Raw genomic sequence first — 57,671 nt, forward strand, 5'->3', positions numbered from 1 at the left:
TAATGTCTTCATTAATTTGTAAATCGGCACCATAATCTTTTTCTGCAGATTTAATGGAATAGCTTTTGCCTTCAATTTCGAGACAATTTTCGCAATTAAAAGGTATGCCTTTGGATATTATAAAAACCATATCATATCCATGAATGTTTTCAACTGTATTCTCATTGTTTTGATAGAAATAATAATTGAATGAGTTTCTACTTTCATCTTTTTGGTCGTATGAAGATCGGTATTTATAACCCAATGCTTCCATTATTTCGTAGTCGCTTGGATCTTTGTCTTTTTTAAGCAACGCTTCTAATTCGGTTTTCGCATAAGGAACCATAACTTCGATACCATAATTTTCTTCTAAAAATGAAACAATACTGCTTAAGTCTTGTTCTTGTTCGAAAGTCAGTTTTTCGTTATCATTTTGCATATAATTCTCAAAACGGGACAGTTGACTATATTTGGCTATCGAATTTGAGCTTTGAGGACCAATAATAGAAAATAATCCCGCCAGACAGAGGCTTATAGGTATAAATTTAATTTCTGGCTGTTTCTTAATTAAAAAATAAGCCACAACTAATGTCAGCCATATTGATAAAACCAATACATAATAACGTTCGTGAGTAAATCCGTAAAGATGGATTCGGTATAAAATGGCCCAAAACAACAATCCTAATAGAGGAATCAAGAGAAAATAAAACCATCGGTTAAAAGTTCTCATCCATAGATTTCCTGTTTCATTTGCAATTGGATGAACTAGCAAAAAGGAAAGAATGCCGGAAATAGCAAATACCAGAACTAAATAAGAAACCCAGCCGACAGGTAATGAAAGCGTTACAAGAATTTTTGTTTCATAACAAATCAGAATCACTAAATAAAGGCTTATTAATGGCAGCAAAACATATTGAGTAAAGTTTTTAAGGCCTTTAGGATAATTTAATACAAGTGGGATTTCGTCATTATTAGTATCAGGGACACCATTCAGAAAGAAAAGCGTATTAAAGATGCCGGCAATGACAAAAAATACATGAGCATATATACGATCATAAAATTCCACTTTAAAAAGATTATCAACAGCTACTATTGCTAATGCCAATCCACAATATAAAACGCCGCTATACAAACCGGAGGTCAGGATTCTAAGGAAAAGCTGTTTGTTAAACTCCCAGAATTCTTCCTGATTATAAGTTTTTGGTAAAAATCCGGAAAAAGAAACTAACAAATGCAGTGCTATATTGAGTACGAAAAATTGCTGAAATTCTATATCTGTTACTTTTTCCTTAAAACTAAAAACAAATGCAACGGCCAAACTGCCCAATATTAAGCTGGTTAAAAATCTGAGAATATTGTTTTTCCTTGCCGAAGCGAAAAAAAGACTAATTGATAAAAACAAAACCAGGCACAAGGAAGAGCACATGATAAGTTTTACATATAATTTTTCCTGAGAATCAGTATCTTCTTCAGAAAGCAAAATAGCGAAAACAGTCCCGCAAATCGCTGTTATTGTTTCTAATGGAAATCTGAATGCAGTTTTTTGAATAGCTTTCAGTACGTTTTGCAAGGAGGGAAGTCGGCTCATTTTTAGTCAGTTATTTTGTACTAAGGAAAGAAAATTACAAGAGATAAGCAAATTAAAAAGTTTCAAATCTAAGAAGCATTTTTTCCTCTTTAAATTATTAAGTTTGAATTACTAATTCAGAAAACGTATGAAAAATAAAATGATTTTGGTTTTGATTGCTTGTGGAGAAGTAGTTTTTTCACAAGCAATTAAAAAACCTTTAGTTTCAGCAATCACAGATAAAGATCTTAGAGCAGATATGTATCAAATGGCCGGAGATCACTTTAATGGGCGTGAAGCAGGAACTTTAGATGAATTAAAAGTATCAATGTGGCTGGCTAATAAAGCAAAAGAAGCGGGAATGGTACCCGCTGGTGATGATGGAACTTACTTTCAGTTTTTTGATTTGTACAGGCATCAGGTTACAGCTAATACAAAGTTCAAAATCGGGCAAAAAGAATATAAACTGTGGAGTGAAGTTCTGGTAGCAGAAACCACAAACGCAAAAGTTGAAGCACCTTTATTATATTTGGGCGCTGCTACTAAAGAAGAAATTGAGAAAGCCGAGATTAAAGGAAAAGCAGTTGTTTTATTGGCTTCAAAAGAAGGAATTGCAGATGATATTTCGCTTTTTGACAGACGTTATCCGGGTTTGGTCAGAAATAAATATTATGATCTTTTGGTCAAGAAAGGAGCCTTGGCTATGATTATGATTGCAGATGAATTGGGAGAACAAAGCTGGTCCCAGGTCGAACCGCAAATGACCAGAGGTATTTACGGAATCGAAGGCGTTCGTGATAAAATTGGTAAAACAATGCCTGTTTTTTGGATGCATAATAATCAACTGGAACTTTTAAAAAACACAAAAGAACTTTTATCTGCCGAGGTAATTTCCGAAACGTATAAATATCCATCCGTCAATGTTGTTGGAACTATAAAAGGAACTGATCCTAAATTGAAGAATGAATATGTGCTTTTCAGCGGACATCAGGATCACGACGGAATTAGGCAAAAATATGGTCAGGATTCAATTTATAATGGAGCTGATGATAACGCAAGTACATGCGTGGCTATGCTTGCAATTGCAAGAGCATATAAAAAACAACCAGGAAAAAGAACAGCATTGTTTGTTTTTCATGGCTCAGAAGAGCGTGGATTATTAGGCTCAAGATGGTATGCATCACATCCAACTGTTTCGGAAAAAGACATTGTAGCAGTTTTAAACGGAGACATGATCGGAAGAAATGACGTAAATAAAGCAGCTCTGTTGGGTTCAAGTTCTCCTCACGAAAACTCTTCTGATTTGGTAAATATTGCTAAAAGAGCAAATGATGAAGGTCCTAAATTTGATTTGGATAAACTTTGGGACAGACCGGAACATCCGGAGTATTTTTACTTTCGTTCAGATCATTTGCCTTATGCCAGAAAAGGAATCCCATCAGTTTTCTTTACCAGTGTTCTGCATAGCCAATACCATACACCAATGGATGAAGCTGAAAATATTGATTATGTAAAATTGCGTAAAATGACAGAATGGATGTATCGCACAGGCTGGATCTTGTCAAATGATGTAAATCGTCCTAAAACATTGCCAAATGTACAATTAGAGCGATAAGGAAAACTTTAAGGTTATGATTTAATTAAAAAACCCGTTTTTATCCGCGTTTTTACAAAGTAAATCTGTTTTATCTGCGTTGAATTAATACGCAGATTTAACTGATTCGCTATCGCGAAAACGCTGAAAAAAACAGATTTAAAATAATTTGAAAACGATTGAATCTACTGAAAATAAAAAGGCTTTCTAAATTTTAGAAAGCCTTTTTTTAATATGTATGTTTCAGATTGAATTACAATCCAAAAGCAGTTTTTACCTGGTCAACAAAATCAAGTTTTTCCCATGTAAACAATTCAACAGTAACTGTTTTTACATGTCCTCCCGGAGCAGAAAAAGTCTTAGTTACAGTTTCCGGTTTACGTCCCATGTGCCCGTAAGCAGCAGTTTCACTGTAAATTGGATTTCTTAATTTTAAACGTTGCTCAATAAAGTAAGGACGCATATCAAAAATAGCTTCTACTTTTTTGGCAATTTCACCGTTAGTTAAATTTACTTTAGAAGTTCCGTAAGTATCAATAAAAATACCCATTGGCTGAGCAACTCCAATTGCATAAGAAACCTGTACAAGGATTTCGTCAGCAACACCAGCTGCAACTAAGTTTTTAGCGATATGACGAGTTGCATACGCAGCACTTCTGTCAACTTTACTTGGATCTTTTCCGGAGAAGGCACCACCACCGTGAGCTCCTTTTCCACCGTAAGTATCAACAATAATTTTTCTTCCTGTTAAACCAGTATCTCCGTGAGGTCCGCCAATTACGAATTTTCCAGTTGGGTTGATATGGTAATTAATTTTATCGTTGAATAAATGGGCGTGCAATGGGTTTTTAGCAATGATTCTTGGAATCAAAATTTCGATAATGTCTTTTTTGATTTTCGCTAACATGGCAGCTTCTTCATCAAAATCATCATGTTGAGTCGAAATTACGATTGCATCAATACGGGTTGGTTTATTATCATCGCTGTATTCTAAAGTTACCTGAGATTTAGCATCAGGGCGTAAATAAGTAATTTCTTTGTTTTCGCGTCTTAAGATTGCTAATTCCTGCAATAAGCTATGAGATAAATCAAGTGCCAAAGGCATATAGTTTTCAGTTTCGTTAGTTGCGTAACCAAACATCATTCCCTGATCACCAGCGCCTTGCTCTTCTGGCTTAGCTCTGTCAACACCCTGATTAATATCTGCAGATTGCTCATGTATTGCTGAAAGTATTCCACAAGAATTTGCTTCAAACATATATTCGCTTTTGGTGTAACCGATTTTACGGATTACTTCACGGGCGATTTGCTGAACATCAAGATACGTATTCGATTTTACCTCACCAGCTAAAATTACCTGACCAGTTGTAACTAAAGTTTCACAAGCTACTTTTGAGTCAGCATCAAATGCCAAAAAGTTATCAATTAATGCATCCGAAATTTGATCTGCAACTTTGTCCGGATGCCCTTCACTAACAGATTCTGACGTAAATAAATAAGCCATAATAATTTTTAAATTAAAATTAAGCGAGGAAAATAATTGCTGAAAAATGCTAAAGGAAAATTCCTGCTTTAGCATTTTTTACTACTGAAATTAAATCTTCAGCATTCATAATGAACCGTTTCATTATGAAGAGGTTGCAATCAGTTCAAATTTTTCCTCTGTATTCGGGTGCAAATGTATGAAACCATTTTGATTTGCAAATTAAAGTTTACTTTTTTTTAATTATATAAATAGAAATTTAACATATCATAGTAATCTGATGGGGTAATGGAAATTAATTGCATTTTTATTTGGTTATTTCAAAAATAGTTTGCAAATTTGTCAAACAAAAGAAATAAAAAATGAACTTAATTATTAAAAATATGTGCTGTATGATGTCGGAAACTTCCGCAGAGTGCACTATTGTTTAGTATTTAATTAAATATACAATAAAACCTCTGCAAATTGCAGAGGTTTTTTTTTGCTCTGATCTGGAAATGAATGTTTTGAAATATAAAGAATAATAAAAAATTGAAAATAAAACAATACCAATAATGAATAATTCAATAGCAAATAAAATGATGATGTGTTGTAAGATGTCGATGTGCATCCCAATTTGCTATTGCCGAAAGTGAAAGATAGAATCTTTGTTATAGTTCCTGACTATAGCCCTTTTGGCAGCCATCCGAAAGGGCTTTTTTTATTTCATTACTTAAAATTAAAAATCATGAAAACATTATATAGAATACTAAAAACTATTAACCTTAAAAATATTTTTGGAATAATTCAGACCCAAAAATCAAATTTGAACTTACATAAAGGGAAATTATATTCTACAGAAACAAATTCATTGCTGGCGCATATGTATTCAGCAGAAAATGATAACCTTTTTATTTAAGGAATCAATTCAAATCAAAATAATAATAAAAAATAAAATAGTAATAATACTTAAAAACTAAGAAATCATGAGTACACAAAAATTTGCCACAAACGCATTACACGCTGGACACGATGTTACTAAAAATGGAGGAACCAGAGCGGTACCAATTTATCAGACATCATCATATGTATTTAATAATTCAGATCATGCAGCCAATTTATTTGGTTTGGCTGAAGCAGGATTTATTTATACCCGATTAAATAATCCGACAAACGATATTTTAGAACAACGCCTGGCATCGCTTGAGGGGGGAATTGGTGCTGTAGTTACTGCTTCTGGGGCAGCTGCAATTTCGACAACTTTATTGACTTTGCTAAAAGCCGGTGATCACATTGTAGCTTCAAATAGTTTGTATGGCGGAACCTATAATCTGTTAAAAGTTACTTTGCCGCGTTTAGGAATAACCACCACTTTTGTTGATCCTTCAAAAGCTGAAAACTTCACTAAAGCGGCAAAAGAAAATACAAGAGCTTTCTTTGTGGAGTCTTTAGGAAATCCAAAATTAGATGTGTTGGATTTGAAAGCCATTTCGGCGGAAGCCAAAAACTTCAAAGTTCCTTTTATTGTTGACAATACAGTAGCTACCCCTTATTTATTGAATCCAATTAAGTATGGAGCTGATATTGTGATTCATTCATTGACAAAATATATTTCCGGAAACGGGACTTCATTAGGAGGTGTTATTATTGATGCCGGAACTTTTGACTGGTCGAATGGAAAATTCCCTGAATTTACTGAACCTTCCACAGGATATCACGGTTTGGTATATCACGAAGCTTTAGGAAATGCAGCTTTCATAGCAAAAATCAGAATTGAAGGTTTGCGTGATTTTGGTTCAGCATTGAGCCCGTTTAATGCTTTTCAAATTATTCAGGGATTAGAAACACTGCCAATTAGAATCCAGAAACATAGTGAAAATGCTTTGGCTTTAGCCGAATGGTTAGAAAAACAAGACCAGGTAGTTTGGGTAAACTATCCGGGATTAAAATCGAATAAATATTATGATTTAGCAAAAGAGTATTTACCCGAAGGACAAAGCGGAATTATCACTTTTGGATTGCAGGGCGGTTTTGAAGCTGCTAAAAAAGTAGCAGATGAAACTAAATTATTCTCGCTTTTGGCCAATATTGGTGATACTAAATCACTTATAATTCATCCGGCAAGCACAACACATCAACAATTAACGGATGAAGAGCAACTAGAGACCGGAGTTTCAAAAGATTTAATTCGACTTTCTGTCGGGATCGAAGATATAGATGATCTAATTGCTGATTTGAAAGCTGTTTTCGCCAGTGTTACCCAATCACAATATAGTATCAATAAGAATTAGATAATTCATAGTATTAATATTTAGGTTAGATTTTTTGCTTGAAAAATTGCCTTTAGTAATCTGAATTTTGCTAAAGGTAATTTTTATGAAATGAGGTTTTAATAGAGGAGATCTCTGAATATGGTTATCAACAGGAATAGATGCTAAAATAAATGTTTTGGAGTTTATTTAAAAAATTAAAATTATGTCAAAGCTTAAAATAAACATTATCCTTTTTGGGATTGGGAATATCGGAAGTACTTTAATCAATCAGATTATCGAGAGCCGGGAGTTTTTTTTACAAAACAAAAATATCGATTTTCATTTTCCGGTTATTACCAATTCCACACTGGCTTTCTTCGAGAAAGAAGGCGTTGGATATGCTTGGGAGACTAATTTTGTACAATTGGCGGTACCTTTTAAAGTGGAGGATATTATTGAATTTGCCAAAGAAAATGAATTTGAAAATTTAATTGCGGTTGATGCAACCGCAAGCGATGAATTGATTGGCCACTATAATACCTTAATTCAAAATGGGTTTAATATTGTAGCGGTAAATAAAAAAGCCAATACGCTGCCTATTAATCTTTATAAAGAAATACGTTCAAATCTTAAGAAATATGATAAAGAATTCCTGTATGAAACTTCGGTAGACACAGGTATTCCGGTATTGCAAACACTTAGGGATTTATATAATTCAGGAGAAAAAATCACTAAAATCCGGGGTGTTTTGTCTGATAATTTAAGTTATGTATTCAACCGGTTTTCGTCTGAAGACACTTCTTTCTCTGCCGTTTTAAAAGATGCCAGCTTGTCCGGATTAATGCGTTCTACCTTTTTGGAGGATTTGTCGGGTAATGACACTGCCAGGAAATTACTGATCCTAACCAGGGAAATAGGTAAGGATTTTGAATTTTCAGATATAAAAATCAATTCTTTGATCAAAGAAGAGTATCTGGAAAAAAATGGAATCCCAAATAAGGAATATTTGGATAAGGCATTTAAAATTGCCAAAATCACTCAGGCCGATAATCATGTTTTAAGATATATAGGAGAATTTGATGTTCTGAAAGATAAATTAGAAGTAAAGTTGGTTTCAGAACCCATCAATTCAGCGATAGGACAATTAAAAGGTTCTGATACAATTTTTGAAATCTATACACAATCCTATGCAGATGTTCCTATTGTAATTCAAAGTGCAGCCCCTGGTAAAGAAGCAATTTCGCGAGGAATTATTACTGATATATTGAAAGTTGCCGAAAAAATTAAAAATAAAGAAGCAGTCTGGCTTTAAAATAGTCCAGTAAATAAATATTGTTGTTCTTTGATAAACTGATTTGAGGAGGTAATTCTAAACTTTAAAAGCTATTTTTTTGTAAGTTTTTATCTTTTATCTGTTGAATAATCCTTTAAAAATGTTTGTAATGACATAAATGTAAGTTTTTGTTGTTTTTTTCGTGTTAATTTATTGGTTTTCATTTGTGTAATTAAAAAAATAATTGCATATTTGTTAAATCCAAAAACAACGTAGAAATGATGTTTAATTCCTATAAGATGAGTTATGCCGTTTCGGATAAAACCGTTGGGATGTTTATTGCTTAAAATTGTAAAAACAATATTTATATAGCAAAGCCTCCCACTAATTTTGGAAGGCTTTTTAAATTTATACAAATGCAGAATTTTTTAAAAATAACAAATAAATCACAGATGAATAATTCCCTACAGATGAACAAGATGTTCAATGTCGCATTTATTTGCGTACACGTCTGTTGATTCCAAAAGTATATATGAGTTTGAAAAACTTAAACCCTTTTGGTATTTAAATCCAAAAGGGTTTTTTTTATTTCATCAGGTAATTACAAAACAATAAAACAGTAACAAGATAAAAAATAAACAAACTAAAACCGAAATATTATGAGTACTTTAAACTATTTATCAAAAGCATATTTAACATTGAAAAGCATAAGGGCTAAAAGAAATATTCCCCCGCCGCCAAACGAATTAATCCATCCAAGATTCGGAATAACGGAAACAGATAAAAATGCGGAAAAAAAAGAACCAAACTCTTTATTGTTTTTGATGTATTCTAAAGAAAATGAAACGCTTTTCATTTAATCAAAGCATTTCAAACAGGTAAAATCCTGCTTAAATTTACTGGGCAATCTGTTCGGTAATTTTTTGCGTACAATAGTTTTTAGTTGCGTTACAGTTAATAAACGGAATAATCTATTCAGATAAATTTGTTTGTTTAAGAAAATAGTAGTTAATTTGCACCTTTAAGTTCAAAAACGTATTGAAATGTTATAAAGAAAGGACGAGGGATTAGACCCGATGAATCCTTAGCAACCCTTCGGTAAAGCGAAGAAGGTGCTGCATTCTACCACGCCAAACGTGGAAAGATAACAAAAAGAGTTTTTCTAGTTTCGTTCTAGTTTTTCTTTCTAATATTTCCAGATACAAATCAAATAATACAACAGATTTGACATTGGAAAATATACCAAGCCCTATTAATATACAAAATTTCACCACAGAAAATGGTGCATTATACCGTACGTTACCTTTAAGTTTTACCTTTTTTGGTTTACCTTTATATAGCGCACCTATTGTTTTGGTTAATCATGCCCTTACAGGAAATTCACAGGTTACAGGCGAAAACGGTTGGTGGAATGACTTAATTGGAGAACGAAAGACAATCGATACAGAGAAGTATACGATATTGTCCTTTAATGTTCCCGGCAACGGAATGGATTCGTTTGTTATTGAAAATTACCAGGATTTTACAACCAGGGATATCGCCCGTATTTTTTTAAAGGGAATTGAAGCTTTAGAAATTGAACAGCTTTACGCGATTATCGGGGGTTCAGTTGGTGGGGGAATTGCATGGGAAATGTTGGCTCTTGAGCCTAATATCACTGAGAATTTAATTCCAATTGCAACCGATTGGAAATCGACAGACTGGATGATTGCCAATTGTTTTTTACAGGAACAAATCCTGAATAATTCGTCAAAGCCAATTGAAGATGCCAGAATACATGCTATGCTCTGTTACAGATCTCCCGAATCGTTCAAAGAAAAATTTCAACGTACCATCAATGAGAATCTTTCTATTTTTAATATAGAAAGCTGGCTATTGCACCACGGAGAAAAACTGCAAAAAAGATATCAGTTAGCATCTTATAAATTGATGAATCAATTGCTCAAAACCATTGATATTACAAGAAACAGAGGGGATTTCGAAACTTTAATGTCTAAAACAAATGCGAATATTCATATTATCGGAATTAATTCAGATTTGTTTTTTACGCCAAAAGAAAATCAGGAAACCTTTCAGGAATTAAAAAAGTTTAAAGAAAATGTTTTTTACAGCGAAATAAATTCGATACACGGACATGACGCTTTTTTAATAGAGTACAAACAATTAGATCATTTACTTGCCGATATTTTTAAGGCAGAAACAATAAAAAAATAAAATGAAAATATTAAAATTTGGTGGTAAATCGTTATCAAACGGAGAAGGACTTAATAAAGTAGTTTCTATCATTACTGAGAAAGTAAATCAAGGCGAAAAAATTGCTGTAGTAGTTTCGGCAAGAGGAAATGCTACAGATGAATTAGAATATATTTTAAAAATTGCCGCTAAAAACGGGGACTACAAACGACTTCTGGAGAATTTTAAAACCTACCAAATTTCAGATTATCCTCAGGTTGATTTATCCGAAGAGTTTACTGTTTTGGATAAACTTTACGAAGGAGTAAGTTTAATTGGCGATTACAGCAATAAAATTAAAGACCAGATTTTGTCTAAAGGCGAATTGCTTTCTGCAAAATTATTGACGGCTATTTTAATTGAAAAAGGGATTCCTGCCAATTTTACCGATTCAAGGGAGTTGCTTAAAACAGATTCTAAATTTGGTGATGCACAGCCTTTGGAGCAGCTTTCCAAGAAAAACGTTGTCAATTATTTTAAAGAGCACAATGGTTCTACTGTTAATATCATCACTGGTTTTATTGGTTCAAATAACAACAACGATACTACAACTTTAGGAAGAAACGGCAGTAATTATACCGCCTCTTTAATTGCTAATTATTTAAATGCAGAGGAATTACAAAACTTTACACACGTTGACGGAATTTATACCGCAAATCCGGATTTAGTTGCGGATGCCAAAAAAATAGAGTTTTTATCATTCAATGAAGCAAATGAATTAGCAAATTTTGGTGCTACTATTTTGCACGCCAAAACGATTATTCCTTTGTTGGAAAAAAATATTCCGCTTAGAATTTTAAATACCTTCAACCATGAAAACCGCGGAACTTTAATTACTTCTGATACTGCAAAAGAAGGAATTAAAACGCTTTCTGTTCTTGAAAATGTTTCCCTTTTAAATCTTGAAGGTCGTGGATTACTTGGTAAAGCTGGAGTTGATGCCCGAATTTTCAAGGTAATGGGAGATCACAATATCAGTGTAAGCATTATTTCGCAAGGTTCTTCGGAAAGAGGAATTGGACTTGTGGTTGCTACTGATAAAGCCACAACAGCAATGGTTGAATTGGAGAAAGAATTCGAAAATGATTTTTATTCGAAAGATGTAAATCAGATTACGGTAACAGACAATGTTTCGGTTATTTCGATTATTGGCCAGGATCTGAGTACTTTCCATAAACCATACACAGCATTAATCAAAAATAAAATTGTTCCGATATTATTTAACAACACAGTTACGGGTAAAAACGTGAGTTTGGTGGTTAAAAAATCTGAACTTAATAAAGCTTTAAATGTAATTCACGGAGAGATTTTTGGGGTTTCCAAAAAAATCAATATTGCGATTTTTGGGCATGGATTAGTTGGCGGAACGTTAATCAACCAAATTTTAGAATCGGCAGATGCTATCGAAAAACGTAAGGACATTAAACTGAATGTTTTTGCAATTGCAAATTCTAAAAAACTGATTTTAAATAATAATGGCGTGACTGCTGACTGGAAAAATGAAATTCAGAACAAAGGACTTGATTATACTATTCAGGATATTATTGAGTATGCAGATAAATATCACTTAGAAAATTTAATCGCGATTGATAATACGGCAAGTGCATCGTTTGTAGAAAATTATATTCCACTTGCAGAAAGCAGTTTCGATTTGATTTCTTCTAACAAAGTGGCGAATACTTTGACTTATGGTTTTTATAAAGAACTAAGAAAAGTTCTGGCCGAAAATCAAAAGAACTATTTGTACGAAACCAATGTTGGAGCCGGATTGCCATTAATTGATACCATAAAATTACTGCATCTTTCAGGAGAAAATATCACTAAAATAAAAGGGGTTTTTTCAGGAACTTTGAGCTATTTATTCAATAATTTCTCTGCAAAAGACGCTCCGTTTAGTGAAATTCTGCAGGAAGCAATTGACAATGGATATACAGAGCCGGATCCGCGTGAAGATTTATGCGGAAATGATGTGGGTAGAAAATTATTGATTTTAGCAAGGGAATTAGATTTACAAAATGAATTTGAAGAAATTTCAATTCAGAATTTAATTCCTGAACATTTGCGTGAAGGAAATGTTTCAGATTTCTTAACCAAACTAAAAGAATTCGATCCGATTTACGATAAAATAAAAGCCGAGCAAAAGCCAAATCACGTATTAAGATACATTGGTGAATTGTCCGGAGATTTGCAAAACGATAAAGGGAATCTGGAAGTAAAATTAGTTTCAGTGCCATCAGATACAGCTTTAGGCGGATTAAAAGGTTCAGATTCTTTCTTCGAAATTTATACAGAATCTTACGGAGACAGACCAATTGTAATTCAGGGAGCCGGAGCAGGTTCTGCTGTAACTGCGAGAGGAGTTTTTGGGGATATTTTGAGATTATCGGATAAAGGGTAAATAATTATAGATTGCAGATTTTAATTTTTGAATTCAAGCAAAAAAGAAAAAAATGAAAATAACATTAAACAGAGTAAATGATAACTTTCACTTCGAGTTAAAAAATGAACGTGGACATATAGTAAATGTTGATGCGCGACCAGAATTTGGAGGGAATGATATGGGGCCAAGTCCTATGGAATTAGTTTTAATGGGAGTTGCAGGCTGCAGCGGAATTGATATGATTTCAATTTTGAAAAAGCAACGTCAGGAAATTACTTCTTTTAAAGCTGAGGTTGAAGGCGAGCGCGTACAGGTAGGAGAGGCAAAACCCTTTAAAGATATTTACGTAGTTTTTTCTTTGGAAGGAAATATTAAAGAAGATAAAGCAGCAAAAGCAGCACAATTATCATTCGAAAAATACTGCTCAGTTTCTAAAACAGTAGAACCAACAGCAACAATTCATTATAAAGTAGTTTTGAACGGAGTGGAATTAGATAAAATCTAAACCAACAACCAAAAACTATTAACAATAAACTAATTAAAATGAACGAACAAGAATTTGGTTTTGAAACTCAAGCCATCAGAACACATTTAGAAAAATCACAATTTCAGGAACATTCAACTCCTTTGTATTTATCATCAAGTTTTGTATTTGAAGATGCAGAGGACATGAGAGCTTCTTTCACTGAAGAAAAAGTACGTAATATTTATTCCCGTTTCAGTAACCCAAACACAACAGAATTTGTTGATAAGGTTTGCGCTATGGAAGGAGCTGAGGCTGGTTATGCTTTTGCAACCGGAATGGCAGCTATTTATTCGACTTTTGCCGCTTTACTGGATTCAGGTGATCATATTGTGTCTGCGGGAAGCGTTTTTGGATCGACTCATGCGTTGTTTATGACTTATTTCCCAAAATGGAAGATTGAAACAACTTATTTCGATATCAATAAACCGGAAACAATAGAAAGTTGTATTAAACCAAATACTAAAATTTTATATGCTGAAACACCTACAAATCCAGGTGTAGATGTAATTGATTTGGAATTATTAGGTCAAATAGCTAAGAAACACAATCTGATTTTGATAATTGATAATTGTTTCGCAACACCATATATTCAACAGCCTATTAAATACGGAGCGCATTTGGTTGTTCACTCGGCAACAAAATTAATGGATGGACAAGGCCGTGTCTTAGGGGGTGTTGCAGTTGGAGATGCGGAGTTGATCCGTAAAATATACTTATTTTCAAGAAATACAGGGCCGGCAATGTCACCATTTAATGCATGGGTATTGTCAAAAAGTTTAGAAACTTTAGCAGTTCGTGTTGATAAACATTGCGAAAATGCTTTGAAAGTAGCTGAATTTTTAGAAAGTCATCCAAATGTAAATAGTGTGAAATATCCATTCTTGAAGTCACATCCGAAATATGAAATTGCCAAAAAACAAATGCTTTTAGGAGGTAATATTATTGCATTTGAAATTAAAGGCGGAATCGAAGCAGGGAGAAAATTTCTGGACAAGATTAAATTATGTTCACTTTCGGCAAACATTGGAGACGTAAAAACTATTGTGACACATCCTGCATCAACAACACACAGTAAATTGTCTGTTGAAGAAAAGCTGGCAGTTGGAATTACTGAAGGCTTAGTGCGTGTTTCTGTAGGTTTGGAAACTGTAAAAGATGTTATTGCTGATTTAGAGCAGGCACTTTCTTAAAATGTTTTAGATTTCAGAAAATCTAAAACACATAAATAACGATTTTTGACTGTAAAATTTATTACTGTTAGAAATCGTTATTTATTTATTGTATTTCATAATTGTTTAGGGAGAAAAGTATATTTTTGTTTGGATTAAGAATTAAATATATTAACAGCATAAACAAAACCAATTACAGCATGAGCAACTCTACTTACATTCTCGATGACGATTTATTAGCATCTTCGGGAACTCGTTTTTTAAACTATATTTTAGATGTTACCTTCTTTATAATTCTATTTTTATTTGTTGTTGTTTTTTTAGGTCTTATCATAGGTTTGTTTGAACTGACCAGCTTTGGACTGTGGCTGGATACTATGGGTGATTTAGGATGGAATGTTATCGGAGTAGCCATTCTTATGTTTTATTATTCTACAACAGAAGGTCTTTTTGGCAGATCTTTAGGTAAATTTATTACCGGTACAGTTGTAGTGGATGAAAATGGAGAAAAACCGGATTTTGGAACAATTTTAAAAAGAAGTTTATGCAGAATAATTCCTTTCGACGGACTTTCATTTTTAGGATCAGGAAGAGGATGGCATGATTCTATGTCTGATACTTATGTAGTAAATAAAAAAGCTTTGGACGAAAGCGTAAAAATGTTTCATGAACTTAAACTAATTGGAATTCAGGAAACAGATTTATAAATAAGGAAAAATTACATTTTTATTCTTTGTTATTCTTCAATCAAAAAGTATATTTTTGTGTTTAAAGAAATGAGGGGATTTCAGTTATAAAATCTAAAATCAACATTCTAAAATCTAAAATCCTAAGAAGTGCTTTCAAAGAAAACAAAATACGGAATTAAAGCTTTAACATTTTTGGCCAGACGTGTGAATAACGAGCCTGTACAAATTGCTGAAATAGCTAAAAGTGAACATATTTCAATTAAATTTCTGGAAAGTATTTTATTATTGCTTCGGAATTCCGGTTTTTTAGGAGCTAAAAAAGGAAAAGGCGGAGGTTACTATTTAATAAAAGACCCTAAAGATATTAGTATGGCCAAAGTATATCGTATCCTCGAAGGTCCAATTGCTTTGCTTCCATGTGCGAGCCACAATTTTTATGAAAAATGTGATGATTGTGATGATGAAACGACCTGTGCAGCTCGTCGCCTAATGACTGAAGTTCGTGATAATACGCTTAAGATATTAGAAAGTAATTCACTTGCAGATATTGCCTTTTAAACAGGTTTCCTGAGAATCAATTAAAAATAAAAACGACCATTTCACTGAGTTTTCTCAACGAAATGGTCATTTTTATATCAAGAATCTTAATGCATTTAAGATATATAAAAAAGATTTAAAAAACCAATTTATAGCCTACCATAAACAGCATTACAGCAATTGCATTTCTAAGGAATAAATCAGGGACTTTTCCGCTTAGCATACTACCCATGTAAATTCCCGGAAGAGATCCTAATAATAACTGGCTCAGCAAAGCTAAATCTAAATTTCCCATTGAGGCATGCCCTATTCCTGCAACAAGAGTCAAAGGTACAGCATGGGCAATTTCAGTTCCAACTAACCTGGGCGTTGGTAAAATTGGGTAAAGGAAAAATAAAGTGACTGTTCCTAAAGCTCCGGCCCCAATCGAAGTCAGTGTTACAGTAGCTCCTAATAAAATACCAATTGCAACTGTTAATACATTTTGAGTTTTACTTTCGTAATGAAATTTGTCTCCAGCGTGTTTTTGAGAAAATATCATAATTTTCTTTTTAAACAAAATAGCGATAGAAGTAAATAATAAAGCCCAGCCTAAACTGTACTTAATTATCGCGTTCATAGCAGTAATATCAGTTTTAATGCTCTCCAGTATCCATAACGTTATTAAAGCCGCGGGAACGCTTCCCAGAGAAAGCCAGCCTGTTATTGTCCAATTAATATTCTTTTTTTTGTTATGAACATATACACCGCCTATTTTGGTAAAAGCCGCATATAATAAATCAGTACCAACTGCAGTAGTTGGAGGAATGCCAAACCATAACAGAATAGGGGTCATCAATGAACCACCACCGACACCGGTCATTCCTACCACAAAACCAACAAATAAACCTGCAATTATAAGCCCTATTTGAAAATCCATAAAAATAAAATTTCGCCAAAAATACAACTAATTTATAATAATCCTATAGATCTTATAGACTATATATGAAATATTTTTTAGATATATGTTAAGTATTTGGATTTTAGTTTTTTAATAATTGAATTCCTTTTTGGTATTACTGGATCTGTAGAAAAATGTAAGTTTTATTTTAATTGTTTGAAATTCAGCTTTTTTTTAAAATAATTTTTAAATATTATTTTGTTATTTGCAAATAAATACTAATTTTGCATAGTAATCTACTAAGCCGATAGGGTAATGGATTTAAAAAGAATATTTGAAAAGAAAAATATGGGAAAAGAATTAAAAACAGGCTCAGTGGAAATAAAGAATGAATCATCTTTAAAGGAAAGATTATGGGTTATAATTCCGGTAGTATTATTAGTAGGTCTAATAGGAACACTTATTTATAATCATCATACTGAATTTTCGTGGGACGGATTTCTGGGAGGTTTTAATCAGGAGTTTTTAGTATTTTTCTTTATAGGTGTTTTTGCTCAGTTAGTAGACGGAACTTTAGGAATGGGTTACGGAGCAACTTCAACTTCTTTTTTATTGGCTTATGGAGTGCCGCCGGTAATTAGTAGTACCGGAGTTCATGTTGCTGAAATGTTTACAACGGGCGCATCAGCAATATCACATCATAAATTTGGAAATATAAATAAAAAATTAGTTAGAAATTTATTGATTCCGGGCGTTCTTGGTTCTATAACAGGAGCTTATTTGTTATCAGATGTTATTAATGGAGACGCTATAAAACCATTTATTGCGGTTTATATGATTGTTTTGGCGATTATAATTATTAAAAAAGCACTGGCGAAAAACATTATTAAAAAGAAAACAAAAAAGTTAGGAGTTTTGGCAGCTTTTGGAGGTTTTATGGATGCTGTAGGTGGTGGTGGCTGGGGACCAATCGTAACTTCAACATTATTAGGACGCGGTAGAAATCCCCGTTATACAATTGGTTCTGTAAATGCAGCAGAATTTGCGGTTTCATTTGCAAGTGGAATTACATTTATGCTTTTTGGAGGAATTGCGGGATGGCAAATCATTATCGGATTAATTTTAGGAGGGGTAATCGCAGCACCATTGGCAGCTTATTTGGTTAATAAAATTAAAAGAAAGCCAATGATGATTGCAGTAGGAATTTTAATTATTTTATTGAGTTTAAAAACATTATCTAAATTATTATAATAGTATTTAGAGACAAAAAATATGAGTGCAACAATTATAAATACTTTATTAGATAAAACGAAAGATCTTTCTCTTGAAGAAACACTTTCATTTTTAGCTAATGAGTATCCGGACAAAGTAATTTTTTCAACATCATTTGGACAGGAAGATCAGGTAATTACTGATTTTATATTTAAGAATGATATCGCAATTAAAGTATTTACTTTAGATACCGGAAGATTATTTCAGGAAACGTATGATGTTTTTCATAAAACATTAAAAAAGTACAAAAAAAATATTGAAGTTTATTTTCCGGAAGCAACTGCAGTCGAAAATTTATTGAAAGCAAAAGGCCCAAATAGCTTTTATGATTCAGTTGAGAACAGAAAAGAATGTTGTTTTATTCGAAAAGTAGTTCCGTTAAGAAAAGCTTTGGCAGGAAATGCAGTTTGGATTACAGGTTTAAGAGCAGAACAATCAGAGAACAGAAATGATTTACAATTGTTTGAATACGACGGAGGATTTGATATCATAAAATTCAATCCGTTATTAAAATGGTCTTTGCAGGAAGTTGAGGATTATTTGAAAGAGTATAATGTACCGCAAAATACATTGCATAAAAAAGGGTTTGTAAGTATTGGATGCGCGCCTTGTACCAGAGCAATTTTCCCGGGAGAAGATATAAGAGCAGGAAGATGGTGGTGGGAATCAAGTCATAAAGAATGTGGTTTGCACAGCGCGAAGAAAGAATAGAGGAAGAAGCAAGAGTAGAGAGAATAGAATAAAGAATATAGATTTTAATTTCCACAGGAACGATTTATATTGTAGAATAAAGTTAGTCTAAGCTGTTTCTAAAAACAGACATTGAATAAAATATCAAATAAAATATCAAAAATGAGTTCAGTATTAAAAACAAATGCTTTAGAAAGCGAAGCGATATATATCTTTAGAGAAGTGGTTTCTCAATTTGACAAGCCAGTATTGCTTTTCTCCGGAGGAAAAGATTCTATAACATTAGTGCGTTTGGCACAAAAGGCATTTTTCCCTGCAAAAATTCCTTTTCCATTATTACACGTTGATACGGGACATAATTTTCCTGAAACAATTGCTTTCAGAGATAAATTGGTTGAAGAATTAGGGTTAGAGTTAATTGTTCGTAATGTTCAGGATGCAATTGACGAAGGAAAAGTAGTTGAAGAAACTGGGAAATATTCCAGTAGAAACAGTTTGCAGACGATTACGCTTTTAGATGCAATCGAAGAATTCAAATTTGACGCTTGTATTGGTGGAGCACGTCGTGATGAAGAAAAAGCAAGAGCTAAAGAACGTATTTTTTCAGTTCGTGATGATTTTGGTCAATGGGATGAAAAAAACCAACGTCCGGAGTTGTTTGATATTTTAAATGGAAAAATTGAAAATGGTCAAAACGTTCGTGTTTTCCCAATTTCAAACTGGACAGAATTAGATGTTTGGAGTTATATCGAAAAAGAGCATATCGAAATTCCGTCTATTTATTTTTCACATAAAAGAAAAGTTTTCCTGAGAGATGGTATGATCTGGTCACATTCTCCATTTGTATATCAGGAAGAAGATGAGGAAATAGAAGAAAGAATTGTTCGTTTCAGAACCGTAGGTGATATGAGTTGTACAGCAGCAGTTGATTCTTACGCAGCAACAATTGCTGAAGTGGTTGGTGAAATTAGATCGTCAACCATTTCAGAAAGAGGTGCCAGAATTGATGACAAACGTTCTGAGGCCGCAATGGAGAAAAGAAAACAACAAGGATACTTTTAATCCAATTAAAAATTTGGAATTAAAAATTAAAAGTCTCTAAAATAAAATTCAAAAAACATACAGATTATAGTTTCTAAGACAACCTGAAACTTTAAACCTGAAACAAAATATACAGAATGGAAGTTTTAAAAATAGCAACAGCAGGAAGTGTAGATGACGGAAAAAGTACTTTGATCGGAAGATTATTGTATGATACAAAATCATTGACTACAGATAAAATTGAAGCAATCGAAAAGAGCAGTAAGCAAAAAGGATACGATTATCTTGATTTCTCATTGGCAACTGACGGATTGGTAGCAGAAAGAGAACAAGGAATTACAATCGATGTAGCGCATATTTATTTTTCGACAGCAAAGAAAAGTTACATTATTGCAGATACTCCGGGCCACGTAGAATATACAAGAAACATGGTTACGGGAGCTTCGACTTCTCAGGTTTCAATCATTTTAATTGATGCCAGAAAGGGAGTTATCGAGCAGACTTATCGTCACTTTTTTATCAATAATTTATTGAGAGTAAAAGAGGTAATCATTGCGATCAACAAAATGGATTTAGTTGATTATTCTGAAGAAGTTTTCAATAAAATCAAAGCCGATTTCCAGGCATTGAATGCTAAAAGTACTTTCAAGGAGCAAAACGTAAGTTACATTCCGTTAAGCGCAATCAATGGTGGAAATGTAGTTGATAAATCTGAAAACATGAAATGGTATGATGGTCAAACTGTTTTGGAACATTTAGAAGCATTACATTCTTCAGATGTTTTTGAAACAGGAAAAGCACGTTTCCCGGTTCAGACTGTGATTCGTCCAAAAACAGAAGAATATCATGATTTTAGAGGTTACGCAGGAAAATTATACGGAAATTCAATAAAAGTTGGGGATGCTGTAACAGTTTTACCTTCTTTAACCGAATCGAAAGTGACAAAAATTCACTTTTTTGATAAAACATTTGATGAAGCAGCTGCAGGTTCTTCAATTACAATTGAATTAGATAATGATATCAATGTAACAAGAGGTGATATGATTGTAAAATCGTCAGAGCTTCCAAAAATTGAAAAAGATATTGAAACTACTATTTGTTGGATGGACAGCAAAAAATTGGTTCCTGGAACTAAATATTTTGTACAACACAACACAAACAGGGTTTTAGCAAAAATAGAAAGTGTTAAGAACACAATCGCTACCGATTATTCAGGAACAACTCCGGCTTCACAATTAGCAATTAATGAAATAGGAGAAGTAAGTATCAAATTAAGCAAGCCTTTATACTTTGATTCTTATAACGAAAATAAATCAAACGGAGCTTTTATCTTAATTGATGCGGCAACAAATACAACAGCAGGAGTTGGATTCATAAAATAGTTGATAGTTGATGGTTTTTAGTTGATAATTATACTGCCAACAACCGCCAACCGCCAACCATAAACTAAAAAATATGGAAAGTTTTAGAACAGAAATAGAAAATCCGATAGTTCAGAAAGAGATTATCGATTTAGAAAAAAAGATTCATTTATTCCGCGGAGGAAAAATTGATGATGAGCGTTTTCGTAGTCTTCGTTTAGCGCGTGGAATTTACGGACAGCGTCAGGAAGGTGTTCAGATGATTCGTATCAAATTGCCTTATGGTAAAGTGACCAGCGAGCAATTAGTGCGTATTACTAAAGTTTCTGATGAATATTCTACAGGACGTTTGCACATTACAACACGTCAGGATATTCAGATTCACTACGTAAGTTTAGACAGAACTCCTGAACTTTGGGCAAACCTTGCCAAAGACGATATTACATTGCGTGAAGCTTGTGGTAACACAGTTAGAAATATTACAGGAAGCGAATTAGCAGGTGTAGATGTAAACGAACCATTTGATGTTACGCCTTACGCACACGGAATGTTTCAATATTTATTGAGAAATCCTATTTGTCAGGAAATGGGACGTAAATTCAAAATTTCGTTCTCATCATCTGATGAAGATACCGCTTTGAGTTATTTGCACGATTTAGGGTTTATTCCAAAAATTGTAAATGGAGAGCGTGGTTTTAAAGTAGTTTTTGGTGGAGGTTTAGGTTCACAGCCTGCTCATGCCGAATTGCTTTCAGAATTTATTCCGGTAAATCAAATCATTCCAACAGCTGAAGGAATCATCCGTATTTTTGACCGATATGGTGAGCGTGCCAAAAGAATGAAAGCACGTATGAAATTCTTAATCAAAGAAATTGGGAAAGATGTTTTCCTTGATTTGGTTGAAAAAGAGAAAAAAGCAATTGCTTTTGAAACATACGAAATTGACACCACTGCTTTTGAAGGACCAATTCCGGAGCCGTTACTAGAGGCGCCTCAGGTTACAATCGATGACACAGCGGCCTATGAAGCCTGGAAAAAATTGAATGTAATTGCTCAGAAACAAGCAGGTTATTACGCTATTGGAATCAAAGTTTTATTAGGAGATTTTTATACTGATAAAGCAAGACTTTTAGCTGATTTGATTAAAAATTACGGAGCAAATGAATTACGTTTTTCATTGCGTCAGAATATTGTAATTCGTCACATAAAAGAAGAAAATTTACCTTTCTTTTATCAGGAATTAGCCAAATTAGATATGGTTGCTTTAGGTTACAATACCATTGGCGATATCACTGCTTGTCCGGGAACCGATACTTGTAATTTAGGAATTGCGAGCAGTACCGGAATTGCAGATGAGTTAGAAAAAGTAATCAAAGCAGAATACCCGCAATACAGCAACAATACCGAAATTGAAATCAAAATCAGTGGTTGTATGAACGCTTGCGGACAACATAATATGTCGGCAATTGGTTTTCAGGGAATGTCAATCAATTCAGGAAAATTAGTAGCTCCGGCATTGCAGGTTTTATTAGGTGGAGGAAGATTAGGAAATGGAGAAGGACGTTTTGCAGATAAAGTAATTAAAATACCAAGTAGAAGAGGACCAGATGCATTACGTACAATCTTAAATGATTACGATGCAAATGGAAGCGGACAGAAATTCCTAAATTATTATGATGCTAAAGGAGAAAAGTATTTCTATGAAATCTTAAAACCTTTCGCAGATGTAACCAATTTAACAGAAGCTGATTTTATTGACTGGGGTAACGCAGATAACTATGTAAAAGCAGTTGGAGTTGGAGAATGTGCAGGAGTTGTGATCGATTTAGTAGCTACTTTATTATTAGAAGCCAAAGATAAATTGACTTTCGCTCAGGAATCTTTCGACGAAGGTAAATGGTCAGATGCTATTTATCATGCGTATGCCGGATTTGTAAACGGTGCAAAAGCATTATTGCTTTCAGAAAACGAAAAAACTAATAATCACGCTGGAATTATTGATTTGTTTGATACTGTTTTCATTGCAACTTCTAAAATTGAATTGCCAACAACATTCAGAGAATTGGTATATCAAATCAATACAAATGAACCAACTGAAGCATTTGCAAAAAAATATATTCAGGAAGGAATTGCGTTTTTTGATATAATTGAAAAATACAGAGCACAGGAATTAGCTAATGCATAATATCAAACCAAAAGTAACTTTAGTCGGTGCAGGTCCCGGCGATCCGGAATTGCTTACGCTAAAAGGTGTAAAAGCATTGGCTGAAGCGAATGTGGTTTTGTATGACGCCTTGGCGAATGATGAAATATTAGCACATGCTCCAAAGGATTCCATCAAAATTTTTGTTGGAAAACAAATTGGGAATCACGCTTATACGCAGGACCAGATTAATCAGTTGATTGTAGATAATGCATTGACTTACGGAAATGTAGTACGTTTAAAAGGCGGAGATCCTTTTGTTTTCGGGCGTGGAAGTGAAGAAATAGAATTTGCAGAAAGTTTCGGAATCGAAACAACTGTAATTCCGGGAATTTCTTCAGTAGTTGCAGTTCCGGCGAGTCAGGGAATTTCCATTACAAAAAGAAGCGTTTCTGAAAGTTTTTGGGCGATTACAGGCACAACTTCCGACAAAAGATTATCTTCAGACGTAGCTTTGGCAGCGCAGTCATCGGCAACAGTCGTGATTTTGATGGGAATGCATAAATTGCCTCAAATTATTGAGTTATTTCAAAAAGAAGACAAGGGAGATTTGCCAGTTGCGATCATTCAAAACGGAACAACAACCGAAGAAAAAACAGGCGTTGGAACAGTAGATTCAATTTTGAAAATCGTAAAAGAACAAAAATTGAGTTCGCCGGCAATAATTGTTCTCGGAGAAGTCGTTCGCGAAAGCAGGAAATTAAAAGGATTTTATGAAGAGTTTCTGGCTAAAGAAATAGTTCAATAAAGTTCCGTAGGAACGGTAAATATTGTAGCGTCGGATTTTAATCCGATGAAAGCGAAAGCAATAAATTAAAAGGATTTTACGAAGAGTTTCTGTCAAAAGAAATTGTACGATAGAAAAATTTCGTAGAAATGACAAATATTGTAGCGCCGGATTTTAATCCGATGGTTCAATAAAATATAAATCATCTAATTTTGGCTGATGAAAATAAATTAAAATGGAACAAAACGAATTATATCCGATATTCTTAAAACTTCACAATCTGAATGTACTGATTGTGGGCGGGGGAAATGTTGGTTTAGAAAAGCTTTCTTTTTTATTAAAATCGAGTCCAAATGCAAATGTTGAAGTGGTGGCGCCAGTCTTTCATCTTGATATTCAGGTTTTGGCTGAGAAACATCCTTCGATTAAACTGACACATTCGAAGTTCAAAAAGAAAATGCTCAAAAAGCGTCACATGGTAATTGCTTGTACCGATGATTTGAAAGTCAATAAAAAGATATACGATTTGTCCCGAAAGCGTTATTTGATTTGCAATATTGCCGATACGCCAGATTTATGTGATTATTATTTAGGCGGAATCGTAACAAAAGGAAATGTAAAAATTGCCATTTCGACCAATGGAAAATCACCAACAACAGCCAAAAGGCTGCGGGAGTTTTTCGAAGAAGTAATTCCTGAAGATATCAATCAAATGGTTGAAAACCTTAATGAATACCGGAAAACTTTAAAAGGTGATTTTGAAGATAAGGTAAAAAAGATGAATGAAATAACCGCTTCATTAAAAAATAAAGAGTAAAAATTTCGCAAAGAATGAATGATAAAAATCAGTGAAATTAGAATAAATTATTCGTTTCTTTGTATTATTAAGAATGATTATAAACAACAACATAATGATTAAAACAGATATACTTATAATTGGAGCAGGACCAACAGGTTTGTTTGCCGTATTCGAGGCAGGATTATTAAAATTAAAATGCCATATTTTAGATGCTTTACCACAAGCAGGAGGACAACTTTCAGAATTGTATCCTAAAAAACCTATTTATGACATTCCTGGTTTTCCGGAAGTATTGGCAGGAGATTTAATTGATAACTTACAGGAACAAATTAAACAATTTGAGCCGGGTTATACCTTAGGAGAACGCGCAGAGACTATCGAAAAACAAGAAGACGGAAGCTTTATTGTTACTTCAAATAAAGGAACCAGATTTCATGCGCCGGTGATTGCTATTGCAGGAGGTTTAGGAAGTTTTGAGCCTCGCAAACCACTTATAGAAGATATCGAGTTTTATGAAGATAAAGGAGTAAAATACTTCATTAAAAATCCTGAAAAATTCAGAGACAAAAGAGTTGTAATTGCAGGAGGAGGAGATTCAGCATTAGACTGGAGTATTTTCCTTGCTAATGTAGCTTCAGAAGTAACTTTAATTCACCGTAGAAACGAATTTAGAGGAGCATTGGATTCTGTAGAAAAAGTACAGGAATTAAAAACTGCAGGAAAAATTAAATTAATCACACCGGCAGAAGTTATAGGAATCAACGGAGCAGAGCATGTTGAATCTTTGGATATCGAAGAAAACGGCGCACACCGTAAAATCGAAACAGATTTCTTTATTCCACTTTTCGGATTGACGCCAAAATTAGGACCAATCGCAGACTGGGGGTTAGAAATCGAGAAAAACGCGATTAAAGTAAACAATGCTTTAGATTACCAAACCAATATTCCGGGAATCTTTGCTATCGGAGACGTTAACACCTATCCTGGTAAATTAAAATTGATCCTTTGCGGTTTCCACGAAGCGACTTTAATGTGTCAGGCAGCCTACCAAATTATCAATCCGGGTAAAAAATATGTATTGAAATATACAACTGTTTCAGGTGTTGATGGTTTTGACGGAACTCGTAAAGAAGCTCCGAAAGCGGTTGTTAAGGCAATAGTTTAGTCTGAGCTTCTAAGATACTAAGTTTCTAAGACACTAAGGTTTATATAAAACGCCCAAACTGAAAAGTTTGGGCTTTTTTGTCGAAAAAAATTTTAAAACCAGCGTCTTTTAAAAAAACTTAGAGCCTCAGAATCTAAGCAACTTAGAAACTTAAAAAAACACTTGCAAGTCGTAAGGCTATTTCATAACTTTGCGCCGTTCCTATTTTTATTGTCAGTTATCACGAAAGGCGGAGGGAAAGACCCGATGAAACCTTAGCAACCCTTTACCATAAAGAAGGTGCTACATTCTACTTAATACCAACAAAGTATTCAAGATAGATAACACAAATACACAAAGTATTTCTCAAACTTTTCCTGACAACATTACAATATAATTTTACTGAATTAATTTCAGTATCATGAGCGAATCATTGACGCATTTTTTGCAGTCATGGGTTCCCGCTTTTCGCCTTTATCTCTCCGTTTCACTGCGAGGATAATGGCTCAATCGGGGCTATCGAGCCGGCAATAGTGAACTTTTGGAATTAATGTGAATCAAAACATCCAGAGTTAAACCCGACAGATTTTAAAACCTGCTAAGGTTTAAATCCGGGAATATAATTAAGTAAAAAACTTAGCATCTTAGCGCCTTAGGGACTTAGTAGCTAAAAAATAAAAAACATGTCAATAACAATTCAGGAAGCAATCAAAAAAAATATCCTAATTCTAGACGGGGCAATGGGAACCATGCTGCAGCGCTATAATTTCTCGGAAGAAGATTTTCGTGGAGAGCGTTTCAAAGATTTTCCACATCCCTTAAAAGGAAACAACGATTTACTATCCATAACACAACCGCAGGCAATCCGCGATGTTCATGCCGCTTATTACGAGGCCGGAGCAGACATTGTAGAAACCAATACTTTTTCAGGAACCACAATCGGTATGGCCGATTATTTCCTGGAAGATTTGGTTTATGAATTAAATTACGAATCGGCTAAAATTGCCCGTGAAGTTGCTGATGAATTCACCGCTAAAAATCCAGACAAACCCCGTTTTGTTGCCGGATCCATCGGTCCAACGAACAGAACGGCAAGCATGTCGCCGGACGTAAACGATCCGGGTTACAGAGCCGTCACTTTTGATGATTTGCGTATTGCCTACAAACAACAAGTAGAAGCCTTAATGGATGGAGGATGCGATTTACTTTTGGTAGAAACTATTTTCGATACGTTAAATGCCAAAGCAGCACTTTTCGCCATAGAAGAAGTAAAAGACGAACGTAATATTGATATTCCAATCATGGTTTCCGGAACGATTACCGATGCGTCAGGAAGAACACTTTCCGGGCAAACGGTGGAAGCGTTTTTGATTTCAGTTTCGCATATTCCGTTATTAAGTGTAGGTTTTAATTGCGCTCTTGGAGCCGATTTGTTGAAGCCGTATTTAAAAACATTATCGCAGCATACACAGTTCAACGTTTCAGCACATCCAAATGCAGGTTTGCCAAATGCATTTGGACAATATGATGAAACGCCGGAACAAACTCAGGCCTTAATCAAAGAATATTTAGAGGATAATTTAATCAACATTATTGGTGGTTGTTGCGGAACAACTCCGGATCATATTCGATTAATTGCTGAAGTGGCGAAGGATTATAAGCCACGTGTGGCACCTGTTTTAGTATAATTTTTGAATTTCCTAAAAGGTTTCCGAAAGCTTGTAGGTATAAATTGTTGACGAATAAAAAAGCAAATATCCAAGGTTTGAAAGCCTTGGAGGTTGAATGAGCATAAAAGTTTCATAAGAAAGATATATACATAGATTTATTCCTTTTGAAAAATAAAAATGGCAGAAAATAAAAGAGATTTAAATAAAGCTGAGAAGATTATAGGAATAATTTTTTTTGCACTAATATTTTTATCTGTTGTTTTTTCAATTAAGAATGGCAATAAATATGATGAATATAAGAAGACATTTAAAGGTGAAACGATTGGACTTGCGACTAGATTTGAACGTAAAGGAAAAAGAGATTATTTAAGATATTATTTTTATGCAAATAAAAAAATCTTGTCTGAAATTTATAGCGAAGATGGAGGTCTTGTAGATAAGTTTTATAAAGTAAAATACGATTTAAATAACCCAAATGAACATTATATTATTTTGGAAGAAGAATTAAAACCCGATTCACTTGCACTAGTTAAAGCGGGTTTTACTAAAACTAAATATTATATCTATGATGGCGGTGTAACATGTAAATACATAGAGAAGTCAAAATGGAAATGATTTTGAATTAAGAAAAAGACAATTAATCTCGGAACAAATAAATTTATTATAAAACCGAGATAGCGTGAGGGATAGAAGTGAAAAGCCCGCAGACCAATGCAGTGATAACGGAATTGGTTGAGGACTTGTAACGGATAGCCCGGCCCTTGGGACACGCCCAAAATAGAAGATAAAGGTTATAACCTTATAAAAATAGAATTGAAAAACTCAGAATCTAAGCAACTTAGAATCTTAGTAACTTAAAAAGAAATGGCAGAAAAAAGAAGAGACCTTGTATTAGCAGGATTAGAACCGTTGATTATTACGCCCGAAAGTGTTTTTGTAAACGTTGGGGAGCGTACGAATGTAACGGGATCGCGAAAATTCCTTCGCCTGATCAAGGAAGAGAAATATGACGAGGCGCTTGATATTGCAAGACAACAGGTAGAAGGTGGAGCACAAATCATCGATATTAATATGGATGAAGGAATGCTTGACGGTGTTCAGGCAATGACAAAATTCCTGAATTTAATTGCATCAGAACCGGATATTTCGAGAGTGCCGATAATGATCGACAGCTCGAAATGGGAAATTATCGAAGCAGGTCTGAAAGTAGTACAGGGGAAAAGTGTTGTCAACTCGATTTCGTTGAAAGAAGGTGAAGAAGCCTTTATTCATCACGCCAAATTAATCAAGCGTTATGGAGCTGCGGCTATTATCATGGCTTTTGACGAAGTAGGTCAGGCCGATAATTTTGATCGAAGAGTAGAAATTTGTCAGCGTTCGTATGATATTTTGGTTAACAAAGTGGGTTTTCCTCCACAGGATATTATTTTCGATTTGAATATTTTTCCCGTTGCAACCGGAATGGATGAGCATCGTTTGAATGCGATTGATTTTTTTAGAGGTACAAAATGGGTTCGCGAAAACCTGCCCCACGCACACATCAGTGGTGGAGTGAGCAACGTTTCGTTTTCTTTTAGAGGAAATGACACAGTTCGTGAAGCGATGCACTCGGTGTTTTTATACCATGCGATTCAGCACGGAATGACAATGGGAATCGTAAATCCGGAGATGCTTTCTATATATGATGATATTCCGAAAGATTTATTAGAACACGTAGAAGACGTAATCTTAAACAGACGCGACGATGCAACTGAACGGCTTCTGGATTTTGCGGAGAATGTAAAAGGCGAAGTAAAATCAGATGAAAAAGCGATTCAGGAATGGCGTTTAGGAACAGTTCAGGAGAGAATTACGCATTCATTAGTAAAAGGTGTTGATGCTTTTATAGAAATTGATGTTGAAGAGGCTCGTTTAGCGGCAACAAAACCAATTGAGGTTATCGAAATCAATTTGATGACGGGAATGAATGTGGTTGGAGATTTATTCGGAAGCGGAAAAATGTTCCTGCCTCAGGTAGTAAAATCGGCTCGTGTAATGAAAAAAGCCGTAGCTTATTTATTGCCTTACATTGAAGCAAGCAAACAAGCCGGCGACAAACAAGGAAACGGAAAAATATTGATGGCAACCGTAAAAGGCGATGTTCACGATATTGGTAAAAATATTGTTTCGGTGGTTTTGGCCTGTAACAATTACGAGATCGTCGATCTTGGTGTGATGGTGCCTCCGGAAAAAATTATTGCCGCTGCGATTGAACATAATGTCGACATTATCGGTTTAAGCGGACTGATCACACCTTCGCTTGACGAAATGGTGTATCTGGCCAAAGAATTAGACAAACAAAATATTAAGATTCCGATTATGATTGGTGGGGCAACCACTTCGCGTGCGCATACCGCCGTTAAAATTGCACCTCAATACAGAGAAACTGTCATTCACGTAAACGATGCTTCGCGCGCCGTTACGGTTGCAGGAAATCTTTTAGATCATAACCGTAAAATATATGCAAGCGATATTCGTGCAGAATACGATGCGTTTAGGGAAACATTTTTAAATCGTTCGAGAGATAAAAACTTCCTGACAATCGAGCAGGCAAGAAAAAATAAATTGCAATTGGATTGGGAAAATTTCACTCCGGTGAAACCAAATATAATAGGAGAACAGGTTATCGAAGTAGATTTGGATGTTTTGGTTCCGTATATCGACTGGACGCCGTTTTTCAGAACATGGGAATTGTTTGGGAAATATCCGGCGATTTTAACCGATGAGGTTGTAGGCGAGCAGGCAACCTCGGTTTTTGCTGATGCTCAGGAAATGCTGAAAGTGATTTTGGCAGAAAAGAAATTACAAGCCAAAGGAATTTATGGTATTTTCCCTGCGAATCAAATCAACGATGATGATATTGAACTGACAGATGAAAACGGAAAACCATTACAGACATTTTTGACTTTGCGCCAGCAATCACAAAAAACAAAAGGTGCGCCGAACATCGCATTAGCAGATTTTATTGCGCCAAAAGAAAGCGGAAAAATTGATTATATGGGTGCATTCTGTGTAACAACCGGTTTTGGTGTTGATGAATGGGCTGCCGAATTTGAAAAAGATCTGGACGACTACAATTCGATTATGGTAAAAGCATTAGCTGATCGTTTTGCGGAGGCTTTCGCCGAATATCTTCACGAAAAAGTGCGTAAGGAAATCTGGGGTTATTCATCTGATGAAAACCTAAGTACAGAAGCTATGATTGCAGAAGATTACAAAGGAATTCGTCCGGCACCGGGTTATCCGGCTTGTCCCGACCATTTAGAAAAACCAACAATCTGGAAGCTCTTAAATGTAGAACAAGAAATTGGAGTTACCCTGACCGAAAGTATGGCAATGTGGCCGGCTTCATCAGTTTCAGGATATTATTTCGGAAATCCTGAAAGCAAATATTTCGGACTAGGAAAAATAAAAGAAGATCAGGTAATTGATTATGCCAAACGACGTAATGTGCCGACAGATTACGCAATGAAATGGTTAAACCCTAATATAGCAGATTAACTAAAAGTTATTTTGGTTTCAGGTTTCAAGTTTCAAGTTGCTCTAGAGAACTTGAAACTTTGAACTTGAAACTTTGAAACAAAAAACAAAAATGAAAGTAACACAACATATAGAAAACGCCAAAGGAAAGACATTATTCTCATTTGAAATTATTCCGCCTCAAAAAGGAAAAAGCATTCAGGAATTATACGACAATATCGATCCGTTAATGGAATTTAAACCGCCATTTATTGATGTAACGACTTCTCGCGAAGAGTATATTTATATCGATAAAGGCAACGGGCTTTTGGATAAAAAACTGACTCGTATGCGTCCGGGAACGCTTGGAATTTGCGCTTCTATAAAACACAAGTACAATGTTGACACTGTACCACACCTGCTTTGCGGAGGTTTTACACAGGAAGAAACTGAGTACATGCTGGTAGATTGTCATTATCTTGGAATCAACAACGTAATGGCGCTTCGCGGCGATGCCATGAAAGATGAACAGTCTTTTGTACCTAAAGCCGGAGGTAACCATTATGCTATCGATTTAGTTCGACAAATCAACGACTTGAATTGTGGAAAATATCTTCATGAAGTTATGGATATAGACAATAGAGCCGATTTTTGTATTGGTGTCGCAGGTTATCCGGAGAAACATTTAGAGTCTCCTTCGTTGCAGTCTGATTTGAGAAGATTAAAGGAAAAAGTAGATGCCGGTGCTGATTATGTGGTAACCCAAATGTTTTTTGATAATTCAAAATATTTTAATTTTGTAGAAAAAGCTAGGGAAATGGGTATTACGGTGCCAATTATTCCGGGAATTAAACCAATCGCGGTTCAAAAACACATGCAGATTCTGCCTCAGATTTTCCGTATCGATTTACCGGAAGATTTGATTCACGCTGTTGATAAATGCAAGAATAATGCAGAAATCAAACAGGTAGGAATCGAATGGGCAATTCAGCAGTCATTGGAGCTTAAAGCAGCCGGAGTTCCATTTTTACATTATTATTCAATGGGGAAATCGGAAAATATTCGCCAAATCGCGAGTCAGGTTTTTTAAAGGTTTTTTACTCGTTTTTTAGTTCTTTGAATACAATTTTGTCATTCCGAGGAACGAGGAATCCCCGCAAGTAGCTCGACAAAAATTGTCAATTTTGTTTGCGGAGTTCCTTGCGGGGATTCCTCGTTCCTCGGAATGACAGACATTGCTTAAACTGTAGTGTGATTGCTTTGTTCTTTGCAATGACAAGCAACTTGGAGTTTGGATCCGAGCGCCAGTGAATTGGCGAAGCAATTTTTTAATTGGAATTTAATTTTTAGTTTATGAAACAGGAAGAATTACACGAAATTGCCTCCCAATTAAAACTTCCAACCGGAAAGAAAGGAATAGAAATGGCCAATATGATGCATGAAACCAACATCAACATGACACGCCATTCCATTCAAAATCTAAATATTTCAGCAGGAAATATAATTCTGGAATTGGGTCACGGAAACGCAGGACATGTAGAATTTATATTTGAACAAGGGGATAACCTGAAATACTACGGACTCGAAATGTCTGAATTAATGTTTCAGGAGGCACGCCGGATCAACAGAAATTTTGTCTCTCAAAAGCAAGCTTTCTTTTCGCTTTATGACGGAAATGCAATTCCGTTTCAAGATACTTTTTTCGACAAAATATTTACAGTTAACACGATTTATTTCTGGCAAGATCCTGAAAAATTGCTTTCAGAAATTTACAGGGTTTTAAAACCAAAAGGCATTTTCTGTATCACTTTTGCAGAAGAAAGTTTCATGAAACAGCTCCCTTTTACCAAGTACGAATTTGAACTTTACAGTACTGAAAAAATAGAGCAATTAGTTCAAAAAACGCTGTTCAAAATCTTATACAAGGAGACCTTAACTGAAAAGGTCAAAACTAAAACAGGCGAATTGGTTGATCGGGATTTTACCACAATTGTTTTAGAAAAATAATTTTTGAACTCTTTTTTTGAGTAATTTAATTGATTTTATTTCAGGATTCCATTTCTTCAAATCCCAATACTTTAAAATTATGGAGGTTAAAAAAATCAATTTTCTGCAAAGCTACAGCAGTATCCTTTTATTGCTTAGCGGTATTATAGTTGGAAGTATTCTTGGATTAGTCTTTGGAGAAAAAGTTGAGGTTATAAAACCACTCGGAGATATATTCCTGAATTTGCTTTTTACAGCGATTATTCCACTTATATTTTTCACAATTGCTTCTTCTATTGCCAATTTAGAACGAACAGAAAAGTTAGGAAAGCTGTTCATTGTAATGATTGTTGTTTTTTTAGCTACAATTTTGATTTCGGCTATAGTAATGATTTTGGCCGTTTATCTTTTTCCAATTCATCAAAATATCATTATTTCTAAAGTTCCCATTGAAAATATAAAATCCGGAAGTATTGGAGATCAGATAGCGCAATTGCTGACCGTAAATGATTTCTTCGAATTATTGTCCCGAAAAAGTATGCTCGCTTTAATTATATTTTCTTTTTTAATTGGCTTTGCGAGTTTGCAGTCCGGAGAAAAAGGAAGTGCTTTCAGAGGTTTTCTGGATTCAGGAAACGAAGTCATGAAACAACTTCTGAATATCATTATGAAATTGGCGCCAATTGGTCTGGGGGCTTATTTTGCTTATCAGGTAGGAGTTTTTGGTCCACAGTTATTTTTTGGAGTTTATGCTAAACCTTTGGGCGTTTATTATGGCGCTTGTGTTTTTTACTTTTTTGTATTTTTTAGTTTATATGCTTTTGTTGCCGGTGGAAAACGAGCTTTCATTGTATTTTGGAGCAATAATATTACACCGGCTTTAACGGCTGTGGGAACCTGCAGCAGTATTGCAACAATCCCTGCAAATCTGGAAGCGGCAGAAAAAATGAACGTACCAAAACATGTCCGGAATCTGGTTATTCCGCTTGGAGCGCCTTTGCATAAAGACGGTTCGAGTATGTCTTCGATTTTAAAAATAACCGTTCTTTTTGCCATGTTTGGAAAAGATTTTACCGAGCCTTCAACTATACTTTTGGCGTTAGGCATTACTGTAATTGTTTCGATTGTTGAGGGCGGAATTCCGAATGGAGGATATATAGGAGAAGTTTTGGCTATTACCGTTTACGGATTACCAATGGAACAGGCGTTGCCGGTTGCCATGATTTTAGGAACCTTGGTTGATCCGATTGCGACTTTATTAAATGTCAATGGCGATTTGATTTGTTCGATGATGATTTCACGGTTTTCCGAAAAAACTAAATTCTAAAAATATAATTTATAACTATTTCAAAATAATATGAATTCAATATTACAGCACGATCTAAACGATTTCGAAAATATTTTAGAAAAAGCAAAACAACAGGGAATCGATTTTTTGAATAATCTGGAAAATGTTCCTACTTCTAATAAAAACTCAATTGATTATAACAGAGAATTAAACGATTTAGGTTTAGGTTCTTTGGCTGCGCTGGAAGAATTTAATGCGAGATTAGCACCGCTAATGGTTGCTTCTTCCGGACCAAGATATTGGGGTTTTGTAACGGGCGGTTCAACACCGGCTTCGATTGTTGGCGATTGGCTGACTTCAGTTTACGATCAAAACACACAAGCTGTAAGAGGGCAGGGAGGTACTTCGGCATTAATCGAATTTGAAACAATTAATCTGCTTTTGCAATTACTAGATCTTCCAAAATCATTTTTAGGAGGTTTTGTAACAGGAGCAACAATGTCGAATTTCACTTGTTTAGGAGTTGCCAGACAATGGTTTGGAAAACAGTTTGGGAAAGATTTTGCAAAAAACGGAATTTCAGAAACTATAAATATCTTTTCTGCTACTCCACATTCTTCTTCAATAAAAACATTATCGATGTTAGGAATTGGAAGCCAAAATTATACTGCAATTAAAACAATTGAGGGAAATCGTGAAGCAATTGATATAGCCGATTTAGAGAAAAATATCAAGAGTTTAAACGGGAGCCCTTTTATTTTAATTTCAAGTGCCGGAACAGTTAATACAGCCGATTTTGATGATTTTGAGGCTATTTCAAAACTTAAAGACAAATACAATTTCTGGTGGCATATTGATGCTGCTTTTGGAGGTTTTGCAGCAGTTTCAGAGAAATACAAGCATTTTGTAAAAGATTGGGAAGGAGCGGACAGTATTACAATTGATTGTCATAAATGGTTAAACGTTCCATACGAAAGTGCTTTTTATTTAGTAAAAGAACAGCATACAGCTTTACAAATTGAAACTTTTCAGAACTCAAATGCACCTTATTTAGGAAATCCATTAGAGAATTTTAATTACCTGAATGTATTGCCTGAAAATTCAAGACGTTTAAGAGCCTTGCCCGTTTGGTTTTCATTACTGGCATATGGTAAGCAAGGCTTTCAGGATATTGTAGAAAACAGTATTGCTATGGCATTACAGTTTAGTAACTTTATTAATGAAAACGAGAATTTCGAATTATTGGCTCCAACACGATTAAATAATGTTTGTTTCACTTTAAAAGGAGAACTTAATCAGGAGAGAATAAGTCAGTTTTTGATTCAATTAAATGATACGGGAAAAGTATTTATGACACCAACTTTTTACCAAAATCGTAAAGGAATCAGGGCGTCATTTGTAAATTGGCGTACAAACGAAGCAGATATTAAAGTTGTAATAGACGAAATGAAAGAAGTATTAAAGGCTTTATAGTATATTTATAAATCAGTTTAAATGAATTGAAATGAAACCGGAAATTAAATTTTGCTTTTCCTTGTTTGTCTTAATTTTTTGTAATCAGGGATTTTCACAACAAAACGGGACTGAAATTCACCTGTGGGAAAATGGCGCTCCTGGTTTTGAAAACCGTAAAAACGAACCTGAACAAGCACAGGATTGGTGGGTAAGGAATATTCATAATCCTTCGGTAACCGCTTATTTTCCGGAGAAACCAAACGGAATGGCGATACTTATTTGCCCCGGAGGCGGGCATGAAAATCTGGTTTTTAATTCAGAAGGAAAAGATGCGGCTGAATTTTTAAATAGTATTGGAATAACTGCTTTTGTTTTAAAATATCGTTTAGCAAGAACAAAAGATTCCCCATACAAATTAGAAACTCACGTGAAGCAGGATGCAGAAAGAGCAATGAGATTAATAAGAAGCAGGGCTGCTGAATTTAAAATTGATGCCAACCGAATTGGCGCTATGGGATTTTCAGCAGGAGGAGAAGTAGTGGCCTTGATTGCTTATAATTCCAATAATGTTTTGAAAAATGCTTCCGATGCAATTGATAAATTGGACACACAACCTAATTTTCAAATATTGATTTATCCCGGACCATTGTTTATTCCGAAAGAGATTAAGGCTGATGCACCACCTGCTTTTTTACTGGCGGCAAATGATGATTCCTGCTGTTCTGCTCCCATAATTGAACTCATAAACGGGTATCGAAAAGCAAATGTTCCGGTCGAAATGCATTTGTACTCTAAGGGAGGACATGCATTTAATATGGGAAAAAGAGCAAAAACAAACTCTTTAAAAACCTGGCCGCAAAGATTGGCAGATTGGTTTGAAGACAATAATTATTTTGTGAGATGAAATTTTAATAAAAAGTAATTTTTGATAATGAATTCTCCAATCACAATGAGCATTACTTCAGGAGCAGCATTTTTGCTGGGATTTTTATTGCTAGTCCATCTTCGAAAAGTAAATGTTACAGCAAACAGCTATCTGGGATTATTTATTATTACATTGGGTTTGGCAATGATAGAAATACCGTTGTTTTATAAAAATTTTCATTTAGAACATTCCAGTTTGTTTGAAATGATTGGATTGTCGAGGTTTTTGACTACTCCCTTACTTTATATCAGCATTCTCTATTTTACATCTGTGCATAAAAAATTTGACAAGAAAATTTTATGGCACTTTTTGCCTTTCACGGTTTTTTTAATTTTCAGGATTCCCTTTTTTATTACCGGAAAAAACATCGAATTTAGTTATGAAACGGGCCGAATAGTGTTTTTTGTCTTGCGAATTGCTTTGCCTCTTCAGGCGTTGTTATATTGGATATTATCGTTTATAAAATTGCAAAAACACTTGAGCAATCTGCGTCAGATTTCCTCTTCAACTGAAAAAAATGATCTGATCTGGCTAAAATATTTTTTGCTGATTTTGGTATTGATAATGCTGGTTTGGTTTAATCTCGTATTTTTCAATTTAGAATATTTAATTCAATTTACACCTTTCCTATATCTGCTTAGTGTCTTTTTTCTGGCCTATTTTTCCTTGCAGCAACGAGAAATTTTTGATTTCGACAAAAGTGAATTAAATGAATTGTCATCCATTCAGATATATAAAAAAGACAGCCCAAAAAGAGTATCGGGAAACCGATTAAAAGAGCTGGATGAAAAACTAAGAGTACTTACAGAATCAGAAAAAGTATATTTAGAGAATGATTTAAGCTTACCAAAATTAGCCAAAAGATTAGAAGCCAGCTGCAATGAAATATCTTTTGTGATTAATGAATTGTATCAGGATAATTTCTATAATTTTATAAATAAGTATCGTATTGAAGAAGCAAAAAGATTACTGTTGTCTGACAAATACAATCAATTAAACGTTTTGGGAATTGCTTATGAATCCGGTTTTAATTCGAAAACTACCTTTAATACTACTTTTAAAAAGCATACCGGAATGTCTCCCACAAAATTTGTAAAAGCAAATGCTATTCCGGTAAAAAAAGAAGCTTAATTACGTTCGAAAGGGTACATCCGAACATTTAGTGTTTGAGTAATATTCAAATTTGTGGAATATTAATTCAAATAACTATAAACATGTTAGAACAAACCTCTTTAGAAATTCCAAATTCAATTGGAAAAAAAATTTTCACATTCTTAATTCTTGCTCTTGAGTTTTCCGCTTTGTTATTATTGTTGGGCAATGGCGGTAATATCCCCTGGTTTCCTCCTGTTTTGGTTTTTTCCTTAATTGGAATTTCTTTGGCAGCTGTTTTATTTTTTCCGCTGATTTGGCATTTTTTAGAAAAAAAGCAAAAAATCAATTCAACAAAAACATATGGTTTTTTGTATAGCAGTATTCGGTATTGCATTGCCTTTAATATTGCTGCTTTTGGCTGGAAGAAGTTCTACGGACTTCAGTTTATAGTACCAACAGAAATTTCGAATATGCCGATGAACCGGCAAACAGGTGAGTGGCTGACCTGGTTTTATTTTGGATATTCACACACTTTCGGAATCATAATAGCCGTGATACAAATCGTGGGAGGCTATTTATTATTATTTAGAAAAACATTATTAATTGGTGCAATAATTCTGTTCTCGCTGCTTTTTAATCTGACTCTTATCAATATTTTTTATCAAATGAATGTCGGTGCTTTATTACAATCGATATTGCTGACGATTGGGGTTTTATTTTTTATTTTACTGAATTATAAAAAGATGGTGGTGTTTTTTCTAAAGACAAAATTTAATTTGCCTTCCGTAAACGTTAGAAGCGAAATTCTAAAAAACATACTTCGGGTTTCGGCAATTGTATTGTCATTATTGTTTACAATTTACCTGAAGTCATTGGTAAAATAAAAAAGAAAGCTCGTTTTAAAATATTTTAAAACGAGCTTTTGTTATTTGAAATATGAAAACCTATTTAGTGATTTCCCTAAATACAGCTTCCAGATTTTTATTTTTCTGATTCAATTGCAAAGTCTTCAATCCGTTATCGTGTGCAAAATCAAAAACAGTTGGACGCATGTCTTTTTCAGCTAAAAATGTTAATTCCCATAAACAATCATGTATGTTTATGTATGATTTTAAATGTGGAATTGTAGCAATTACCTGTTCTTCAATTTTATAATCAAATTCCACTTCGATTACTTGTTCTTTATCTGCAGAAATTAAATTGTCCAGTTTTTTATCAGCTACAATTTTTCCTTTGTCAATAATAATTACCCTGTCGCAAATAGCTTCTACTTCCTGCATGATGTGAGTCGATAAAAAAACAGTTTTGTCTTTTCCGACATTTTTAATCACATTTCGTATTTCCATTAATTGGTTAGGATCCAGTCCGGTAGTTGGTTCATCCAGAATCAAAACATCGGGATTGTGCAATAAAGCATTGGCCAATCCTACACGCTGACGATATCCTTTAGATAATTGACTGATTTTTTTATGGCTTTCAGATGACAGTCCTGTCAGTTGAATTACCTCTTCAATTCTTGATTTTGCAACATGGTAAACATCTGCATTAAAAGCCAAATACTCACGAACATACAAATCCAGATACAACGGATTATGTTCTGGTAAATAACCAATAGAAAGTTGTACTGCTTTTGCGTTTGTCATGACATCATGACCATTTACAAGGGCTGAGCCACTATCGGCAAGTAAATACGTGGTCAAAATTTTCATTAAAGTAGATTTTCCGGCACCGTTTGGCCCTAAGAATCCTACGATTTCTCCTTTCTGAATTGAGAACGAAATAGAGTCTAAAGCTTTTTGCTCTCCGTAACTTTTTGATATGTTGTTTACTTCTATCGACATGAGTATTTATTTGTTACAAAAGTAAACAGAAATACTCTTGATTACTACATTTTTGTCTTTTAAAGAAATCATAAAAAAATCATAAGAGGCAGTTGCCATGGCACCGTTATTGTTAAAGGGGATATTAAATTTAAATTATTTATAATGAAAAAAATGTTATTTATCGCTGCGTTAGCGATGTTTAGTTTTGCAAATGCTCAAAAAAAAGGTTCAATTTTAGTTATGGGAAGTTTTAATTACAATTCTGTAAATACTTCAAATTCCGGTTCTGAAACCAAAAACAATAATTTTGGTTTTTCACCAAAAGTAGGTTACCAATTTCACCAAAACTGGACAGCTGGTATTGAAGCCGGAGTTTCAAACTCAAAACAAGAAAATGTTAATAATGAGTACAAAAGTAATAACTTCTCTTTAGGTGGTTTTTTGAGATACTCTAAGCCATTAAATCAAACTTTTTTTGCTTACGCTGATTTAGGAGTTGGTTTCCAAAATCAAAAAGATACTTTCACAAATAATTTGGGTAGAGCTATTAATGAAGGTGACGGATTCTATGCCCGTGTAACTCCGGCAATTTTTATCAATGTTAATAAAGGTTTTGGTTTAAACTTTAACATTGGAGGTTTAGGGTATAATACTTTAAATTATGATGGGAATAATGGTAACGGAGACAATGTAAAAAGATTTGATATTTCTTTCGGACAAGCATTTTCTGTAGGAATTTCAAAGAATTTCTAATCTGAAATATATTTCAATTTCGGAAAAGCACTCATATTTGGGTGCTTTTTTGTATTTTGAGAAATAAAACTTTAGCTGAAATAGGGGTGTTTTAAAAAAAAATAATGCCAACTTAAGTGAAGTCGAAATAAATCATAACTACAAGATTTTCGACTCCACTTGTTGACACTAAAAAAACAAAAATTATCTAATTAAAACTTTAAAAACTCACAGTATTTTCAACGGCAGCTCTCATTTCCTGAGCAGCAGCTACCATCTCGATTAAAGCTTTTTTGGTTTCGTCCCAGTGACGTGTTTTTAATCCGCAATCAGGATTTACCCATAATTGATCAACTGGAATAACCGCCGAGGCTTTTTCTAATAATTTTACCATTTCTTCGCTTGATGGCACACGGGGAGAATGAATATCATAAACTCCAGGTCCAATTTCGTTTGGATATTTAAAATCTGCAAAAGCATCTAAAAGTTCCATTTGCGAACGGGAACATTCAATTGTAATAACATCAGCATCCATATCGGCAATATTTTGGATGATGTCGTTGAATTCGCTGTAACACATATGCGTGTGAATTTGCGTATCATCATTTACACCACTTGCAGAAATACGGAATGCTTTTACAGCCCAATCCAGATAAGCAGCCCATTCTTCTTTTCTCAAAGGAAGCCCTTCACGAATTGCAGGTTCATCAATCTGAATGATTTTGATTCCGGCTTTTTCCAGATCTGTCACTTCATCACGAATCGCCAAAGCAATCTGCGTACAAGTTTCAGAACGTGGCTGATCGTTACGAACAAACGACCATTGCAAAATAGTTACAGGACCTGTAAGCATTCCTTTTACCCATTTTGAAGTCAATGATTGAGCATATTTGGACCATTTTACCGTCATTGGGTTTGGTCTTGAAACATCACCATAAATAACCGGAGGTTTCACACAACGGCTGCCATAGCTTTGAACCCAGCCATTTTTTGTAAACGTAAATCCGGACAATTGTTCTCCAAAATATTCCACCATGTCGTTACGTTCGAATTCTCCGTGAACCAAAACATCGATTCCGGTTTCTTCCTGAAAACGAATCGTAGCTTCGGTTTCTTTTTCGATTAAATTATTGTATTGCTCAGTTGTTAGTTCTCCTTTTTTAAATTTTGCTCTCCAGCTTCTTACCTCAGCAGTCTGTGGAAATGAACCAATTGTTGTGGTTGGGAATAAAGGAAGGTTTAAAGCGTCAATCTGACTTTTTCTTCTTGCTGCAAAAGTGCTTTTACGTTTATCATCAGAAGCTGTAATGTTGGCGACACGTGTTTTAACTTCATTATTATGAATTAATTTTGAAGTTTTACGGTTTTCATTGGCAATAATATTTTGTTCAAATGCAATTGAATTATTTACATTAACTTCATTAGATGCAAACTGTTTCAACAAAACAATTTCGTTGATTTTTTGTTTAGCAAAAGCCAGCCATTGTTTGATTTCAGGAGTCAATGTTGCATCATTAGTTTCTAAATCCAAATCACAAGGACTGTGGATTAAAGAACAGGAAGGTCCAATCAGAATTCTGTTTTTTCCCAAAGCAGCCGTTGCTTTTTGGATAAGGTTTAAGGAATTTTTAAAGTCATTTTTCCAGATATTTCTTCCGTCAACCACTCCCAAAGAAAGATTTACATTTGATGCTAATTTTCCTGAATTTAAAATATCATCTAATTGGGAAGGACAGCGTACTAAATCTAAGTGAAAAGTATCAACGGGTAAAGCCAATACAGTTTCTAAATTTTCTCCAAAACAATCAAAATAATTAGCCAGAACGATTTTAATATTCGGGAAATTTTTATTGATTTCGTTGTATACTTTCGTGAAAGTATTTCTTTCTTTATCAGTTAAATTTAGAGCTAAAAATGGCTCATCTAACTGGATATATTCAACATTTTCTGATTGCAGTTTTTCGAAAATTTCAAAATAAACAGGAAGTAATGCATCGATAAGATCAATTCGGTGAAAACCTTCTTCTTTTTCTTTTCCTAAAAGTAAATAAGATATAGGTCCAATTAAAACCGGTTTTGTTGCAATTCCCAAATCATTTGCCTCTTTAAATTCAGCAACTATTTTTTCTGAAAACAAAGCGAATTTTTGATTTTTTGTAAATTCAGGAACAATATAATGATAGTTGGTATCGAACCATTTTGTCATTTCCATTGCTACAACATCCTGTCCGTTTTTTTGTGCTCCTCTTGCCATTGCAAAATACAAATCAATAGAAGAATTTGATTTTGCAAAATCATTATAACGTTCCGGAATTGCACCTACAGTCAGTGTCAAATCAAGTACCTGATCATAAAAAGAAAAATCATTTGACGGAATCAAATCAACTCCGGCTTCGAATTGTAATTTCCAGTTTTTAAGACGGATTTCTTTTCCGGCATCAATAAGTTCATCAACCGAAATTTTTCCTGCCCAATACAATTCGCTGGCTTTTTTTAACTCTCTGTTGCTGCCAATTCTTGGATAACCTAAATTATTTGTTTTCATTTTTGTTTCAGTATTTTTTACTGTACAAATTTATTATATTAGATTATAAAACTTATATTTGTGAGTTATTTAAGTAAATTGTATTTTAAAAATGAGCTTATGAAGATTATATTACTATTAAATCCTTTGAAAATAACTTTTAGCCGTAAAAATTACTATGGAAAATTTGGACAAAACCGATTTACAAATCCTTAAACATCTTCAGGAAAACTCCAATATCAATACAAAAGACCTTGCAGCCAAACTATTCCTGACGGTAACGCCTGTTTATGAACGTATAAAAAGATTAGAACGTGACGGTTATATCACAAAATATGTAGCTTTGCTGGATAAGAAAAAAATGAATAGGGGAATGACGGTTTTTTGTAATGTCCGATTAAAAGAACATGCAAAAAATGTGGGAAGTAATTTTGTGAAAGATATTGTAGCACTTCCGGAAATTATAGAATGTTATAATATTGCCGGCGATTATGATTTTATGCTGAAGATTTTGGTTCAGGATATGTCCAGTTATCAGGATTTTGTCATGAATAAATTATCAACGATTGAAAATATTGGTAATACGAACAGTATTTTTGTAATGGGAGAAATCAAACACAGCACAGCATTAGAATTTTAATCATTATAAAGTCCTAAAATAAAAATGTATTTTTGGCATTTTAGATCCTAAATCTAAAATCAACAATCTGAAATCTAAAATTAAAATGAACTGGGAACAACTTTTATCTCTTAAGAAACAAGGCGACACAAGCAAAAGGTTACGTATAGAACAAGATGACACGAGATTAGGTTTTGAGGTAGATTATGACCGAATTATTTTTTCGGCAGCATTTCGATCATTGCAGGATAAAACCCAGGTGATTCCGCTTTCAAAAACAGATTTTGTACATACCAGATTAACACATAGTTTAGAAGTTTCGGTTGTGGGGCGTTCTTTAGGGCGTTTGGTTGGAAAAAAGATCATCGAAAAATATCCTTATTTAAAAGAAATTCACGGTTATCATATGAATGATTTTGGTGCAATTGTAGCAGCAGCATCATTAGCACATGATATCGGAAATCCGCCTTTTGGGCATTCCGGAGAAAAAGCGATTGGAGAATATTTTTCGATAGGAAATGGATTAAAATATAAAGATAAACTGACTGCCAAGCAATGGCAGGATTTAATTGATTTTGAAGGAAATGCCAACGGATTTTCGGTATTGACGGCAAGCCGTCCGGGAATAGAGGGTGGACTCCGAATTTCATATGCCACTTTAGGTGCTTTTATGAAATATCCAAAAGAAAGTTTGCCTAAAAAACCAACTTCAAATATTGCCGATAAAAAATATGGTTTCTTTCAGACCGATAAATCATTCTTTGAGGAAGTCGCTAATGACATGGGAATGATTGCTAATAAATCTGATGGAGATATTGGTTTCGAAAGACATCCATTAGCCTATTTGGTTGAAGCTGCAGATGATATTTGCTACACCATTATCGATTTTGAAGACGGAATAAATTTAGGCTTGGTTTCTGAAGATTTCGCCTTAGAATATTTAATAAAATTGGTGAAAGACAATATTGGTGTTTCAAAATATAAATTGCTTGAAACTAAAGAAGATCGTATTAGTTATTTGCGTGCTTTAGCTATTGGAGCATTGATAAATGATGCTGTGGATGTTTTTATTGAAAATGAAGAAGCAATTCTGGCGGGGAATTTTCCTTATGCTTTAACTGATAAAAGCAAATACAAAGCTCAGATGGATGATATTATCAAGTTGAGTGTCGAAAAAATCTATCAGAGCCGCGAAGTTATTGAAAAAGAAATTGTAGGTTATCAGATTATTCAAACCTTATTGGATAAATTCATCACTGCTTTTAATAACAAATATGAAGGGAAAGCATCCAATTATGATAAATTACTTCTGAAAATGCTGCCTGAAAAACATCATTTGGAAAAAGCTAATTTATATGAACGTTTACTTCATATTTGTCATTATGTATCTCTTTTAACAGATGGGAATGCCCTTGAATTATTCGAAACTATTAATGGAAGAAAAAACAATTAATTTATTAAAAAGCATATACAAGACCCACGCCTAAAACTTGTCTTAGCTGGGTTTTTGGACCGTCATCTACTTGCGATTTTGAGCCTGTAACCGGATCAACCACATCTTTCTTTGTTTTGATATCGTCGTCATAAACGATATGAACACCAATATTTGCCTTTACATAAGCGTTAACTACCAGGTCCAAACGAGTATCATAATCAACATCAACGTTTCCAAAATGGTTTAAATAATCTGTATATAAGGTCAATCTGTTTTCGTAAAAAACGTTTTTATAAATCTCAGATTTCATGTATCCGGTAAATAAGATACCAAATTCAGCTTTTACTTTTTGACCTTCTTCAATTAAAATCTCGTTTTCCGGATCAAGCGGATCAGGAGCATAAACTGCTTTTTTAACACCAAAAGCTCCTTGATTTGCTAAATAGTCGTCTAATACCAAAGTAGTTTTTAACGTGATTGGAGAGAAATAAAAGGTCCTGTTTTTTTTCTTGTCTGAATACTCAGCTCCAGCTCCAAGAAAAATATAAGCCGGTGCAAAAGGTTTAGAGATGGCAATATCCCTGTTTGGATATTTATAACCGTTGGTAAATTGCGTATTGAAATTAAACTTAGCCGAATAATACCAATTCGAAAGGGAATCTTTTCTAAATCCATATGTTGAGTTAAACTGGATCGCATCATCTGTTTTTCTCAGTTCGGTACCATCTTGTTTATTCATTCCATATTTTACAATAAGTTCATTAAACCATTTATGATTGTCTTTGGTATACCCTCTTGTAAATTCACCTCTAAATAATCCCGAAACTGAGCTTGTTCCCCCGGCACTCCAATTTACGAAAGCAACTTCTGAAATGTCAAAACCAAGTTTGTTCTTTTTAGCCCAATTTGATGGTGGCGGAGGCAGTTGATTTGGATTTAAAGTAGTTTGAATTATACTCTGGGAAAAGATGTTTGAGGCAAATAAAAAAAGAAATAATAAAAAAGTTGATCGTAATAATTTCATTAGGGTAAATTTTGATTTTTTTTGGTTGTGCAAAATAATTATTTTGAATGGTTTGAAAAAAGATTTACTAAACTTTTAACGTCAATTTTACACAATTGTTGTAATTCGTTTACTGTTCCGTGCTCAATAAATATATCAGGAATGCCTAATATTTCTATTTTGTTTGTGTAATTATTTGCTGCAGCAAACTCCAAAACAGCACTCCCAAAACCACCTTTTATGGTTCCGTCTTCAATAGTAATTATACTGTTGAAATTAGAAAAAATATGATGTAAAGTATTGTAATCTAAGGGTTTTATGAATGGAAAGTCATAATGCGCAATAGTGTCGGTATCATCACATTCTTTTAACGCTTCAATCACATTATTTCCAATAGCTCCGGTTGAAATAACAGCACTCTTAATTCCTTTTTTTAAGTAATTTGCTTTTCCAATTTCAATAGTTTCATAATGTCCGAAATTTTTTACTTGCCAGTTGGATATTACACCCCGGCCTCTTGGATATCGAATTGCAATTGGACTTTTTAAACCTGATTGGGCAGTGTATAAAATGTTTTGCAATGCAATTTCATTAATTGGAGCATAAATTATCATGTTTGGAATAGCTCTCAAATATGCAATATCAAAAACACCGTGATGTGTTGCACCATCTTCGCCAACCAAACCGGCACGGTCTAAACAAAAAATAACCGGTAAATTTTGCAGTGCTACATCGTGAATTACCTGATCATAAGCACGCTGTAAAAATGTGGAGTAAATATTGCAATAGACAATCATACCCTGAGTTGCCATTCCGGCGGCAAGGGTTACGGCATGCTGTTCTGCAATTCCAACATCAAAAGCACGTTCCGGAATTTCATCCATCATAAATTTTAAGGAACTTCCTGATGGCATGGCAGGTGTGATTCCGATAATTTTTTTGTTCTTTTTGGCTAAGTCTAAAATTGTTAAACCAAAAACATCCTGATATTTAGGAGGTAAATTTTCTTCGGATTTTAAATGTATTTCTCCGGTTGAAGCATCAAATTTCCCTGGCGCATGGTATTTCACCTGGTTTTCTTCAGCTTGCTGCAGACCTTTACCTTTTGTAGTCACAATGTGAAGGAATTTAGGGCCCTTTATATTTTTTAATCGATTTAATTCTTTTATCAAGCCAATTAAATCATGACCGTCAACCGGACCCGAATAATCAAAATTCAATGATTTGATCATGTTATTCTTCTTCGGATTTTTTCCTTCCTTAACAGCTGTAAGGTATTGTTTAAGTGCCCCAACGCTCGGATCAATTCCGATAGCATTGTCATTTAGGATTACCAATAAATTAGCATCAGTTACTCCGGCATGATTTAAACCTTCAAAAGCCATTCCTGATGCGATCGAAGCATCGCCAATAACTGCAATATGCTGTTTGTCGAAATCACCTTTTAATTTAGACGCAATCGCCATTCCTAATGCGGCAGAAATTGATGTTGAAGAATGTCCAACGCCAAAAGTATCATAAATGCTTTCGCTTCTTCTGGGGAAACCTGAAATACCGCCAAGTTGTCTGTTTGTGTCGAAATTTTCCCTTCTTTCGGTCAAAATTTTATGTCCATAAGCCTGATGTCCAACATCCCAAACCAATAAGTCTTCGGGAGTATTAAAAACATAATGCAGAGCAATTGTAAGTTCTACAACCCCTAAACTGGCACCCAAATGGCCTTCTTTTACAGAAACAATATCGATGATAAAGTCGCGTAATTCCTTCGCCAATTGTGGTAATTGAGTTTCGTTGAGTAAACGTAAATCGGTTGGATTTTTTATATTTGAAAGTAAATTGCTTTTCATTTTTTTAGAAAAAGCAAATTTACGGTTTTAAATTTATACTGAGATCTTACTGGTATTTTTATTGTAATAGTATTGGTAAAGAATATTGCATTCTTATTTTTTTGCCATTAATTTCTCCCGGTTGCCATTTTGGTGATAAGCTTAAAACTCTAATAATTTCTGTTTCTACTGGTTTGTCAATAGCCGGTTCAGATTCTATATAAGACAAAGAGCCGTTTTTTTCTATTGCGAATGATATTCTAATTTTGAGTTTTGAGGTGTTTTCCGGCTTTTTATATTCATTTTCAAAAAAAGTGTAGAATTGTTCAATACCGCCGGGCAGTTCTGCATTTACATGACTTTCAGCTTTTTCTTTAACATAAGCTTCTTGTTTTGAAGATTTGTTATTGCTTTTTTTTTCTCCGCTTTTTACACTAAAGGACGTATCTTTTTTATTGTCGGCCTTTTTATTATTCGTATTCCCTATTGGTTTTACAAACTTTATCTTATCAACACTGGGTGGAGGTGGAAGTGTATCTTGTGAAGAATTATTTGAAGGTACTGTTATTCCAACTGTTATACGGTTTTTTGGAGATTCGTCTTCAATAACTTCGACTTTATTAATTTTTTGTTTTTTTCCATCTTTATTTGTGCAGCTAAATAAAGAAGCGCCCATAGCTATAAACAATGCCAGTAAAAATATTTTATGGTAGCGGGTTTGTGAGTATACTAAGCGATGTGGAATCTGGATCGTTACTTCATCTAATTGCGAATTTTTAAATCTTCCGCAAATTCTCTCATTTTGATTTTGAATGAAAAAATGCTGAATTTCATCAGGAAGCATGGAGGCAAAATCAATAACCGTTTTAGAACAACTCAAACAAAATCTCCCATTATCTTTTGGAGTCATTTTGTTCCAATTTTCATGGCAGGGTTCCAGAATAGAGACTTTGTGTTTTTTGTCCATAATTTAGAATATCAAAAATAAATGTAATAAAAAATAATAAGTAAAAATGTATTTTTGTTTTATGATAAATCCTTTTACAGATGAATATTTTATAACTTTGAAATAAATCCCGAGATTATGAATATAGAAGCACAACGCAGAAATATTGTACATAGAATATTAGATATTGAAAACGTACAATTGCTAAATCAAATAGAAGAGCTGCTTAATAGTGATATTTATACGTACTCAACGGGTGGAAAACCGTTAACGGCAAATGAATATAAAAGTCATTTGAATGAAATTATGAAGCTTTCTGATACAGGCGAAAACAGTTATTCTACTGATGAAGCCAGAAAAAAGATCATAAAAAAATGAGACCAGTTGTCTGGTCTGCAAATGCTATAGAATCTATTCAGAATAGTTATAATTATATTTACCTCCAAAGTCCGAAAAATGCTGATTTAGTTTGTAGAAACCTTATTTGATTTGGGCGATAAGCTAAATTTGTTCCCGGAAAAAAATCCAATAGAATCTTTATTCAATTTAAAAGATATCAGATTCTTTCCCAAATGGAATTTTAAAATAGTTTACAGAATTGAAGAAAATAGAATTTATATTCTTGATGTTTTTTCAACATCTCAGAATCCAAAAAGTTACAAATTATAGTTTTGAGAAGTATATTTTGTATTTGCTTATAGTGCTTAAAATTGTATGATAAATCCTTTCACCGACGAATATTTTATGAAAAAAGCTTTGCAGGAGGCTCAAATGGCTTTTGATAAAGGTGAAATTCCTGTTGGAGCCGTCATTGTAGTGGCCAATAAAGTAATCGCAAGCAGTCATAATTTAACTGAATTACTGAATGATGTTACCGCTCATGCCGAAATGCAGTCGATAACTGCAGCAGCGAACTACTTAGGTGGAAAATATCTAAAAGATTGCACTTTATATGTGACGCTTGAACCTTGCCAAATGTGTGCAGGTGCTTTGTATTGGAGTCAGATTTCGAAAATTGTTTTTGGTGCCCGGGATGAACAACGTGGTTTTATGGTTATGGGAACAAAGCTCCATCCAAAAACTACTGTAATTTCAGGTATTATGGCAAATGAAGCAGGGGATTTGATGAAGCGTTTTTTTCTGGAAAGGAGAAAATAATTTTAGAATAAGTAAGTCATATAAAGACATATGAAAATCATAAATGAATTAAAACAGATTATATTATAAAACGTGTTTTCTGAGAAACCTTTTTTTGAAAGAAGTATTTTTAAACTTATTCCTATTGAAACAAGCAGAACAAGGCAAAAATAAAATAGGATGCCGTTGATGCTTAAGCTGCTGGAAAGTAGACTGGTATAGTTTCTTGTCTTTGATTTTACCTCTGTTATCGATTTAAATAATAAGGAAGTTTCGATCTCAATATTATTGTCTTCAATGTATTCTTTTGCTGTTGAGAATGTAAATCCCTTTTGTGTAAAATAATGATAAGAAACTTTTTGTTTGGATTTTCCAGTAGTTTGAATACTGTAATGAGTTATTAAATCAGTAGTTTTTGAAGCTGGCAAAACATAATAATCAGTGAAACTAATCAAAATAATAAATGTTACTACACCAAACAGATATATAATTACATTTTTATTTTTTACAATAAATTCATTTTCAGTAGAATATCTATTTGGTTGGTCTGCCATTTTTATATTATTAAAACGTTATGAAATATAGTATTTTAATAATTCATTTTTTTTAAACTTCAAACAAAAATTTTAAATATCAATACTGAGAAAATTCTTCTTAAAGCATCACAAAAAAACTTTACATTTACTGCAATATATTTGGCATTGCAATAGTTATGATTATAACTATGAAAATGTTAAAATGTTCTGTCTTTTTTTAAATTCGTAACCCATTAACTCTAAATAAAAGTGAAAGCAAAAGGATTAGTTTTCGTGTTTTGTGTGTTTTTTATTTTTCAATCTTGCGGCAGAAAATCAGCCGCCGATTTCAATTCCGATTTTTCATTGTTTAAAGAGTATATAGTCAGTTTCACCGGGGGATTAGTCTCGTCGGAATCGGATATTCGGGTGGTTTTGGCTTTCGATAAAAAAGAATGGAAAGCCAATCAGGTTTTAGACAGCGATTTGTTTGATATTTCTCCAAGTATCGACGGGAAAGTAGTGGCGCTTTCTCCTAATACAATTGCTTTTATCCCGGAAGAAAAGTTAAAACCGGGAACAGAATATCAGGTTACTTTGAACTTAGATAAACTGATTACACTTCCAAAAGAGAAAGAAGCAGCACTTTCTGATTTCAATTTTACAGTTAAAACCATTAAGCAGGATTTTACCATAAATACGGCTGATATTCAATCGTACAGTAAGGAATATCAGTACCTGAACTGTGTTTTAAAAACAGCAGACAATATTGATATTGAAACGGCCAAAAAATTAGTTGAAGCCAGACAAAAAGGAAATAATCTTAAAATTAAGTTTGAGAAGAAATCGGGTTCGGGAAAAGAATTCAATTTCATAATTGACAGTATTCAACGTTATTCTGAAGCCTCAAATCTGGAGATTCTCTATGACGGAGATGATTTTGATATTGATCAGAAAGGACAAATCGATGTTCCGATTACCAATATAAACGAATTTAAAATTGTCAAAGTTGAAGTTCCGGACGGAAGTAATCAGTCGTTAACAATCAATTTTTCTGAGCCTTTAGAAAAAGGACAGGATTTTAAAGGTTTGGTTTCGATCCAGAATACAAACAATTTAAAATTTTCAACGCAGGGAAATTTGCTGAAAGTTTATTTTAGCAATGAAACTGCTCCTAAAAAAGAAGAACCAGCGCCGGTTGCTGTTCAGGAAGAACCTGCTGTCGTTACTGTTGATTCTGCCGCAGTTGTAGTTGATTCTGCATCAGTTGCAGTTGATTCTGCGTCTGCGGTTGTTGATGATGTTATAGAAGTTGTTCCGGATGAAGAACCGGAACAAGTTATAACGGGAGAATTGCTTCTGGAAGTTTTTCAGGGAATCGAAAGTCAGTACGGCAAAAAAATGGATGCGAATTATACCGGGAAAATCACTTTTGACCAGATAAAACCAAGTATTCGTTTCATTAAAAACGGAACTATTCTGCCAAGTTCCAATAATTTAAAACTGAATTTCGAAGCGGTAAATTTAAGCGCGGTTGACGTAAAAGTCTATAAAATTTACAAGAATAATATTTTGCAGTTTCTTCAGTATAATGAATTAAACGGCAGTCAAAATCTCAAGAAAGTTGCACAGCCTGTCGCAAAAACAACACTGAATTTAATTGAAAGTAAACTGATTAATCCAAGTAAGTGGAATACTTTTGCTTTGGATTTATCCAAAATAATTACGCCGGAGCCAGGGGCAATATACAGAGTAGAATTTGTTTACAAAAAGAAATACTCTTTATATAAATGCGAAACTTCAGATGCAGATCAAGAGGAAGAGGAGGAAGAAGTTGATGAAAATGACGTAAACTATAGTGGGAATTCATACGATGATTATTATTATGGCGATTACGAATGGAGAGAGAGCCAGGATCCTTGTACAGGTTCTTATTATTACAATGCTAAAATTGCAACAAATATTTTAGCAACAGATTTAGGAGTGATTGCAAAAAGAGGCGAAAATAAATCATATTTATTCGCTGTAAATAATATTGTAACAACAGAACCTGTTTCGAATGCAAGAGTGGATTTATACAATTTCCAACAGCAAAAAATTGGAACCGGAGCGACCAGCAGTGAGGGAATTGCTTCTTTTCAATTGGATAAGTTCGCTTATTTTGCTATAGTTTCTGTAGGAAATCAATCAACTTATGTGAAGTTAGATGACGGGCTTTCCTTGTCGGTAAGTAATTTTGATGTTGCGGGCGAAACCTTGCAAAAAGGTTTAAAAGGATTTATTTACGGAGAAAGAGGTGTTTGGCGTCCTGGTGATAATCTGTATTTATCGTTTATTTTAAATGACGCTTCAAACAAACTTCCGAAGTCACATCCAATCAAATTCAGACTGAATGATCCAAACGGAAAAACCGTCTATCAGACTATTCAAAAAACAAATGAACTTAACCATTATGCTTTTACAGTTCCAACAAGTCAGGATGCGCCAACAGGAAACTGGGAGGTAATGGTAAGCGTTGGTGGTGCTAAATTTTATAAAAGCATCAAAATTGAAACCATTAAGCCAAATCGTTTAAAAATCAAAAATAACTTTTCACGAAAAACGCTTTCATCTTCTTATCCAAATATGAGCAATCTCGAAGTGACCTGGCTTCACGGTGCGATTGCTAAAAATTTGAATGTAGAAATGCAGGCGAAATTTTCTCAGGAAACAACCACTTTTAAAGGATATGAGAAATTTAGTTTTGATGATTTAGTACGTCAATTTAGTACAGAAGAAATTAATGTTTTCTCAGGAAAATTAAATGAAAAAGGAAAAGCTTCAGTTAATATTCAGCCAAAATTGCAAGGTCAGGCACCGGGAATGTTGCGCGCTTCTTTCATCACAAAAGTATATGAAGAAGGTGGAGATTTTAGTACCGATGTGATTTCGACGACTTATTCTCCATACAAAACCTATGTTGGAATCAAATCGCCGGAACCTAACAAATATGGAATGCTGGAGACCAGAACGAATAATCGTTTTGATATTGTGACGGTGGATGAAAATGGAAGACCAAAATCGGTAAGAAATCTTGAAGTAAAAGTATATAAAGTAGAATGGCGTTGGTGGTGGGATGCTTCGAGTGATAATTTATCCAATTATAATTCTTCGAATGCCACAACTTCATACAAAACCTTTGTGATCAACACCGATTCAAGAGGAAAAGGATCTGTTCAGTTTTATTTGACAGATGAAGAATGGGGACGTTACTTAATCCGTGTTTCAGATAATACAGATGGTCATGCAGCTGCTTTGACGGTAAATATTGACTGGCCAATCTGGTCTGGTAAAACGCGTAACAGAGATGCTTCAACAGCCAATATGTTGGTTTTTTCTACAGATAAGAAAAACTATGCTGTAGGTGAAAAAGCGCAAATATCTTTCCCTTCAAGTGAAGGCGGACGGGCTTTGATTTCTATCGAAAACGGATCAAAAGTAGTACAGACCATTTGGGCGAAAACACAAAAAGGAGAAACAAAAGTTGAGGTGCCGATCACTTCTGCAATGGCTCCTAATGTGTATTTTAATATCACATTATTACAGCCTCATGCTTCAACTAAAAATGATTCGCCTATTCGTATGTACGGAATTGTTCCTATTGAAGTGGTGGATAAAAATACTATTTTGACTCCAACATTATCAATGCCAGATGTATTAAAACCAGAGCAGACTTTTACGGTAAAAGTGGGCGAAAAAACTGGAAAAGAGATGACCTATACCATTGCAGTCGTTGATGAAGGGTTATTGGATTTAACCCGTTTTAAAACACCAAATGCCTGGGATAGTTTTTATGTTCGTGAAGCTTTAGGTGTTAAAACTTGGGATATTTATGATGATGTAATAGGAGCTTATGGCGGAAAAATAAATCAGATTTTCAGTATTGGCGGAGATCAGGATTTAGGTGGCGGAAAAGCTAAAAAAGCCAATCGTTTTAAACCTGTGGTATTGTATTATGGGCCTTTTAAATTAGAAAAAGGACAAACGAAATCGCATCAATTAAAATTACCAAAATATATTGGTTCTGTGCGAACTATGGTGGTTGCGGGAGATGCGAACACAAGCGCATATGGAAGTGTTGAAAAAGCAACCCCAGTTAAAAGTCCGTTGATGGTTTTGGCTTCGTTGCCACGAAAAATTTCGCCTTCAGAAAAAGTAACTATTCCGGTTACCGTTTTTGCAACGGAGAACAATATTAAAAAAGTTTCAATTCAGATAAAAACAAGCAACGGTTTAAAAGTAATGGGAAGCGCAACGCAATCCTTGACTTTTGCTTCGCCTGACGAAAAAATGGCGTATTTCAATTTAGTTGTGGGTTCTGCTACCGGAATTGCAAAAGTGCAGGTTGTTGCCACTTCCGGAAAAGAGAAGTCTGTTTATGATGTTGAAATTGATATGACGAATCCGAATCCTGTTACAAATACTTTTACTGATGTTATTTTACCTCCAAATAGCACCAAAACAATTTCATGGAAAACCTTTGGAATTTCAGGAAGCAATAAAGCGAGATTGGAAGTTTCGTCAATGCCAACAATGAATTTGAACGGAAGATTGCAATATCTTATTCAATATCCTCATGGTTGTATAGAACAAACGACTTCTTCTGTTTTTCCACAATTGTATTTGAATGATGTTGTTGATTTGGATGCGACCCGAAAAGGAATTATTCAAAAGAACATTACAGCCGGAATTACAAGATTAGGAAGTTTTCAATTGTCAAATGGAGGAGTGGCTTACTGGCAGGGAAATACAATTGCAGATGATTGGGGAACTTCATACGCTGGGCATTTCTTAATTGAAGCAGAGAAAAAAGGATATGTGTTGCCAATTAATTTCAAATCAAAATGGATTTCATATCAACAACGCGAGGCAAAACAATGGCGTTTTGAACCAAAATACGGAAATGATTTGGCTCAGGCTTACAGATTATACACTTTGGCTTTAGCCGGAAATGCCGATTTATCTTCGATGAACAGATTAAGAGAAACAAAAGGAATTTCAAATGAAAGTAAACTGCGTTTGGCTGCAGCTTACGTTTTGGCAGGGCAGAAATCTGCTGGATTGAATTTGTTTTTACATAGTAAAATTGAAGACGAATCGAGTAATTATAATTATTACTATTATGGTTCAAGCGAGAGAAACAGAGCAATGGCTTTGGAAACAATGTTGTTTTTAGGACAAAAACAAAAAGCATTTGCGATGGCTTCAAAATTAGCCAAACAAATGTCAAACAATCAATGGATGAGTACGCAGACAACGGCTTATTGTTTGTATGCAATGTCTAAATTTGCGGTCAGCAACGGTCCAAAAGGAATTAATATTCAGTTCAGCAAAAACGGAAAAGGCGAGACGATAAATACTCAAAAAACGGTTGCCGACAGAAGTTTGGTAGTTCAGAGTGGTTCTAATAGCGTAACACTGAAAAACATTAAAAACAATACCGTTTATGTTCGTGTATTGAACACCGGCATACTGCCAATCGGACAAGAGAAGGCAATTCAGAGTGAGGTTTCAGCTTCGATTGTTTTCAAAAACAGAAAAGGAAGTGTTATTAATGTTTCAAAAATTAGTCAGGGAACTGAATTTATAGCAGAGGTTACGATCAGAAATCAGAGAAATGAACATGTAGAAAATGTGGCTTTGTCCCAAATTCTACCTTCAGGTTTTGAAATAGTAAATACGCGTTTTACCGATTACGGAGATGCGACAAACAATATTGCAGACTATATCGATATTCGTGACGACCGAACTAATTTTTATTTTGGAATGAAGGCCGGAGAAACAAAAGTCTTCCGAATTTTGTTGAATGCATCCTATCTTGGGAATTATTATTTGCCAGGTTTGCAATGTGAGGCGATGTATGACAATACATTCTTAGCCAGAACAAAAGGGTTTTGGGTTGAAGTTATAAAATAAAGTTTCACGCAGATTTAGCAGATCTGGCAGATAAAAAAAAATCTGCAAAATCTGCGTGCTAAACTTTTTAAAAAATATTCTTTGCGGTTAAATAACTACTAGGTTGAAAAATAAATTAATAGCGTTCTCACAACGCATTATAGATTGGATAAAAAAGAATAAAATAAAATCAGCAATTGCATTTATGCTCTTGCTGATTTATTATTTTTCTATACCCCGAACTTTATTTCAGGAACCCTATTCAACGGTAATTGAAAGTAAAGAAGGAGAATTGCTTGGTGCGAAAATAGCTGATGACGGACAATGGCGTTTTCCAGCTCAGGACAGCGTGCCAGATAAATTCAAGAAATGTATTGTCTATTTTGAAGATGAATACTTCTACAAACATCCCGGATTTAATCCCGTTGCGATGGTAAATGCAATTAAACAAAACAGAAAAGCCGGAAAAGTTGTTCGAGGCGGAAGTACGTTGACGCAACAAGTTATTCGTTTATCCCGAAAAGGAAAAGGGAGAACTTATTTTGAAAAATTAATCGAAATTATTCTCGCCACCCGATTAGAATTAGGTTATTCTAAAAATGAAATTTTAGAAATGTATGCGGCTCACGCTCCTTTTGGAGGAAATGTCGTTGGCTTGGAAATGGCTTCCTGGCGTTATTTTGGAGTACAATCCAATCAGTTGTCCTGGGCGGAGAATGCGACTTTGGCGGTTCTGCCAAACGCTCCGAGTTTAATTTATCCCGGAAAGAATCAAATAAAGTTATTGAAGAAACGCAACAGACTTTTATTGAAATTGCATCAGGAAGGTATAATTGACAAACAAACCTATGAACTTTCAGTAGAAGAGCCATTACCTCAAAAACCTTATGATTTGCCTCAAATTGCACCTCATTTATTGCAACGTGTGGCAAAAAATGAAGAAGGAACTCGTGTAAAAACGACAATAGATTATGCTTTGCAGAATAGAGTCAATCAAATTGCAAAATATTATTACAATCAGTACAAGCAGAACGAAGTACATAATTTAGCGATTTTGGTCATTGATGTTTCGAATCGAAATGTGATGAGTTATGTTGGGAATTCTCCAACGGACAATAGCCACCAAAAAGATGTTGATATTATTGATGCGCCAAGAAGTACGGGAAGTATTTTAAAGCCTCTTTTGTATGCAGGAATGCTGGATGATGGCGAATTATTGCCTAACACTTTAGTAGCTGATGTACCAACACAAATTGCCGGTTACACACCGCAGAATTTTAATCTCACATTTGATGGAGCTGTACCTGCACATCGCGCTTTATCAAGATCACTGAATATTCCGGCAGTTTTGATGCTGCAGGATTTTGGAGTGAATAAGTTTTATGAGGAATTGCAAAAATTCAAATTGAGAGACATTAATAAAACACCTGATCATTATGGATTGTCACTTATTTTGGGCGGTGCCGAAAGTAATTTATGGGAT

45 protein-coding genes and 2 riboswitches (2 of these 47 cut by a window edge) are annotated in these 57,671 nt (G+C 34.3%); of the genes, 36 read left to right on the forward strand and 9 right to left on the reverse strand.

Translation table 11 applies throughout. From position 1 onward, the window contains the following. Nucleotides 1-1,567, reverse strand: the 5' portion of a protein-coding gene (locus ACEN92_RS17015) for a DUF4153 domain-containing protein (RefSeq protein WP_495639526.1). It extends 203 nt beyond the left edge of the window; only the first 1,567 of its 1,770 coding nucleotides appear in the window; its start codon is at nt 1,565-1,567; its stop codon lies beyond the left edge, outside the window. A gap of 127 nt (nt 1,568-1,694) precedes the next feature. Here ACEN92_RS17015 and ACEN92_RS17020 point away from each other — a divergent pair, with 127 nt between their 5' ends. Next, nucleotides 1,695-3,161, forward strand: a complete 1,467-nt coding sequence (locus ACEN92_RS17020; protein WP_495639527.1) for a M28 family metallopeptidase — start codon at nt 1,695-1,697, stop codon at nt 3,159-3,161. A gap of 232 nt (nt 3,162-3,393) precedes the next feature. On the opposite strand, the gene metK is transcribed toward ACEN92_RS17020, so the two are convergent. Beyond that, on the reverse strand, nt 3,394-4,644 hold the full coding sequence (metK, locus tag ACEN92_RS17025; protein ID WP_495639528.1) for a methionine adenosyltransferase: 1,251 nt from the start codon (nt 4,642-4,644) through the stop codon (nt 3,394-3,396). Between the two features lie 706 nt (nt 4,645-5,350). On the opposite strand from metK, the gene ACEN92_RS17030 reads away from it, so the two are divergent. The 10 genes from ACEN92_RS17030 to ACEN92_RS17075 all read left to right on the forward strand — a co-directional run bounded on the left by ACEN92_RS17030 (nt 5,351) and on the right by ACEN92_RS17075 (nt 15,681). Then, the gene (locus ACEN92_RS17030) at nt 5,351-5,521 is read left to right on the forward strand and encodes a hypothetical protein (protein WP_495639529.1); all 171 of its coding nucleotides are present in this window, start codon (nt 5,351-5,353) and stop codon (nt 5,519-5,521) included. A gap of 67 nt (nt 5,522-5,588) precedes the next feature. Further along, nucleotides 5,589-6,893 carry an O-acetylhomoserine aminocarboxypropyltransferase/cysteine synthase family protein gene (locus ACEN92_RS17035; RefSeq protein WP_495639530.1) on the forward strand — a complete coding sequence of 435 codons (1,305 nt, stop codon included), beginning with the start codon at nt 5,589-5,591 and terminating at the stop codon, nt 6,891-6,893. A gap of 184 nt (nt 6,894-7,077) precedes the next feature. Then, a complete protein-coding gene (locus ACEN92_RS17040; protein WP_495639531.1) occupies nt 7,078-8,166 on the forward strand; it encodes a homoserine dehydrogenase family protein in 1,089 nt (362 codons plus the stop codon). 620 nt (nt 8,167-8,786) lie between these two features. Continuing rightward, a complete protein-coding gene (locus tag ACEN92_RS17045) occupies nt 8,787-8,987 on the forward strand; it encodes a hypothetical protein (RefSeq protein WP_495639532.1) in 201 nt (66 codons plus the stop codon). A 183-nt stretch (nt 8,988-9,170) separates the two neighbouring features. Then, nucleotides 9,171-9,278: riboswitch (SAM riboswitch) on the forward strand. Nucleotides 9,279-9,351: 73 nt separating this feature from the next. After that, on the forward strand, nt 9,352-10,341 hold the full coding sequence (locus ACEN92_RS17050) for an alpha/beta fold hydrolase (RefSeq protein ID WP_495639533.1): 990 nt from the start codon (nt 9,352-9,354) through the stop codon (nt 10,339-10,341). A gap of 1 nt (nt 10,342) precedes the next feature. Then, on the forward strand, nt 10,343-12,757 hold the full coding sequence (thrA, locus tag ACEN92_RS17055) for a bifunctional aspartate kinase/homoserine dehydrogenase I (RefSeq protein WP_495639534.1): 2,415 nt from the start codon (nt 10,343-10,345) through the stop codon (nt 12,755-12,757). A gap of 52 nt (nt 12,758-12,809) precedes the next feature. Beyond that, nucleotides 12,810-13,244 carry an OsmC family protein gene (locus ACEN92_RS17060; RefSeq protein ID WP_495639535.1) on the forward strand — a complete coding sequence of 145 codons (435 nt, stop codon included), beginning with the start codon at nt 12,810-12,812 and terminating at the stop codon, nt 13,242-13,244. 38 nt (nt 13,245-13,282) lie between these two features. Then, nucleotides 13,283-14,455, forward strand: a complete 1,173-nt coding sequence (locus ACEN92_RS17065) for a trans-sulfuration enzyme family protein (RefSeq protein WP_495639536.1) — start codon at nt 13,283-13,285, stop codon at nt 14,453-14,455. Nucleotides 14,456-14,634: 179 nt separating this feature from the next. Further along, nucleotides 14,635-15,141 carry an RDD family protein gene (locus tag ACEN92_RS17070; RefSeq protein WP_495639537.1) on the forward strand — a complete coding sequence of 169 codons (507 nt, stop codon included), beginning with the start codon at nt 14,635-14,637 and terminating at the stop codon, nt 15,139-15,141. A gap of 129 nt (nt 15,142-15,270) precedes the next feature. After that, nucleotides 15,271-15,681 carry an RrF2 family transcriptional regulator gene (locus ACEN92_RS17075; RefSeq protein WP_495639538.1) on the forward strand — a complete coding sequence of 137 codons (411 nt, stop codon included), beginning with the start codon at nt 15,271-15,273 and terminating at the stop codon, nt 15,679-15,681. A gap of 115 nt (nt 15,682-15,796) precedes the next feature. Here the strand turns inward: ACEN92_RS17075 and ACEN92_RS17080 are convergent, their stop codons facing one another. After that, nucleotides 15,797-16,579 (reverse strand): sulfite exporter TauE/SafE family protein, encoded by a 783-nt coding sequence (locus ACEN92_RS17080; protein ID WP_495639539.1) that lies wholly within the window; start codon nt 16,577-16,579, stop codon nt 15,797-15,799. A 309-nt stretch (nt 16,580-16,888) separates the two neighbouring features. On the opposite strand from ACEN92_RS17080, the gene ACEN92_RS17085 reads away from it, so the two are divergent. From ACEN92_RS17085 to ACEN92_RS17170, 18 genes are all read left to right on the forward strand, one after another. Beyond that, on the forward strand, nt 16,889-17,791 hold the full coding sequence (locus ACEN92_RS17085) for a sulfite exporter TauE/SafE family protein (RefSeq protein WP_495639540.1): 903 nt from the start codon (nt 16,889-16,891) through the stop codon (nt 17,789-17,791). Nucleotides 17,792-17,812: 21 nt separating this feature from the next. Next, nucleotides 17,813-18,523: a phosphoadenylyl-sulfate reductase gene (locus tag ACEN92_RS17090; RefSeq protein ID WP_495639541.1), complete on the forward strand. Its 711-nt coding sequence runs from the start codon at nt 17,813-17,815 to the stop codon at nt 18,521-18,523. A gap of 141 nt (nt 18,524-18,664) precedes the next feature. Then, complete coding sequence (cysD, locus tag ACEN92_RS17095; RefSeq protein ID WP_294925276.1) at nt 18,665-19,564, forward strand: sulfate adenylyltransferase subunit CysD; 900 nt, start codon at nt 18,665-18,667, stop codon at nt 19,562-19,564. Between the two features lie 116 nt (nt 19,565-19,680). Further along, entirely contained in the window at nt 19,681-20,925 is a 1,245-nt protein-coding gene (locus ACEN92_RS17100) for a sulfate adenylyltransferase subunit 1 (RefSeq protein ID WP_495639542.1), read from the forward strand. A gap of 73 nt (nt 20,926-20,998) precedes the next feature. Further along, nucleotides 20,999-23,089: a ferredoxin-like domain-containing protein gene (locus ACEN92_RS17105; RefSeq protein WP_495639543.1), complete on the forward strand. Its 2,091-nt coding sequence runs from the start codon at nt 20,999-21,001 to the stop codon at nt 23,087-23,089. Further along, nucleotides 23,082-23,855, forward strand: coding sequence for a uroporphyrinogen-III C-methyltransferase (gene cobA / locus ACEN92_RS17110; protein WP_495639544.1), 774 nt, complete (start codon nt 23,082-23,084; stop codon nt 23,853-23,855). Before ACEN92_RS17105 ends, cobA begins: the two co-directional genes overlap by 8 nt. 214 nt (nt 23,856-24,069) lie before the next feature. Further along, a complete protein-coding gene (locus tag ACEN92_RS17115; protein WP_495639545.1) occupies nt 24,070-24,651 on the forward strand; it encodes a precorrin-2 dehydrogenase/sirohydrochlorin ferrochelatase family protein in 582 nt (193 codons plus the stop codon). Nucleotides 24,652-24,745: 94 nt separating this feature from the next. Continuing rightward, a complete protein-coding gene (locus ACEN92_RS17120) occupies nt 24,746-25,798 on the forward strand; it encodes an NAD(P)/FAD-dependent oxidoreductase (RefSeq protein ID WP_495639546.1) in 1,053 nt (350 codons plus the stop codon). A gap of 214 nt (nt 25,799-26,012) precedes the next feature. After that, nucleotides 26,013-26,125, forward strand: a riboswitch (SAM riboswitch). 335 nt (nt 26,126-26,460) lie between these two features. Continuing rightward, nucleotides 26,461-27,465: a homocysteine S-methyltransferase family protein gene (locus tag ACEN92_RS17125; RefSeq protein WP_495639547.1), complete on the forward strand. Its 1,005-nt coding sequence runs from the start codon at nt 26,461-26,463 to the stop codon at nt 27,463-27,465. Nucleotides 27,466-27,624: 159 nt separating this feature from the next. Next, a complete protein-coding gene (locus ACEN92_RS17130) occupies nt 27,625-28,062 on the forward strand; it encodes a hypothetical protein (protein ID WP_495639548.1) in 438 nt (145 codons plus the stop codon). 249 nt (nt 28,063-28,311) lie between these two features. Further along, complete coding sequence (gene metH, locus ACEN92_RS17135; protein ID WP_495639549.1) at nt 28,312-30,987, forward strand: methionine synthase; 2,676 nt, start codon at nt 28,312-28,314, stop codon at nt 30,985-30,987. 91 nt (nt 30,988-31,078) lie between these two features. Next, entirely contained in the window at nt 31,079-32,035 is a 957-nt protein-coding gene (gene metF / locus ACEN92_RS17140) for a methylenetetrahydrofolate reductase [NAD(P)H] (RefSeq protein WP_495639550.1), read from the forward strand. Between the two features lie 263 nt (nt 32,036-32,298). After that, a complete protein-coding gene (locus tag ACEN92_RS17145) occupies nt 32,299-32,952 on the forward strand; it encodes a class I SAM-dependent methyltransferase (RefSeq protein ID WP_495639551.1) in 654 nt (217 codons plus the stop codon). Between the two features lie 79 nt (nt 32,953-33,031). After that, complete coding sequence (locus tag ACEN92_RS17150; protein WP_495639552.1) at nt 33,032-34,258, forward strand: dicarboxylate/amino acid:cation symporter; 1,227 nt, start codon at nt 33,032-33,034, stop codon at nt 34,256-34,258. Between the two features lie 30 nt (nt 34,259-34,288). After that, nucleotides 34,289-35,692 (forward strand): pyridoxal phosphate-dependent decarboxylase family protein, encoded by a 1,404-nt coding sequence (locus ACEN92_RS17155; protein ID WP_495639553.1) that lies wholly within the window; start codon nt 34,289-34,291, stop codon nt 35,690-35,692. Nucleotides 35,693-35,723: 31 nt separating this feature from the next. Beyond that, nucleotides 35,724-36,578, forward strand: a complete 855-nt coding sequence (locus ACEN92_RS17160; RefSeq protein WP_495639554.1) for an alpha/beta hydrolase — start codon at nt 35,724-35,726, stop codon at nt 36,576-36,578. A gap of 27 nt (nt 36,579-36,605) precedes the next feature. Continuing rightward, complete coding sequence (locus tag ACEN92_RS17165) at nt 36,606-37,730, forward strand: helix-turn-helix domain-containing protein (RefSeq protein WP_495639555.1); 1,125 nt, start codon at nt 36,606-36,608, stop codon at nt 37,728-37,730. 83 nt (nt 37,731-37,813) lie between these two features. Next, nucleotides 37,814-38,578 (forward strand): hypothetical protein, encoded by a 765-nt coding sequence (locus ACEN92_RS17170; protein ID WP_495639556.1) that lies wholly within the window; start codon nt 37,814-37,816, stop codon nt 38,576-38,578. A 60-nt stretch (nt 38,579-38,638) separates the two neighbouring features. Here ACEN92_RS17170 and gldA read toward each other — a convergent pair whose 3' ends face one another. Next, on the reverse strand, nt 38,639-39,535 hold the full coding sequence (gldA, locus tag ACEN92_RS17175; protein ID WP_495639557.1) for a gliding motility-associated ABC transporter ATP-binding subunit GldA: 897 nt from the start codon (nt 39,533-39,535) through the stop codon (nt 38,639-38,641). Between the two features lie 144 nt (nt 39,536-39,679). Here gldA and ACEN92_RS17180 point away from each other — a divergent pair, with 144 nt between their 5' ends. After that, a complete protein-coding gene (locus ACEN92_RS17180; RefSeq protein WP_495639558.1) occupies nt 39,680-40,270 on the forward strand; it encodes an outer membrane beta-barrel protein in 591 nt (196 codons plus the stop codon). Between the two features lie 199 nt (nt 40,271-40,469). On the opposite strand, the gene metE is transcribed toward ACEN92_RS17180, so the two are convergent. Next, nucleotides 40,470-42,794 (reverse strand): 5-methyltetrahydropteroyltriglutamate--homocysteine S-methyltransferase, encoded by a 2,325-nt coding sequence (metE, locus tag ACEN92_RS17185; protein WP_495639559.1) that lies wholly within the window; start codon nt 42,792-42,794, stop codon nt 40,470-40,472. A gap of 157 nt (nt 42,795-42,951) precedes the next feature. Here metE and ACEN92_RS17190 point away from each other — a divergent pair, with 157 nt between their 5' ends. Together ACEN92_RS17190 and ACEN92_RS17195 are read left to right on the forward strand one after the other, a co-directional pair. Beyond that, nucleotides 42,952-43,413, forward strand: a complete 462-nt coding sequence (locus ACEN92_RS17190; RefSeq protein ID WP_127337816.1) for an Lrp/AsnC family transcriptional regulator — start codon at nt 42,952-42,954, stop codon at nt 43,411-43,413. 85 nt (nt 43,414-43,498) lie between these two features. Beyond that, the gene (locus tag ACEN92_RS17195; RefSeq protein ID WP_495639560.1) at nt 43,499-44,845 is read left to right on the forward strand and encodes a deoxyguanosinetriphosphate triphosphohydrolase; all 1,347 of its coding nucleotides are present in this window, start codon (nt 43,499-43,501) and stop codon (nt 44,843-44,845) included. A gap of 4 nt (nt 44,846-44,849) precedes the next feature. On the opposite strand, the gene ACEN92_RS17200 is transcribed toward ACEN92_RS17195, so the two are convergent. Genes ACEN92_RS17200 through ACEN92_RS17210 form a run of 3 tightly spaced genes read right to left on the reverse strand, consistent with a single transcriptional unit; the run spans nt 44,850 to nt 48,623 of the window. Further along, nucleotides 44,850-45,851 (reverse strand): DUF3078 domain-containing protein, encoded by a 1,002-nt coding sequence (locus ACEN92_RS17200; RefSeq protein WP_495639561.1) that lies wholly within the window; start codon nt 45,849-45,851, stop codon nt 44,850-44,852. A gap of 38 nt (nt 45,852-45,889) precedes the next feature. After that, nucleotides 45,890-47,677: a 1-deoxy-D-xylulose-5-phosphate synthase gene (locus ACEN92_RS17205; RefSeq protein ID WP_495639562.1), complete on the reverse strand. Its 1,788-nt coding sequence runs from the start codon at nt 47,675-47,677 to the stop codon at nt 45,890-45,892. A gap of 58 nt (nt 47,678-47,735) precedes the next feature. Further along, nucleotides 47,736-48,623 (reverse strand): hypothetical protein, encoded by an 888-nt coding sequence (locus tag ACEN92_RS17210; protein ID WP_495639563.1) that lies wholly within the window; start codon nt 48,621-48,623, stop codon nt 47,736-47,738. 117 nt (nt 48,624-48,740) lie between these two features. On the opposite strand from ACEN92_RS17210, the gene ACEN92_RS17215 reads away from it, so the two are divergent. Beyond that, on the forward strand, nt 48,741-48,980 hold the full coding sequence (locus ACEN92_RS17215) for a hypothetical protein (RefSeq protein WP_495639564.1): 240 nt from the start codon (nt 48,741-48,743) through the stop codon (nt 48,978-48,980). 336 nt (nt 48,981-49,316) lie between these two features. After that, the gene (locus tag ACEN92_RS17220; protein WP_495639565.1) at nt 49,317-49,760 is read left to right on the forward strand and encodes a nucleoside deaminase; all 444 of its coding nucleotides are present in this window, start codon (nt 49,317-49,319) and stop codon (nt 49,758-49,760) included. 2 nt (nt 49,761-49,762) lie between these two features. Here the strand turns inward: ACEN92_RS17220 and ACEN92_RS17225 are convergent, their stop codons facing one another. Then, nucleotides 49,763-50,293 carry a hypothetical protein gene (locus ACEN92_RS17225; protein WP_495639566.1) on the reverse strand — a complete coding sequence of 177 codons (531 nt, stop codon included), beginning with the start codon at nt 50,291-50,293 and terminating at the stop codon, nt 49,763-49,765. Nucleotides 50,294-50,524: 231 nt separating this feature from the next. Here ACEN92_RS17225 and ACEN92_RS17230 point away from each other — a divergent pair, with 231 nt between their 5' ends. Both ACEN92_RS17230 and pbpC read left to right on the forward strand, forming a co-directional pair. Beyond that, a complete protein-coding gene (locus tag ACEN92_RS17230; protein ID WP_495639567.1) occupies nt 50,525-56,209 on the forward strand; it encodes an alpha-2-macroglobulin family protein in 5,685 nt (1,894 codons plus the stop codon). A 103-nt stretch (nt 56,210-56,312) separates the two neighbouring features. After that, nucleotides 56,313-57,671: the 5' portion of a penicillin-binding protein 1C gene (pbpC, locus tag ACEN92_RS17235; protein WP_495639568.1), read on the forward strand. 1,017 nt of this gene lie beyond the right edge of the window; only the first 1,359 of its 2,376 coding nucleotides appear in the window; it begins with the start codon at nt 56,313-56,315; the stop codon falls past the right edge of the window.

This window comes from Flavobacterium sp. Flavsp81 (genome assembly GCF_059491325.1).

Excerpts from the sequence above, each read along its gene's own strand:
- ACEN92_RS17020 (WP_495639527.1), top strand. The coding sequence starts at position 1,695 with ATGAAAAATAAAATGATTTTGGTTTTGATTGCTTGTGGAGAAGTAGTT.
- metK (WP_495639528.1), bottom strand. The coding sequence starts at position 4,644 with ATGGCTTATTTATTTACGTCAGAATCTGTTAGTGAAGGGCATCCGGAC.
- ACEN92_RS17030 (WP_495639529.1), top strand. The coding sequence starts at position 5,351 with ATGAAAACATTATATAGAATACTAAAAACTATTAACCTTAAAAATATT.
- ACEN92_RS17035 (WP_495639530.1), top strand. The coding sequence starts at position 5,589 with ATGAGTACACAAAAATTTGCCACAAACGCATTACACGCTGGACACGAT.
- ACEN92_RS17040 (WP_495639531.1), top strand. The coding sequence starts at position 7,078 with ATGTCAAAGCTTAAAATAAACATTATCCTTTTTGGGATTGGGAATATC.
- ACEN92_RS17045 (WP_495639532.1), top strand. The coding sequence starts at position 8,787 with ATGAGTACTTTAAACTATTTATCAAAAGCATATTTAACATTGAAAAGC.
- thrA (WP_495639534.1), top strand. The coding sequence starts at position 10,343 with ATGAAAATATTAAAATTTGGTGGTAAATCGTTATCAAACGGAGAAGGA.
- ACEN92_RS17060 (WP_495639535.1), top strand. The coding sequence starts at position 12,810 with ATGAAAATAACATTAAACAGAGTAAATGATAACTTTCACTTCGAGTTA.
- ACEN92_RS17065 (WP_495639536.1), top strand. The coding sequence starts at position 13,283 with ATGAACGAACAAGAATTTGGTTTTGAAACTCAAGCCATCAGAACACAT.
- ACEN92_RS17070 (WP_495639537.1), top strand. The coding sequence starts at position 14,635 with ATGAGCAACTCTACTTACATTCTCGATGACGATTTATTAGCATCTTCG.
- ACEN92_RS17080 (WP_495639539.1), bottom strand. The coding sequence starts at position 16,579 with ATGGATTTTCAAATAGGGCTTATAATTGCAGGTTTATTTGTTGGTTTT.
- ACEN92_RS17085 (WP_495639540.1), top strand. The coding sequence starts at position 16,889 with ATGGGAAAAGAATTAAAAACAGGCTCAGTGGAAATAAAGAATGAATCA.
- ACEN92_RS17090 (WP_495639541.1), top strand. The coding sequence starts at position 17,813 with ATGAGTGCAACAATTATAAATACTTTATTAGATAAAACGAAAGATCTT.
- cysD (WP_294925276.1), top strand. The coding sequence starts at position 18,665 with ATGAGTTCAGTATTAAAAACAAATGCTTTAGAAAGCGAAGCGATATAT.
- ACEN92_RS17100 (WP_495639542.1), top strand. The coding sequence starts at position 19,681 with ATGGAAGTTTTAAAAATAGCAACAGCAGGAAGTGTAGATGACGGAAAA.
- ACEN92_RS17105 (WP_495639543.1), top strand. The coding sequence starts at position 20,999 with ATGGAAAGTTTTAGAACAGAAATAGAAAATCCGATAGTTCAGAAAGAG.
- cobA (WP_495639544.1), top strand. The coding sequence starts at position 23,082 with ATGCATAATATCAAACCAAAAGTAACTTTAGTCGGTGCAGGTCCCGGC.
- ACEN92_RS17115 (WP_495639545.1), top strand. The coding sequence starts at position 24,070 with ATGGAACAAAACGAATTATATCCGATATTCTTAAAACTTCACAATCTG.
- ACEN92_RS17120 (WP_495639546.1), top strand. The coding sequence starts at position 24,746 with ATGATTAAAACAGATATACTTATAATTGGAGCAGGACCAACAGGTTTG.
- ACEN92_RS17125 (WP_495639547.1), top strand. The coding sequence starts at position 26,461 with ATGTCAATAACAATTCAGGAAGCAATCAAAAAAAATATCCTAATTCTA.
- ACEN92_RS17130 (WP_495639548.1), top strand. The coding sequence starts at position 27,625 with ATGGCAGAAAATAAAAGAGATTTAAATAAAGCTGAGAAGATTATAGGA.
- metH (WP_495639549.1), top strand. The coding sequence starts at position 28,312 with ATGGCAGAAAAAAGAAGAGACCTTGTATTAGCAGGATTAGAACCGTTG.
- metF (WP_495639550.1), top strand. The coding sequence starts at position 31,079 with ATGAAAGTAACACAACATATAGAAAACGCCAAAGGAAAGACATTATTC.
- ACEN92_RS17145 (WP_495639551.1), top strand. The coding sequence starts at position 32,299 with ATGAAACAGGAAGAATTACACGAAATTGCCTCCCAATTAAAACTTCCA.
- ACEN92_RS17150 (WP_495639552.1), top strand. The coding sequence starts at position 33,032 with ATGGAGGTTAAAAAAATCAATTTTCTGCAAAGCTACAGCAGTATCCTT.
- ACEN92_RS17155 (WP_495639553.1), top strand. The coding sequence starts at position 34,289 with ATGAATTCAATATTACAGCACGATCTAAACGATTTCGAAAATATTTTA.
- ACEN92_RS17160 (WP_495639554.1), top strand. The coding sequence starts at position 35,724 with ATGAAACCGGAAATTAAATTTTGCTTTTCCTTGTTTGTCTTAATTTTT.
- ACEN92_RS17165 (WP_495639555.1), top strand. The coding sequence starts at position 36,606 with ATGAATTCTCCAATCACAATGAGCATTACTTCAGGAGCAGCATTTTTG.
- ACEN92_RS17170 (WP_495639556.1), top strand. The coding sequence starts at position 37,814 with ATGTTAGAACAAACCTCTTTAGAAATTCCAAATTCAATTGGAAAAAAA.
- gldA (WP_495639557.1), bottom strand. The coding sequence starts at position 39,535 with ATGTCGATAGAAGTAAACAACATATCAAAAAGTTACGGAGAGCAAAAA.
- ACEN92_RS17180 (WP_495639558.1), top strand. The coding sequence starts at position 39,680 with ATGAAAAAAATGTTATTTATCGCTGCGTTAGCGATGTTTAGTTTTGCA.
- metE (WP_495639559.1), bottom strand. The coding sequence starts at position 42,794 with ATGAAAACAAATAATTTAGGTTATCCAAGAATTGGCAGCAACAGAGAG.
- ACEN92_RS17190 (WP_127337816.1), top strand. The coding sequence starts at position 42,952 with ATGGAAAATTTGGACAAAACCGATTTACAAATCCTTAAACATCTTCAG.
- ACEN92_RS17195 (WP_495639560.1), top strand. The coding sequence starts at position 43,499 with ATGAACTGGGAACAACTTTTATCTCTTAAGAAACAAGGCGACACAAGC.
- ACEN92_RS17200 (WP_495639561.1), bottom strand. The coding sequence starts at position 45,851 with ATGAAATTATTACGATCAACTTTTTTATTATTTCTTTTTTTATTTGCC.
- ACEN92_RS17205 (WP_495639562.1), bottom strand. The coding sequence starts at position 47,677 with ATGAAAAGCAATTTACTTTCAAATATAAAAAATCCAACCGATTTACGT.
- ACEN92_RS17210 (WP_495639563.1), bottom strand. The coding sequence starts at position 48,623 with ATGGACAAAAAACACAAAGTCTCTATTCTGGAACCCTGCCATGAAAAT.
- ACEN92_RS17215 (WP_495639564.1), top strand. The coding sequence starts at position 48,741 with ATGAATATAGAAGCACAACGCAGAAATATTGTACATAGAATATTAGAT.
- ACEN92_RS17220 (WP_495639565.1), top strand. The coding sequence starts at position 49,317 with ATGATAAATCCTTTCACCGACGAATATTTTATGAAAAAAGCTTTGCAG.
- ACEN92_RS17225 (WP_495639566.1), bottom strand. The coding sequence starts at position 50,293 with ATGGCAGACCAACCAAATAGATATTCTACTGAAAATGAATTTATTGTA.